Origin of the sequence: Actinosynnema sp. NPDC053489, assembly GCF_044544865.1 — a bacterium.
GTDB lineage: Bacteria > Actinomycetota > Actinomycetes > Mycobacteriales > Pseudonocardiaceae > Actinosynnema.
Window position 1 is genome coordinate 346,595 of record NZ_JBITXT010000008.1, and the last position, 57,671, is coordinate 404,265.

Genomic DNA, 57,671 nt, shown 5'->3' on the forward strand with positions numbered 1-57,671 from the left:
GGGGTCGGGCTGGGCGTGCGGAACGGCGCGCAGGCGGCGGAGCTGGCGGCGTTCGCGGACGGCGTCATCGTGGGCTCGGCGTTCGTGTCGGCGGTGCAGGACGGGACCGTGGAGGCCCTGACGGTCGACTTGGCCACCGGGGTGCGCCAGGCGGCGGCAGCCGTTTAGCACGCACGTTCGAGTGAACTGCGCCGTCCGGAGGCGCTGAGGCGGCTTCTTCGTCGGTGCGCGTCGGCATGCTGGGCTCGTGATCAAGCTCATCCACGACCCGGCGTGCGACACTGGCGTGCGTCGGGCTGCTCCCGGAGGTGATGGCGCATGGCTCTGCCGGCGGACCACGGGCACGACCCCGGCCAGGCCGCTCCCTGGTTCCGGCACGAGGGGCCGTGGACCGTCGAAGAGGTCCTCGCGCTGCCCGAGGATCCTTCGCAGCGGATCGAAGTGGTCGACGGGGCGCTCCTCGTGAGCCCGCTCGGCACGGGCCGGCACCAGATGCTGGTCGGGGACTTCTACGCCGCACTGCGAGCGGCCTGTCCGTCGGATTATGAGGTCATGCCGGGCGTCAACGTCGGCCTGTCGGGCGGTCGGATGATCATCCCGGACTTCACCGTCAACTCGGCGGGGTTCCGCGGGCTCCTGCTACCGGTGGAGGACCTGCTCCTGGCGGGCGAAGTGCTGTCCCCGAGCACGCGCCTGCAGGACCTCGTCCTCAAGAAGCAGCTCTACGCCGAGGCAGGCGTGCCGTTCTACCTGATCGCCGATCCGAAGCACGGCGACTCGGTCGCGACCCTGTACGAGCTGGACGGTGTGGAGTACGTCGAGGTGGTGCGCAGCACGGGTGGGGTGCTGGAGCTCGAACGACCCTTCCCGGTAACAATCGAGCTGTCCCGGTAGGGCGACCGGCGGCACCCACTACGGTGGTGGCCGTGGTGACGACTTACCTCGCGACGATCCCGAGCCCGGACCAGGGCGTCTGGCAGCTGGGGCCGATCCCGATCCGCGCCTACGCGCTGTGCATCATCCTCGGCATCATCCTCGCCATCTGGTGGGGTGAGCGCCGCTGGGTGGCGCGGGGCGGGCTCAAGGGCGAGGTCACCGACATCGCCGTCTTCGCGGTCCCGTTCGGCCTGGTCGGCGGCCGGCTCTACCACGTCGCCACGGACCACCAGAAGTACTTCGGCGAAGGCCGCAACCCCCTGGAGGCCCTCGCCATCTGGAACGGCGGCCTCGGCATCTGGGGCGCCATCGCGCTGGGCGGCGTCGGGGCGTGGATCGCGTGCCGCCGCAAGGGCATCCCGCTGCCCGCGATGGCGGACGCGCTGGCGCCCGGCATCGTCACCGCGCAGGCGATCGGCCGCCTCGGCAACTACTTCAACCAGGAGCTCTACGGCGGTCCCACCACGCTGCCGTGGGGCCTGGAGATCTACGAGCGGGTCGATCCGGAGACCGGCTTCAAGGACGAGCTGGGCGGCGTGGCGCTCGACCACACGCCGATCGAGGTCGTGCACCCGACGTTCCTCTACGAACTGCTGTGGAACCTCGGCGTCGCGCTGCTCATCGTGTGGGCCGACCGCAGGTTCCGCCTCGGCCACGGCCGCGTGTTCGCGCTGTACGTGGCGGGCTACACGGCGGGCCGGTTCTGGATCGAGCTGATGCGCACGGACCCGGCGACCCAGGTGTTCGGCCTCCGCATCAACGTCATCACGTCGGTCGTGGTGTTCCTCGGGGCGGTCGCCTACTTCCTGATCGCCGCGAGGAAGGGCGAGCGGGAGGTCATCGTGCGCGAGCCGGCCGACGGGACGGCCGCGGAGACGACCGCCGGAACGACCGCGGAGACGACCGCCGGCTCCACGGGCGGGAGCGCCGACGGGGACGTCGAGCGGCCGGTGGACGCCCAAGGGTCGTCCGCGCCGGACGCGGGTGCCGCTCCCGACCGCCCGGCGGACGTCCGGCGGTCGACCGTGCCCGACACCAAGGCCACGCCCGACCGGCCCGCGGACACCGGCGACAAGTCGGACCAGTAGGCGAGCCGTGCGCATCCTCGTCGTCGAAGACGACGACCGGGTGGCGCGCGGCCTGCTCACCGCGCTCCGGCACGCGGGCTACGAGGTCCACCGCGTGGGCACGGCCGCCGCGGCGCTGACCGCCCCACCGGCCGACGTCGTGCTGCTCGACCTGGGCCTGCCCGACGGCGACGGCCTCGACGTGCTGCGCGGGCTGCGCCACCGCACGGGCACCGCGATCATCACCGTCACCGCCCGCGGCGAGGAGCGGGAACGGGTGCTCGGGCTCCGGCTCGGCGCGGACGACTACGTGGTCAAGCCGTTCGGCACCGCGGAGCTGCTGGCCCGCATCGAGGCGGTGCTGCGCCGCACCCGTGCGGCCCGGGCCGCCGAGCGCGAGCGCGAGGTCACGCTCGGCCCCCTCACCCTCGACCCGGCGACCCGCGAGGCCCGGGTCGACGGCGAGCCGGTCGCGCTGACCCGCAAGGAGTTCGACCTGCTCGCCCTGCTCGTCGGCCGCGCGGGCACCGTCGTCAGCCGGGACCTGATCGTGGACCAGGTGTGGCAGGCGCACTGGGAAGCGCCCTCGCGCACGCTGGACACCCACATCGCCGCCCTGCGCGGCAAGCTCGGCGACGCCCTGCGCATCGAGACGATCCGGGGTGTGGGCTACCGGGTGGCGGCCCACACCCCCTGACCGGTCGTCACCAGGTGTGGGCGACGTCCACCACGACCCGGTTGCTCAGCGTGAACACCCGGAACGGCAGCAGGGCCCGCACGCCGAGCCCCACCGTGGTCTGCCCCTCGAACGACCCGGCCCACGCCACCTGCCGGAACGTCTGGTAGCCGGTGACGTCGACCAGCTCCGACCCGTTCGGGAACGTGTACGTCGGGTTGCCGTTCTGGTCGTAGGCGGGCGACTTCACCGTGATCTGCAGCTTCGCGCCCCCGCGCAGCGGCACCGGCTTGCCGGAGCCCTCGTGGACGACCTCGGACACGTACTGCACCGCGTAACCGTCGTTCGTGCCGGCGAAGTCGAACACCAGCCGGTCGTAGCACTCCTGCTGACCGGCCCGGATGTTCGTCAGCGCACCGGTGGTGGTCTGGGTGGCGACCTTGGCCCCCGAGCCCCAGTCGACCGGTGCGCAGGCGGCGGGTGCGGCGGACGCCGTCAGCGGCGCCGCCACCGCGATCGCGGTCACCGCCGCGAGCGTCAGCGCAATCTTGCGTAGCATGCTCATTCCCCCTTCCGCGGGCCGGAACCGGCCCACACCGATTGTGACGCGCACCACCTCCGGGAGGTTGCCCCCGCGTGCTGCGCCGGTTGCTCGCCCTCGTCGTGCCGCTGCTGGTCGCCCTGGTGGCGGCCCTCGGCGTGCCGCTCGCGTTCGCCGTGGTGCAGCGGGAGAGCCAGGAGACCTACCTCGACCGGCTGGGTGACGCGAGCCGGTTCGCGTCGCTGGCCGAGAACGCCCTGGCGTCGAACCGGCTGACCGCGCTGCGCGAGGAGCTGGTGCGCTACGACCGGCTCTACGGCATCCCGGCCGCCCTGGTCGGCACCGACGGCACGGTGCTGGAGTCGTCGCGCCGGCCGTTCCCGCTGACGGACCCGACCGTGCGGGTGGGCCTGGAGGCGGCGTTCGGCGGGTACCGCGGCGACACGGACCAGTCGGTGTGGCCGTGGGAGCGGGTCGACCTCGTCGTGGTCGAACCCGTGGGCCGCGACAGCGAGGTGGTGGCCGCGGTCGTGACGATCTCCCCGACCGACGGGCTGCGCTCGGCGGTCCTGCGCCAGTGGGGCGTGCTCGCGCTGATCGGCCTGGTGCCCATGCTGGGGGTGGTGGCGGTCGCGTGGCCGATGTCGCGCTGGGTGCTGCGCCCGGTCCGCAAGCTCGACGAGGCGACCGCCGCCGTGGCGGGCGGCCACCTCGACGCCCGCGCCGACGAGGTGGGCGGCCCGCCGGAGCTGCGCCGCCTCGCCGCGAGCTTCAACGCCATGGTCGACGTGGTCGGCCGGGCCCTGCGCCGGCAGCGCGCGTTCGTCGCGGACGCCTCCCACCAGCTGCGCAACCCCCTGGCGAGCCTCCGCCTGGCGGTGGACAACCTGGAGCCGCACGTCGTGGGCGAGGCGGGCCGCGAGGCGCAGCGCATCGCGGTGGACGAGGCGGAGGAGATGGGCCGCGTGCTGGACGCCCTGCTGGCCGCCACCCGCCTCGACAGCGCCTCCGCCGCCGAACCGGTCGAGGTGGACGCCCTGCTCACCACGCACGTCCCCGGCTGGCGCGCCCTGGCGGGCGACCTGGACCTGGAGGTCACCGTCCCGCCCGGCCTGCGCGTGCTGGAGCCGCCCGGCGGGCTGGGCAGCGTGCTGGACGAACTCGTCGGCAACGCCATCCGGCTCTCCGGCGGGACGCGGGTGCGGATCTGGGGCGCCACCGCCGGGGATCACGTCGAGCTGCACGTCACCGACGACGGCACGGGGCTGGCGGACGACGAGCGGGTCGACGCGATGCGCCGCTTCTGGCGCGCGCCGCGCCACCAGAACACCCCCGGCACGGGCCTGGGGCTCGCGATCTGCGCCGAGCTGATCGAGTCGGCGGGCGGCGAGCTGGTGCTGCGGCCCGCGCCGCCGCACGGCCTGGACGCCGTGGTCCGCCTCACCGCGCAGCCGGCCGGCTGAGCCTCGGTGGTGGGCTTCGGCGCTGGGCCTCGGTGCTGAACCTCAGCGCTTGGTCGAGCGGAACCAGCGCTCCGCGCCGTGGTGCAGGGGCACCTGGCCGGTGGCGATGCCCGTCCGCACGTTGATCCGGCTCGCCTCCGGGTGGCCGGCCGCGATCCGCGCCGACTGGGTGAACACGGTGCGCGTCACCACCTCGACCACGTCGTCGTCCAGCGCCGTGCGCGCCAGCAGCAGGTTCGGCACGGCGAAGGTGTGGCACGGGCCGAGGTCGCCGTACGTCGTGGCCGGGATGGTGGCCGGCACGTACGGGCCCGGGTACGCCCGCGCGAGCCGCTCCGCCTCGGCGGGCAGGTCCAGCAGGCGCAGCGGGAACGCGCGCAGCGCGTCGGTGATCGCGGGCGTCGGGATGCCGGTGAGGGCCAGGACCGCGTCCAGCCCGCCCGACGCCAGCCGCCGGGCCGCCTCGGCGTGCGTCATCCGCCGCGCGTCCACCTCGATGCCCAGCAGCGACAGCAGGCGGGTCGCGGTGAACTCCGTGCCCGACTCCGACGGGCCGAACGACACCGTGCGGCCGGCCAGGTCGGCCAGGCCCCGCAGCGGCGACGAGGCGGGCACGGCGACCTGCAGGAAGCTGTCGTAGAGCCGGCCGACGGCGCTGATGCCGCCGGGGTCCTCGGCGCTGAGGAGCGCGCCGTCCACCAGCGGGTCCAGGGAGGACAGTCCGAGGTGGACCCGCCCCTCGCGCAGCAGCCGGACGTTCTCCACCGACGCGCCCGTCTGGCGGTCCACCACGCGGGTCGCCGGCAGCTCGTCGGCCAGCGCCGCCGCGAGCGCGCCGCCGACCTCGCGGAACACCGCGCCGTCCGGGCCGGTCGCCAGGACCAGCTCGGCGGGGGCCGGGGGAGCGGTGGCCGAGCACGCGGGCACGGCGCCCGCCAGGGCGGCCAGCAGCACCGAACGCCGGGAGACCCGCACGGGGCGCAGCGTAACCCGCCGCGGCCGCACCCCGTGGCCGTCGGCATCGGTCCGGGCGCGTCGGCGCACCCGTGCCGCCGAGGTGAACGGGGTGTTACGTCAGAGGGATCTGAAGTTTCCGCCCCGCTCCTTGTCGGGGTCCCGGGCTGTGCCCAGGATCACCAACCAACCCCAGTGGTCCCCCTTGCTAGGAGGAGACGTGGTCAGCGCGCAAACACGGGAGCGCACACCGGTCTACCGGCACCTCTACTTCTGGGTGCTGGTCTCGATCGTGCTCGGCGTGGTCGTCGGGTACGCCTTCCCCGCGCAGGCGTCGGGGATGAAGTGGTTGGCCGACTTCTTCATCGCCCTGGTGAAGGTGGTGATCGCGCCGACGATCTTCTGCACGGTCGTGGTCGGCATCGCGGGCCTGGGCAACCTCGCCAAGGCGGGCGGGCTGGCGCTGCGGACCATCCTCTACTTCACCGCGATGACGACGGTGGCGCTGGCGATCGGCCTGCTCGTGGTCAACGTGGTCCAGCCGGGCCACCACGGCGCGCCCATCCCGATCAACGACGGCGCGGCGGAGAAGACGCTCGCCGACGCCAAGACGGCCGAGACCGGCGTGACCGGGTTCATCCTGGGCCTGGTGCCGAAGTCGTTCCTCGGCGCGTTCACCGACGGCCAGCTGATCCAGGTGCTGGTGGTCGCGATCCTGGTCGCGGTGGCCGTGGCGGGCATGGGCAGGCGCGGCGAGAAGGTCGTCTCGGCGCTGGACACCACCGCCAAGGTGATGTTCGGCGTCATCAGGATCGTCATGTACGCGGCGCCGATCGGCGCGTTCGGCGGCATCGCCTACACGATCGGCAAGTTCGGCGGCTCGATCCTGGGCAAGCTGGCGTGGCTGATGGGCTCGTTCTACGCGACCTGCCTGCTGTTCGTCCTGGTGGTGCTCGGCGCGGTGGGGCTGTTCGCCGGATTCTCGATCCTCAAGTTCCTCCGCTACCTCAAGGACGAGCTGCTGATCGTGCTCGGCACGTCGTCGTCGGAGACGGTGCTGCCCCGGATGCTGGTGAAGCTGGAGGCGGCGGGCGCGGACAAGTCGGTGGTGGGGCTCACGATCCCGACCGGCTACTCGTTCAACCTCGACGGCACGTGCATCTACCTGACCATGGGCGCGATCTTCATCGCCCAGGCGACGGGCACGGACGTGGGCCTGGGCACCCAGGTCGGGCTGCTGCTGTTCATGCTGCTGGCCAGTAAGGGCGCGGCGGGCGTCACGGGCGCGGGCCTGGTGACGCTGGCGGCCTCGCTGAGCGCGTTCGAGGGCAACAGCGCCATCCCGGCGGTCGGCATCGCGCTGATCGTGGGCATCGACCGGTTCATGTCCGAGGCGCGGGCGATCACCAACGTCATCGGCAACGGCGTCGGCACCCTCGTGGTGGCGCGGTGGCAGGGCCAGTTGGACCGCGAGCGGTTGCGCGAGGTGCTGGACGACCCGTCACGGGTGGACGTGGACGCCCTGCTCGACCGGCAGCACGGTGACGGCGCCGCCACGGAGCGCGAGGCGGTGACCGCCGGCACCCGTTGACCCGGTCGGGTGAGCCCCCGCGGTCGTCGCCCTCCGCCGGCGGCACGGGGGCTCACCTGCGCGTTCACCTGGAATCAGGCCCACGCCGGACGTGTCGCCTGGCTCTCACCGACGCGCCGGCGGGTCGACCCTCCGTTATGCTTAACAACGCGTAACAAGCCGGCCCCGGTATCGCTCGGACGGGCCGAATCGTTACCCGTCGCCGACCGGGATCACCCGAAGGATGGTGTGGTTCGGTTTCGCGACTGTTAAAGTCGCGTCAACACGCGGGCCATCGTCGTCCCGTGCCCAGCACCCGGATTCCAGGACCTGGACACGAGGACTCGTTCTTTCACCAAGGACGACGAAGGAGGTCTGCGCAGTGATCTTCTCCGCCATCCCGTCCCCGCAGGGGCTCTACGACCCCGCCGCGGAACGTGACGCTTGCGGTGTGGCGATGGTCGCCGACATCAAGGGCCGGCGCTCGCACGACATCGTCGTCGACGCGCTCACCGCGCTGGCCAACCTGGAGCACCGCGGCGCCGCGGGCGCCGAGCCCACCAGCGGCGACGGCGCCGGGATCCTGCTGCAACTGCCGGACGCGTTCCTGCGCGAGGTGCTGGACTTCGAGCTGCCCGAGCCGGGCGGGTACGCGGCGGGCATCGCGTTCCTGCCCGCCGACGAGGAGCCGCGGGCGAAGGCGGTCGCGCTGGCCGAGCGCATCGCGGCCGAGGAGGGCCTGGAGGTCCTGGGCTGGCGCGAGGTGCCGACGGCGCCCGACCACGCGGGCGTCGGCCCCACCGCCCGGTCGGTCATGCCCCACTTCGCGATGCTGCTGGTCCGCGCCGAGAGGGGCCGCACCGGCGTCGAGCTGGACCGCCTTACGTTCGCCCTGCGCAAGCGGGTCGAGCACGAGAGCGCGGCGGCGCACGTCGGCACGTACTTCCCGTCGCTGTCGTCGCGCACGATCGTCTACAAGGGCATGCTGACCACGGGCCAGCTGCCCGCGTTCTTCCCCGACCTGCGCGACGAGCGGCTGGCCAGCGCGATCGCCCTGGTGCACTCGCGCTTCTCCACCAACACGTTCCCGTCGTGGCCGCTGGCGCACCCGTTCCGGTACGTCGCCCACAACGGCGAGATCAACACCGTGCGGGGCAACCGGAACCGGATGCGGGCCCGCGAGGCGCTGCTGGCCTCCGACCTGATCCCCGGCGACCTGACCAGGCTGTTCCCGATCTGCCACCCGGAGGGCTCGGACTCGGCGAGCTTCGACGAGGTGCTGGAGCTGCTGCACCTGGGCGGCCGGAGCCTGCCGCACGCGGTGCTGATGATGATCCCGGAGGCGTGGGAGAACCACACCTCGATGGACCCGAAGCGCCGCGCGTTCTACGAGTTCCACGCGAGCCTGATGGAGCCGTGGGACGGCCCGGCGTGCGTCACGTTCACCGACGGCTCGCTGGTGGGCGCGGTGCTGGACCGCAACGGCCTGCGCCCGGCCCGCTGGTGGCAGACCGCCGACGGCCGCGTGGTGCTCGCCTCGGAGACCGGCGTGCTCGACGTGCCCGCCGACCGGGTCGTGGCCAAGGGCCGGTTGCAGCCCGGGCGGATGTTCCTGGTCGACACCGCCGCCGGTCGCCTGGTCGACGACGACGAGGTCAAGTCGGCGCTCGCCGCGGAGCGGCCCTACGACGAGTGGCTGCACGCCGGCCTGCTGGAGCTGGCCGAGCTGGCCGACCGGGAGCACGTGGTGCAGAGCCACGAGTCCGTGGTGCGCCGCCAGCTCACGTTCGGCTACACCGAGGAGGAGCTGCGGGTCCTGCTCGCCCCGATGTCCACCGCGGGCGCGGAGCCGCTGGGCTCGATGGGCACCGACACCCCGGTGGCGGCGCTCTCGCAGCGCTCCCGGCTGCTCTACGACTACTTCGTGCAGAACTTCGCCCAGGTCACCAACCCGCCGCTGGACGCCATCCGCGAGGAGATCGTCACCAGCGTGTCCCGGGTGATGGGCCCGGAGCAGAACCTGCTGGAGCCGGGCCCGGTCAGCTGCCGGCACATCAAGCTGACCTACCCGGTGATCGACAACGACGAGCTGGCCAAGCTCATCCACATCAACGACGACGGCGACCTGCCGGGCTTCGCGTGCACCGTCCTGTCCGGACTGTACGAAGTGGACGGCGGCGGCCCGGCGCTGGCGGCGGCGGTCGAGCGGGTGCGGCGCGAGGCGTCCGAGGCGATCGCGAACGGCGCCCGCACGCTGGTGCTGTCCGACCGCGACTCCGACCACCGGATGGCGCCGATCCCGTCGCTGCTGCTCGTCTCCGCGGTGCACCACCACCTGGTGCGGACCAAGGAGCGGCTGCGCGTGGCGCTGGTCGTGGAGACCGGCGACGCGCGCGAGGTGCACCACGTCGCGGCGCTGCTGAGCTACGGCGCGGCGGCGGTGAACCCGTACCTGGCCTTCGAGACGATCGAAGACATGATCAACACCGGCGCGGTGACCGGCATCGAGCCGCGCAAGGCCGTGCGGAACTACGTGACTGCCCTGGTCAAGGGCACGTTGAAGATCATGTCGAAGATGGGCATCTCGACCGTCGGCGCGTACACCGCGGCGCAGGTGTTCGAGGCCGTCGGCCTGTCCGGGGAGTTGCTGGACGAGTACTTCACCGGCACGGTGTCCAAGCTCGGCGGCGCGGGCCTGGACGTGCTGGCGGAGGAGGTGGCGCTGCGCCACCGCCGCGCCCACCCGGACAACCCGACCGACCGCGTGCACCGCCGCCTGGAGGTGGGCGGCGAGTACGCCTACCGCCGCGAGGGCGAGCTGCACCTGTTCACGCCCGAGACGGTGTTCCTCCTCCAGCACGCCACCAAGACCGGTCGCGAAGAGGTCTACCGGCGCTACACCGACGAGGTGGAGAAGCTGGCCCGCCAGGGTGGCCTGCTGCGCGGCCTGTTCTCGTTCCGCACCGAGGGCCGCACGCCGATCCCGATCGACGAGGTGGAGCCGGTCTCCTCGATCGTCAAGCGGTTCAACACCGGCGCGATGTCCTACGGGTCGATCTCGGCGGAGGCGCACGAGACGCTGGCCATCGCCATGAACCGGCTCGGCGGCCGGTCCAACAGCGGCGAGGGCGGCGAGGACCCGGAGCGCCTGTACGACCCGGAGCGGCGCAGCGCGGTCAAGCAGGTGGCGTCCGGCCGGTTCGGCGTCACCAGCGAGTACCTGGTCAACGCCACCGACATCCAGATCAAGATGGCGCAGGGCGCGAAGCCCGGCGAGGGCGGCCAGCTGCCCGGCTACAAGGTCTACCCGTGGATCGCGCGGACCCGGCACTCCACGCCGGGCGTCGGCCTCATCTCGCCGCCGCCGCACCACGACATCTACTCGATCGAGGACCTGGCGCAGCTCATCCACGACCTGAAGAACGCCAACGAGCAGGCCCGCGTGCACGTGAAGCTGGTCAGCGAGGTCGGCGTCGGCACGGTCGCGGCGGGCGTGGCGAAGGCGCACGCGGACGTCGTGCTGATCTCCGGCCACGACGGCGGCACCGGCGCGTCGCCGCTGAACTCGCTCAAGCACGCCGGCACGCCGTGGGAGATCGGCCTGGCCGAGACGCAGCAGACGTTGCTGCTCAACGGCCTGCGCGACCGGATCACCGTGCAGGTGGACGGCGCGATGCGCACGGGTCGCGACGTCGTGGTGGCCGCGCTGCTGGGCGCGGAGGAGTTCGGCTTCGCGACCGCGCCGCTGATCGTCGAGGGCTGCGTGATGATGCGGGTCTGCCACCTGGACACGTGCCCAGTCGGCATCGCCACGCAGAACCCCGAGCTGCGCAAGCGCTTCACCGGCCAGGTCGACCACGTGGTGAACTTCTTCCACTTCGTGGCGCAGGAGGTCCGGGAGCTGCTGGCCTCGCTCGGCTTCCGCACGATCGACGAGGCCGTCGGCCACGCCGAGTTGCTGCGGACCGACGAGGCCGTCGAGCACTGGAAGGCGGCCGGGCTCGACCTGACCCCGGTGTTCGAGGTGCCCGAGACGCCCTACCGCACGGCCAAGCGCAAGGTCCGCGAGCAGGACCACGGCCTGGCGCAGGCGCTGGACCGCACGCTGCTGCAACTGGCCGACGCGGCGCTGAACGACGCCCGGCCGGTGCGGCTGGAACTGCCGCTGCGCAACGTCAACCGCACCGTCGGCACGCTGCTCGGCGCGGAGGTGACCCGCCGGTTCGGCGGCGACGGCCTGCCCGACGACACGATCCACGTGACGTTCACCGGTTCGGCGGGCCAGTCGCTCGGCGCGTTCATCCCGCGCGGCATCACGCTGGAGATGATCGGCGACGCCAACGACTACGTCGGCAAGGGCCTGTCCGGCGGCCGGATCGTGGTCCGCCCGCACCCCGACGCGCCCTTCGCCGCCGAGCGGCAGGTCATCGCCGGCAACGTGATCGGCTACGGCGCCACGTCCGGCGAGATCTTCCTGCGCGGACGGGTCGGCGAGCGGTTCTGCGTGCGCAACTCGGGCGCGCTGGCCGTGGCCGAGGGCGTCGGCGACCACGCGTTCGAGTACATGACCGGCGGCCGTGCCGTGGTGCTCGGGCCGACCGGCCGCAACCTGGCGGCGGGCATGTCCGGTGGCATCGCCTACGTCCTGGAGCTCGACCCGGCCGCGGTGAACACCGCGATGGTCGAGCTCCAGCGCCCCGGCGCGGAGGACCTGCGCTGGCTGCGCGAGGTGGTGGAGCGCCACCACCAGCTCACCGGTTCGGCGGTGGCCGCGTCGCTGCTCGGCGACTGGCCCCGGCGTTCCGCGTCGTTCACCAAGGTCATGCCCGGCGACTACCAGCGCGTGCTCGAAGCGATGAGGCTCGCCCGCGCGGAGGGCAGGGACGTCGACCAGGCGATCATGGAGGCATCCCGTGGCTGACCCGTACGGCTTCCTCAAGCACTCCCGGTCCGAGCCGAAGAAGCGGCCCGCCGCCGAGCGGCTCACCGACTGGAACGAGGTGTACCTCGACCTCCCGACCGAGCAGCGGGAGGCGGAGGTGCGCACGCAGGCGACGCGGTGCATGGACTGCGGCATCCCGTTCTGCCACTCGGGGTCGGCGGGCTGCCCGCTGGGCAACCTGATCCCCGAGTGGAACGACCTGGTGCGCCGGGGCGACTGGGAGACCGCGTCGGACCGGCTGCACGCGACCAACAACTTCCCGGAGTTCACCGGGCGGCTGTGCCCCGCGCCGTGCGAGGCGGCGTGCGTGCTGTCGATCAGCCACGACGCGGGCGGCCCGGTCGCGATCAAGCGGGTCGAGCAGGCCATCGCCGACGTGTCGTGGGACCAGGGGCTCGTGCGGCCCACCCAGGCGCAGGTGTCGTCGGGCCGCAAGGTCGCCGTAGTGGGCTCCGGGCCTGCCGGGCTGGCGGCGGCGCAGCAGCTCACCCGGGCCGGGCACGAGGTCACCGTCTTCGAGCGGGACGACCGGCTGGGCGGGCTGCTCCGCTACGGCATCCCCGAGTTCAAGATGGAGAAGAAGGTCCTCGACCGGCGGCTCGCGCAGCTCCGCAAGGAGGGCACGAAGTTCGTCACCGGCTGCGAGGTCGGGGTGGACCTGACCGTCGAGGAGCTGCGGGCCCGGTTCGACGCCGTGGTGCTCGCGGTCGGCGCGCTGCGCGGCCGTGACGACACGACGACGCCCGGCCGGTCCCTGCGGGGCGTCCACCTGGCCATGGACCACCTGGTGCCCGCCAACCGCGCGTGCGAGGGCGACGGCCCGGCCGAGGTCGACGCGGCGGGCAAGCACGTCGTGATCATCGGCGGCGGCGACACCGGCGCGGACTGCTACGGCACGGCGACCCGGCAGGGCGCGGCCTCGGTGCTCCAGCTCGACCAGTACCCGATGCCGCCGTCCACCCGCGACCACGACCGCTCGCCGTGGCCGGTGTGGCCGTGGATCCTGCGCACGTACCCCGCGCACGAGGAGGCGGGTGAGCGGAGGTTCGCCGTCGCGGTGGAGGAGTTCCTCGGCGACGACGAGGGCCACGTGCGGCAGATCAAGCTGCGCAAGGTGCGGGTGGAGAAGGACGCCGCCGGCGTCCGCCGGGTCGTGCCGACCTCCGAGGAGGTCGAGGTGCTGCCGGCCGACCTGGTGCTGCTGGCCATCGGCTTCGAGGGCGTCGAGCACCTGCCGCTGCTGGACGGGCTGGGCATCCGGCTCACCGCGCGCGGCACGATCTCGTGCGGCTCGGACTGGCAGACCCAATCGCCCGGCGTGTTCGTCTGCGGTGACGCGCACCGGGGCGCGTCGCTGGTCGTGTGGGCGATCGCCGAGGGCCGCTCGGTGGCCAACGCGGTGGACCGCTACCTGACCGGCTCGTCCGACCTGCCGTCCCCGGTGCTGCCCAACATGCTGCCGCTCGCCGTGGTGTGAGTGCCCCGGCCGCCCCGACAGCGCCGTCGGGGCGGCTCCCCGCGCGTCAGACGCCCGTGACCGCCCGCACCGAGCGGATGCGGCTGACCAGGAACTCGCGGTGCTCGCCGCGGGGCGCGCAGTTCGCCTTCAGGTTGCCCGCCAGGTGGTCCACCGGCGTGATGACGTGCTTGACGGTGCTGCGCGGCCCGTTCGCGACGGCGATCTCCACCGACGTGCGGCTCGCCAGCGCCTCCGCCAGCAGCACCACCTCGGAGTCGCGCAGCACGAGCGACTGGTCGCGCAGCAGCCGCACGGCACCCGTCCGGTGCGACTGCGGCGGCAGCACGACCCTCGGCCGCGGCCGCTCCCGCTCCACCAGCGCCGCCGCCAGCTTCGCCAGCTCCTGCTCGGTCAGCGGCGCCCGCCACCCGCCGGTCGTCCCGCGCGCCTGCGGCACGGCCTCGACGCGGCGCCTGGGCACCCGCTCCACCGCGGCCGTGCCGTCCGCGGCCGACGTCGTCGGCGCGTAACCCGCCGCCCGCAGCAGCGCCAACGTCTCCTCGACCGGCTTCGCCGACGCCAGCACGGTCGGGCCCAGCGGCTGCAAGGACAGCGGCGCCAGCGACCTGTGCGCCGCGATCTCCGCCAGCAGGGCCGGGTCGCCGGTCCGCACGCAGCACGCCACCGGGGTCACGACGACCCGGCCGTGCTCCCGCCCCACCTCCCGCACCAGGGCCGCCAACGCGGGCGGCACGCCGTGCTCGGCCACCGACGCCAGCCGGGCCAGCAGGTCGTCGGCGTCGCGCCCCGCGTCCAGCGCCCGCCGCACGCCTGCGCCGCTGAACCGCCACCCGGTCGCCGTGCGGTCCGCCACGAGGTCGAGCAGCGCGGCCAGCTCCCGCGACGGCAGCCCGACCACCACGGCCGTCAGGTCGGGCCGCAGGTGCGCGGTCGTCGCGGCGGGCGGCACGAACCGGCCCGCCACCTCGGCCACCGCGTCGGCCAGCACCGCGCGGCCCAGCGCGGTCACCGCGCCCAGCGCCACCAGGCCGAGCGCCTCGGCCTCCACCAGCGCCGCCTCCGTCACCACCCGCCCGTGCACGGCGGGCCGCGCCCAGGCCAGCTCCGCCACCACCTCGTGCCGGTGCTCGAACGCCTCGTCCTCGGCCAGCCGCGCGTAGCGCTCCAGCAGGCCGCGCCTGGTCGCCTCGCCCGAGTCCGACGAGGACGCCTCCGGCAGCGCCGGCCGCTGTGCGCCGGGGGCCCACGCCAGCCGCGGCCACGCCTGGACGAGCACCGTGAGCCGCTCCGCGGGCGACGCGGCACGCCACGCGTCGGACCCGACGGTCGGCACCAGCCTGCCGTCGTCCACCGCGAGCAGCCGCGCCTCGACGGCCAACCCGACCCACAACCGCGTCAGCGCCTCGTCCGCCCGCAGCGCGCCCGCGAGCCGCCGCAGCTCCCGCAGGCCCGGACCCGTCGCCCGGCACGCCACGACCTCGTTGTCGCACAGGTCGACCAGCTCCGTCACACCCTCCACGGTGGACGTCGCGGGCGTGGTCGCCGCGCGGTCGGCGAACCCCCGGTCCTGCGGCACGCGGCGCGGTGCGCGCGGCGCGGGCGTGATGCGTCGCGGCGGCTCCTCCTCCAGCGGCCGCAGGCCCGGCGAGGCGACCAGCCGCCCGTCCGCGGACCACACCAGCGCCCTGGCGCGCAACTGGCCCAGCGCCCGCTTCAGCTCCGCCCGCGACGACTTCCCGGTGCACCGCAACCGTTCCGCGAGCACCTCCACGCCGACCTCGTCTCCCGACCGCACCACGGTGTCCAGCACGTCCCGGCACGCCTGGTCGAGCCCGTCGACGGCCGCGCGCAGCGACGCCGTGGTGGTCAACTCGTCCGCCAGCGCCCGCAGCGAGCGGGGACGGCGGTCGGCGGCGTCCCTGCGCAGCGCCAGGACGTCCCGGATCTGACCCGCGTCGAGCTCGCGCAGCCATCCGGCCAGCGCCGATTTCCTACCCACGGGCCGATTATGCACAGAACGTGATCGCCCGGTCTCGCGTTGCGATAAGGCGATCGAATGAGCCACGAATGGACGAACGTAAGCTGTGCGCCGTGGAATTCACCGGCTTCGGCGAACACGCCGTCGACTTCTACGACGGGCTCGTCGCCGACAACTCCAAGGCGTACTGGGACGACAACAGGCACGTCTACCAGCGCGACGTCCGGGAACCCATGGAGGCGCTGCTGGCCGCGCTGGAGCCGGAGTTCGGCAAGGGGAAGGTCTTCCGGCCCTACCGCGACGTGCGGTTCAGCAAGGACAAGAGGCCGTACAAGGACCACTGCGGCGGGGTGGTGGAACTGGGCCGCGGCGGCGGCGCGCACTACGTGCAGCTCGGCACGGAGGGCCTGTTCGTGGCGGGCGGGTCGTTCGCCATGGCGTCCGACCAGCTCGCCCGCTACCGGGAGTCGGTCGCCGACGACGTGCGCGGCCGTGCGCTGGAGCGGGTGCTCGCCGAGCTGGTCGGGGCCGGGTGGGAGCTGCGCGGCGACAAGCTCAAGCGGGCACCGCGCGGGGTCGACGTGGAGCACCCGCGGATCGAGCTGCTCAAGCACAAGCGCCTCTACGCGGCCAGGGTGTGGCCGCCGGACGACGCGCTGCACGAGCGGGACTGCCTGGACCGCGTCCGCGAGGCGTGGCGGCAGGTCACGCCGCTGGTCGACTGGTGCGCCGACCACGTCGGCCTCACCGAGGTGGGCTTCCGCCGCTGACCGGCGCTCAGTCCCCCGAACGGGTGTGGTCGCGGTGGCCGACCCGGCGGGTCAGGAGCCAGCCCAGGCCGACGCCGGCCACGTCGACCAGGCCGTCGAGCACGTCGCCGCTGCGGCCCAGCGAGGTGATGAGCCACTGCAACACTTCCGAGACCGCCGCGTAACCGACGAGACCGAGCGCCAGCGGCCGGACCGGCCACCGCGCGTACCTCCCGGTGCCCATGAGCAGCGCGAACAGCAGGAAGTGCACCACCTTGTCGGTGCCCGGCGGAGCCGTGGGCACACCTGACTCCGGGGTGAACAGCACGATGACGCTGAGCAACACCGCGACCACGAACGGGAGGATTCTGACGCCCACGGGGCAGATTCTGCCTGTTTCGCCGAGATTACCCCCCGGTACATCCTGATCGGTCCAGTGACAGGGACTACTCTGCTGAGACGTGAGTCGACGCGCGAAGATCGTCTGTACGCTTGGTCCTGCCACCGCGACCGAGGACAAGGTCAACGAGCTGGTAGCGGCCGGTATGGACGTGGCCCGGATGAACTTCAGCCACGGCAGCCATGCCGACCACAAGCAGGTCTACGACCTGGTCCGCTCGGCGGCCGACGCCTCGGGCCGCGCGGTGGGCGTCCTGGCCGACCTCCAGGGCCCGAAGATCCGGCTCGGCCGGTTCGCCCACGGCCCCGTGGAGTGGCGCACCGGTGACGTCGTCCGGGTGACCGTGGAGGACGTCGAGGGCACCCACGACCGGGTCTCCACCACCTACAAGCAGCTGGCGCAGGACGCCAAGGTCGGCGACCGGCTGCTGGTGGACGACGGCAAGGTCGGCCTGACCGTCACCGAGGTCGACGGGCCGGACGTGGTCTGCGAGGTCACCGAGGGCGGCCCCGTCAGCAACAACAAGGGCCTCTCGCTGCCCGGCATGGACGTGTCCGTGCCCGCGCTGTCCGAGAAGGACATCGAGGACCTGGAGTTCGCCCTCAACCTGGGCGTGGACTTCATCGCCCTGTCGTTCGTGCGCTCGCCCGCGGACATCGACCTGGTCCACCAGGTCATGGACCGCGTGGGCCACGGCCGCAAGCCGGTGATCGCCAAGATCGAGAAGCCGGAGGCGGTCGACAACCTCGAGGCGATCGTGCTCGCCTTCGACGGCGTCATGGTCGCCCGCGGCGACCTGGGCGTCGAGCTGCCGCTGGAGCACGTGCCGCTGGTGCAGAAGCGGGCCATCCAGATCGCCCGCGAGAACGCCAAGCCGGTCATCGTGGCGACCCAGATGCTCGACTCGATGATCACGAACTCCCGGCCGACCCGCGCCGAGACCTCGGACGTCGCCAACGCGGTGCTCGACGGCGCGGACGCCCTGATGCTGTCCGGCGAGACGTCGGTCGGCCGCTACGCGATCGAGTCGGTCCGGACCATGGGCCGCATCATCGAGGCGGTCGAGACGGAGTCGACCGTGGTGCCGCCGCTGACCCACGTCCCGCGCACCAAGCGCGGCGTGATCTCGTACGCGGCGCGGGACATCGGCGAGCGGCTGAACGCGAAGGCGCTGGTCGCCTTCACCCAGTCCGGTGACACCGTGCGCCGGCTGGCCCGCCTGCACACCCCGCTGCCGCTGCTGGCGTTCACCCCGGAGCCCAGCGTGCGCAGTCAGCTTTCTCTCACCTGGGGCACCGAGACGTTCCTGGTGCCTAAGGTGGACTCGACCGACGAGATGGTCCGCCAGGTGGACCAGTCGATGATCGACATCGGCCGCTACCAGGCGGGCGACCTCGTCGTCGTGGTGGCGGGCTCGCCGCCCGGCACCATCGGCTCGACGAACCTCATCCGGGTCCACCGCCTGGGGGAGGACGACCACGCTTAGGAGATGACGTGACCGAGGCTGCCCGCGCCGCGGCAACCGCCGGGTTCTCCGGAGTTCCGCTGGACCCCGACGGCGTGCCGCACGGGCAGCCCGTGCTCGACCGCCTCGTCGCGCTGCTCGACCTGGAGCGCATCGAGGAGAACATCTTCCGCGGCGTGTCGCCCGCCGAGTCGCCCGTGCGGGTGTTCGGCGGGCAGGTGGCCGGCCAGGCGCTCGTCGCCGCCGGCCGCACCGTGCCCCCCGAGCGCCGGGTGCACTCGCTGCACTCGTACTTCATCCGCGGCGGCGACCCGGCCGTGCCGATCGTGTACGAGGTCGACCGCATCCGGGACGGGCGCTCGTTCACCACCCGGCGCGTGGTGGCCGTCCAGCACGGCAAGGCGATCTTCGCGCTGTCGGCGTCGTTCCAGCTCGACGAGCCGGGCCTGGACCACCAGGAGCCGATGCCGTCCGTGCCGCCGCCGGACTCGCTGCCCACCTACGCCGAGTCGGCGGCCGGGTACCTGCAGAAGGTGGGCATGGCCCGCCTGCCCCGCCCGATCGACATCCGGTACGTGACCGAGCCGCCGTGGCGGGCCCGGGAGGACGGACCGGGCGAGGCGCGCAGCCAGGTGTGGATGCGGGCGGACGGCCGGCTGCCCGACGACGACCTGCTGCACGTGTGCGTGCTGGCCTACGCGTCGGACATGACGCTGCTCGACTCGGTCCTGGTCCGCCACGGCGTGTACTGGGGCACGGACAAGGTGCTGGGCGCGAGCCTGGACCACGCGATGTGGTTCCACCGCCGGTTCCGCGCCGACGAGTGGTTCCTCTACGACTGCGCCTCGCCGTCCGCCTCCGGGGCGCGCGGCCTGGCCACGGGTCGCTTCTACAGCCACGACGGCCACCTGGTCGCCACCGTGGTCCAGGAGGGCCTGCTCCGGGTCCTGTAGTCGACCGGCTGCGCCGCGCGATCGATGGGCATCGGCACGTGGCCCCTCGACTTGCCCACCCTCGACGCTGGGGACGCACTGCCCGAGCCGCCCGCGCACCGCTTCGCGGTGATGGGGGGTCTGCTCGTCGCGCTGCCGGAGCCGCCGCCCGCACCAGGCGGTGGCGGCGCGCCTGGCGAGCCGACTCGATGAGCCCGCCCGCCGACGGAGGTCCGCGGCGGGTGGACGCCGCCGACGTGCTCCTGGCGGTGGAGATCGGCTCACCGGGCGCCGGCGGCACCGACCGGGTCCTCAAGCCCGCGAGTACGACAAGGCGGGTATCCCGCACTTCCGGCTGCTCGAACTCGACGAACCGACCACGCTCACCGCCTTCACCCTGGTCGACGGCCACTACGAGCGCGTGGCCGGTGGCCCGGGCGAGCTCGGCGTGCCCGACCCCTTCCCGGTCGCGCTCGCCCTCGGCCCGCTGCTCAGCCGGTAGCGGCCAGGGCGTCCCACAGGGCGCGGACGTGGTGTTCGCGGGTCGCTTCCGCGCCGATCGCCACGCGGATCGCGAAGCGGCCGGCCACGACGGTGTGCGTGACGAAGGCGTCGCCGGAGGCGTTGACCCGGTCCATCGCCCCGCGGGTGGCCTCGTCCCCGTCCCGGTGCGCGATGGTGACCAGGGACAGCGACCGCGGGACGACCAGCTCCCAGTCCTCGGACGCCTCGACCCACGACTCGAGCAGCGCCGCCAGGTCCACGTGGGCGCGCAGGTGCTCGCGCACGCCCTCCAGGCCGTACCAGCGCAGCACCGACCACAGCTTGAGCGCCCGGAACCGGCGGCCCAGCGGGATCTGCCAGTCGCGGTAGTCGGTGACGGCACCCGAGTCGGTCGCGGTGTTGCGCAGGTACTCCGGCAGGATCGTGAGGGCGTCCACCAGCAGGTCCGGGTGCGCGGTCCAGAACAGCGACAGGTCGAACGCGGTCAGCATCCACTTGTGGGCGTTCGCGGTGAACGAGTCGGCCAGCTCCACGCCGTCGAACAGCGGCCGGAACTCCGGGCACAGCGCCGCCGGGCCCGCCCACGCGGCGTCCACGTGCAGCCAGATGCCGTGCTCGGCGCACACGGCGGCGATCTCGCGCACCGGGTCGACCGCGCCGGTCCCCGTGGTGCCGACGGTCGCGCACACCAGCACCGGCCGCAGCCCCGCGGCCACGTCGGACCGGATGCGCGCGGCCAGCTCGTCCGCGCGCATCGCCAGCCGCGAGTCGACCCCGATCGCCCGCACGGCCTGCTCGCCGAGGCCGGCCAGCCGCGCCGCCCGCTCCAGCGACGAGTGCGTCTGCGACGACACGTAGACCACCTCGGTCCCGTCCACGCCGGACTGCCGCCACTTCCCGCCGGAGGCCCGGTGCAGGGCGGCGAGCACGGCGACCAGCGCCGCGGACGAGGCGGTGTCCTGGATGACGCCGCCGCCCAGGAAGGACGGCGGCAGGCCCAGCGCGCCCACCAGCTCGTCCATCAGGTGCTGCTCGACCTCGGTGGCGGCGGGCGAGGTGGACCAGAGCATGCCCTGCACGCCCAGCCCGGACGAGAGCAGGTCGCCCAGCACCGAGGGCAGCGACGCGTTGGACGGGAAGTAGGCGAAGAAGCCGGGGTGCTGCCAGTGGGTCGTCCCCGGCAGCACCACCCGGTCCAGGTCCGCGAGCAGCCCGTCGAAGCCCTCGCCGCGCTCCGGCAGCGGGGACAGCCGTTCCCGCACCCAGCCGGGCTCGACCTGGGAGCGCACGGGGAAGTCCTCGACGCGCGAGCGGTAGTCGGCGATCCAGTCGACCACCTCGTGCCCGATCCGGCGGAACTCGTCAGGGTCCATGCCCGGAATCTATACGCGCCGCCTGCGGTGGCTGGGCCGCCGGTCGTCGGGGGGCGTCAGGGCCCGGGTCTCGACCCGCTCCAGCACCACCGAGCTGGTCAGGTTCCGCACCTCGGTCCGCGAGGCGATCTTGTCCATCAGGAACGCCTGCAGGTGCGTGCTGTCGGCCACCGCGATGTGCACCAGGAAGTCGGCCTGCCCGCTGACGTGGAACAACGACCGCGTCTCCGGCTGGGCCATCACGAACCGCCGGAACGCCGCCACCACCGGCCTGGTGTGCGGGCGCACGTTGACCGACACCACGGCCTCCAGCGGCAGTCCGGTGGTGCGCGGGTCGACCACGGCGTGGAACCCGGTGATCACGCCGAGGTCCCGCAACCGGCGCACGCGGTGCAGGCACGTCGACGGCGCGATGCCGACCCGCTCGGCCAGGCTCCGGTTCGGCAGCGTCGCGTCGTTCTGCAACTCCTCCAGGATCAGCCAGTCGACCGAATCCAGTTCGGCTGTCTCGCTCACAACCGAACACCGTAGTCGTCAGGTGGAACGCACCCGAACGCCTCGCCGAGGATGCCGCCGTGCACATCGCCTGGACTTCCTTCCTGCTCGCGCTCGTCGTCATCACCCTCGTGCCGGGCCCCGACTTCGTGCTGGTGACCGGCAACGCGGTGCGCGGCGTGCGGTACGGCGCGCTGACCGCGGCCGGTGTCGTGACCGGGCTGCTGGTGCACGCCCTGCTGGCCACCGCGGGGCTGTCCGCGCTGGTCGTGGCGGCACCGGCGGCGTTGCTGGCGGTCAAGGCGGTGGGCGCGCTGTACCTCGCCTACCTGGGCGTGATGACGCTGCGGGCGGCACGGGCGGGCGCGCCGGTCGCCGCGGCACCGAGGTCGGGGCGGTCGCTGTTCCTGCGGGGCGTGCTGTGCGACCTGCTCAACCCGAAGGTGATGCTGCTCTTCCTCAGCCTCGTCCCGCAGGCGATGGACCCGGCCGCGCCACCGCTGCCGCAGGCGGCGCTGCTCTCGGGCGTCGCGGTGGGCGTGTTCGCGTGCTTCTGGGCCGTGGTGGTGCCGCTGGCGGGCCGGCTGGCGGCGCTGCTGGCGCGGCCCGGGGTGCGGCCGGTGTTCGAGCGGCTGTGCGGCGGCGCGCTGATCGGGATGGCCGCGTCCGTGCTCGCTGCCTGATTTTCGTTATCGTGACGCCGGCCGCGGAGTCTCCGGTGGGTGAGCCCGGACTCGGAGAGGAGCGGTATGCGCACACCAGGGGACGCCGGGGCGGTCGTGGCCGCGCAACGCGGCGAGCCCGGCGCGTTGGACGCGCTGGTGGCGGCCTACCTGCCGCTGGTCTACAACGTCGTCGGCCACGCGCTGGCCGGCCACCCGGACACCGACGACGTGGTGCAGGAGACGATGCTGCGCGCCCTCAACGGGCTGTCGAAGCTGCGCGAGCCCGAGTCGTTCCGGTCGTGGTTGTTGGCCATCGCGCTGAACCAGGTGCGCGACCACCACCGGGGCAGGCCGCCGGTCGCCGACGTCGAATCGGCCGACGTGGCCGACCCCGGCGCGGACTTCGCCGACCTGGCCGTCACCCGCCTCCGGCTCACCGGGCAGCGCCGGGAGGTCGTGGCGGCCACCCGGTGGCTCGGCGACGACGAGCGCGAGCTGCTGTCGCTGTGGTGGCTGGAGCAGGTCGGCCGGATCACCCGCGCCGAACTGGCGCGGGCGCTGGACCTCACGCCGCAGCACGCGGCCGTGCGGGTGCAGCGGATGAAGGCGCAGCTCGACGCCGCCCGGGTGGTGGTGCGCGTGCTGGCCGCGCCGCGCTGCGGCGAGCTGGCCGAGGTGCTCGCCGACTGGGACGGGCGGCCGAGCGCCCTGTGGCGCAAGCGGATCGTGCGGCACGCGCGGGAGTGCTCCCGGTGCGGGCGGGGGTTCGACGACCTGGCGGCGGTGGACGGGCTGCTGGCGCGCATCCCGCTCGTGCCGCTGCCCGCCGGGTTCGACCTGCTGCCCGCCGAACCGGTGGCCGCCGAACCGGTGGCCGCCGTGGCGGAGCACGGGTGGTGGGCGCACGCCGCGACCAAGCCGCTGATCGCGGCGGCGGCCGTCGCGGCGGTGGCGGGCGCGGTCGTGCTGCTGCCCGTCGAGCGGGCGCCGGAGCCGCTGGCGGCACCGGTCGCCGTCACCTCGACCACGACCACCACCGCGCTCGCGCCCACGACCACCGCACCGACGACCACGACCGCCACGACGACGACCACGACCACCACCACGACGACCGCTCGGCCGCCGGCCCCCGCGCCGGTCGTGCAACCGGTGGCCAGGTCGGTGAAGAAGGGTGTGAGCACCTGGCGCTTCGACGGCGTCACGCGCGCGTTGTCCGACGTCGGCGCGGGCTGGTTCTACAACTGGGCGCCGACCAGGGAGGACGTGCAGGCGCCCGCCGGCGTCGAGTACGTGCCGATGATCTGGGGCGCGAAGGCGGTGACGCCGGGCAACCTCGCCGCGGTCAAGGGGCAGGGCACCGCGCTGCTCGGGTTCAACGAGCCGGACCTGGCCGAGCAGTCGGACATGACGGTGGAGCAGGCGCTCGACCTGTGGCCGCAGCTCCAGGCGACGGGGATGCGCCTGGGCAGCCCGGCCGTCGCCCACAGCGCCGACAAGGCGGGCGGCTGGCTCGACCGGTTCCTGGCGGGCGCGCGCCTGCGGGGGCTGCGGGTCGACTTCATCACGCTGCACTGGTACGGCTCGGACTTCGGCCCGAACGCGGTGGGGCACCTGGAGAACTACCTCGACGCCGTGCGTGCCCGGTACGGCCTGCCGATCTGGCTCACCGAGTACTCGCTGGCGGACTTCTCCGGCGGTGGGGTGCGGTACCCGGACGCGCGGCAGCTCGCCGACTTCGCCGGCGCGTCGTCGCGGATGCTCGAAGGACTGCCCTACCTGGAGCGCTACGCGTGGTTCGCGCTCCCCGCGGACAAGCCGGGCACGGGCCTGTACCTGCCCGGGGGAACGCCCAACCGGGCCGGTGAGGCCTACCGGGCCACCGGTTGAGCGAGCGCCCGTCGCCGGTCGTGCGGCGCGGGCGTTCCGGGGTGCCGGCCCGTCGCCGGTCGAGCGGCGGCGGGCCGGTTCCCCTCGCGGTGCGCCGCGGTGGCGCACCCGGCGGTCAGGCGATGGTCCACTTCTGGTTGGCCGCGCCGGTGCACGTCCAGATCTGGAGCCGCGTGCCGTCCGCGCTGTTGTTGTCCGTGACGTCCACGCACTTGCCGGTGGCCGGGTTCACCAGGTCCCGGCCCGAGGTGTGGGTCCACTGCTGGTTCGCCCCGCCCGCGCAGCTCCACAACTGCAACTGCGCGCCGTCGGCCGTGCCCCGGTCCTTGATGTCGAGGCACTTGCCCAGCGCGCGCAACGTGCCGTCACCGGGCCGGGACCACTGCTGCGCCGCCGTGCCGTTGCACGAGTACAGCTGCACGGCCGTGCCGTCCGCGCTGCTCGCGCCCGCCACGTCGACGCACTTGCCGGCCAGGCCGGTGATCGCGCCGCCGCTGCCGCCGGGGTTGCCGGAGCCGGGCGTGCCCTGCCAGGTGAACGTCGCCGTGGTGCGGGCGGGCAGGGTGTAGGTGAACGACTGGTTGCCCCAGTTGACCCGGATCGACTGGGACGACGTGCCGCCGTTGTGCGCGATCAGGGCCTTGGAGCCGTCCGGGTTGCGCCAGGCCACGTTCTGCACGGTGCCGTTCGCGGTCGAGTCGATCCGGTACGCGCCCGGCCGGACGAACTTCGTCAGGTGCCCGGTCGTGTAGTACTCGATCGTGTAGTCGACCTGGCCGGCGCGCGAGCCGCCCTCCTGCACCGTGATCAGGCCGGTGCAGGTGCCGCAGCCACCGTTGTGCGGCCCCATGTTCTGGTTCAGCGCGAGGCTCCACTTGACCAGGCTGGAGCTCCAGTTGCGGGCGTAGTTGACGATGTCGGCCATGTCCTCGTTGTGCTGGTTCGAGATCCACGTGCCGCCGGAGTGCTCGGTGCTGAACTGCTTCACGCCCGGGTACTGGTCGTGCACCTGCGTGCCGACGGCCGGGTCGCCGAAGTAGCCGTGCCAGGCGATGCCGCCGAACAGCGGGTCGTTGCGGACGCCCGCGTCGTTGAGCACGCCGGAGCCGAAGTTGGCGTAGTCGCCGTAGTTCCAGTCGTGCACCAGCACCTTGGTGGTGATGCCGGCCGCGCGGAAGGCCGGGTAGAGGTTGTTCTTGGTGAACTCGACCAGGCCCGCCGGGTTCCAGCTCATGCCGGGGTAGTCCATCGCGGTCGGGTTGCCGGACTGGCAGCAGTTCGGCTCGTTCTGCACCGACACGTAGTCGACCGGGACGCCGGCGGCCTGGTAGCTCTGCACGTACTTGACGAAGTACTGGGCGTAGGTGGGTGCGTACTCCCACTTGAGCCAGCCCATCTGGTCCATGCGGCCGTTGTCCTTCATCCAGCCCGGCGCGCTCCACGGCACGGCCTTGACCCGCAGCTGCGGGTTGAGCTGCTTGGCCTGCTGGGTCAGCAGCCGCACGTTGGCGTCGTAGCCGTTCGCGCCCCAGTCGTTGAGGTCGCAGCACGTGTCGTCCAGCGAGACGTTGCCGGGCCGGGACAGGTCGGACGCGCCGATCGGGTTGCGTACGAACGACAGGCCGATGCCGTCGACCGGGTGGAACAGCCTGCGCATCACCGCGTCGCGCGTCGCGGCGGAGACGGGCCCGCCGCGCAGCAGGTAGGCCGTCGTGTCGGTGATCGACGCGCCGCCGCCCTCGAACTGCTGGTAGGTCGTGCCCTCGTTGACGGTGATGGTGTGGGTGGCGCTGCCGCCGTTCGAGCCGAACGCGATCGACGGCTGCTGCGCCAGGCCGCGGGTGACGACGCGGCCACCGCTGTCGGAGGTGGTGGTGAGGTAGACGTTGACGGTCTCACCCGCGGCGGACGCGGGCGAGGAGGCGGCGAGCGCGGCCGCGGCGGTGATCAGGGCCAGGCCGGCGCTGGTGAAAGCCCGACGGTGGGAAGAGGGCACCCCGGACTCCTTTCACGACGTTGTGGGCAGGGGTCGGCAGTCTGGAGCTCCTGAAACAAAATGGAACATTGTGTGGAACTTGTTCGCACGTGAAGGAAACAATGGGTGCCGAACCCGTGTCAAGGTCGTGCTTTCAGACCGGTAATTACCGTGAAACGGCAATGGAACGCGGCACCTCAGCCGCGCGGCACGGGCCCCGTCGACGCCCTGACCACCAGTTCCGTGGCCAGCTCGACGTGCAGCGCCTCCAGCTCGTGCCGGTCGAGCAGCCGCGCCAGCAGCGTCACGGCCATCCGCCCCATCTCCTGCAACGGCTGCCGCACGGTGGTCAGCTCCGGCCGCGTGGCGCGGCTCAGGTCGAGGTCGTCGAACCCGGCGACCGACACCTCGCCCGGCACGTCCAGGCCCAGCTCGCGGGCCGCCCGCAGCGCGCCGACGGCCATCTTGTCGTTGAACGCGACCAGCGCGGTCGGCCGGTCCGCGAGCCCCAGCAGGTCCCGGGCGGCCCGGTGGCCGTTGTCCTCGGTCGGCTCGTCCACGTGCCGCAGCAGCTCCGCCGACGGCAGCACGCCCACGTCGGACAACGCCGCCGCGTACCCGGCCAGCCTGCCGTCGCTCGCCTGCCAGTCGGGCGGCCCGCCGAGGATGCCGATCCGCCGGTGGCCCAGCTCGACCAGGTGCGCCATCAGCCTGCGCGCGCCCGCGAAGTGGGCCGCCGACACCGACGCGACGTCACGGGGCAGCTCGGTGCGCGGGTCGACCACCACGAACGGGAAGCGGCGGTCCCGCAACCGCACCAGCTCCTCGGCTGGCTCCGGGGGCAGGATCAGGATCGCGCCGCCCACATCGGACCTGGTCGCGAGGCCCGGCAGCGCGGGCTCCCGCTGCGCGGACACGCCCGCGCTGAGCACGACCCGCCGGTGGTGCAGGGCCAGCGTCTCGGCGACGCTGGAGACGATCAGCCCGAAGTAGTCGGTCAGCAGGTACGGGCAGCGCACGTAGATCGGGCCGGCCGGCTTCGCGCCCCGCGTCCGCGGCGCCTCCGCGCCCATCCCGGCCACGGCCCGCAGCACCAGCTCGCGGGTGTGCTCGGCGACGTTGGCCTGGCCGTTGAGCACGCGTGACACCGTGGCGATGGACAGCCCGGTCGCCCGCGCCACGTCCCGCACCGTCGCCCTGGTCATCCCGCCCCCTGTTCCACGCTGTTTCACGATGTTACAGGGCCGCCGGAGCGGTCGGCGGAACCCCGTGGTCAGGGGCGTCGCACAGGTGCGCGCGAACGCGGATTTCGGCACGCTGTGCAGATGACCACCTCCGAGGCACCCGCGCGGATCGCCGTCACCGGGCTCGCCGTCATGGGCAGCAACCTGGCGCGCAACCTCGCCCGGCACGGCTACCGCGTCGCCGTGCACAACCGCAGCGGCTCCCGCACCGAAGCGCTGATCGCCGAGCACGGCCACGAGGGCGACTTCGTGCCCGCCGAGACCCTGGAGGAGCTCGTCGCGAGCCTCCAGAAGCCCCGCCAGATCATCATCATGGTCAAGGCCGGCGCGCCCACCGACGCCGTCATCGACGAGCTGGTGCCCCTGCTGGAGCCCGGCGACATGGTGATCGACGGCGGCAACGCCCACTACGCCGACACCCGCCGCCGCGAGGCGGCCCTGCGCGAGGCCGGGCTGCACTTCGTCGGCACCGGCATCTCCGGCGGCGAGGAGGGCGCGCTCAACGGCCCGTCGATCATGCCGGGCGGGTCCGCCGAGTCCTACGCGCACCTGGGGCCCGTGCTGGAGGACATCGCGGCCGAGGTCGACGGCGTGCCGTGCTGCGTGCACGTCGGGCCCGACGGCGCCGGCCACTTCGTCAAGATGGTGCACAACGGCATCGAGTACGCCGACATGCAGCTCATCGCCGAGGCGTACGACCTGCTGCACCGGGTCGGGGGCCTGGCGCCCGCCGAGGTCGCCGAGGTCTTCCGCGGCTGGAACACCGGCGACCTGGAGTCCTACCTGGTCGAGATCACCGCCGAGGTGCTCGGCCACGTGGACGTCGAGACCGGCGCCGCGCTGGTCGACGTGATCGCGGACGAGGCCGAGCAGAAGGGCACCGGCCGCTGGACCGTGCAGGAGGCGCTGGAGCTGGGCGTCCCGGTGACCGGCATCGCCGAGGCGGTGTTCGCGCGGTCGCTGTCGGGGCGGGCGGGCCAGCGCCGGGCCGTGCGGGAGGCGTTCGGGTCGGCCGAGGTCGTCGGGAACGTCGACGCCTCGCTGGTCGAGGACGTGCGGCAGGCGCTGTACGCGTCGAAGGTCGTCGCCTACGCGCAGGGCTTCGACCAGATGCGCGCGGCGAGCGCCGAGTACGGCTGGGACCTCGACCTGGGCGCGATGGCCACGATCTGGCGCGGCGGGTGCATCATCCGGGCCCGGTTCCTCGACCGCATCCGCGAGGCCTACGACAAGGAGCCGGAGCTGGCCTCGCTGCTCGTGGACGACTACTTCCGCGACGCGGTGCGCTCGGCGGAGGAGGCGTGGCGGCGCGTCGTGGTCAAGGCGGTCACCTCGGGCGTGCCCGCGCCCGGTTTCGTCTCCGCGCTGGCGTACTACGACGGCCTGCGGTCCGAGCGCCTGCCGGCGTCCCTGATCCAGGGCCTGCGCGACTTCTTCGGCGCGCACACCTACCGCCGCACCGACCGCGAGGGCAGCTTCCACACCCTCTGGTCGGGTGACAGGTCTCAAGTGGACGCCTGAGGCCACCGGCCCGATCATGGCCGGGTGCGCGACCGCTTCCGCCGCAACCCCGTCACGGCCGGCTACCTGTCGGCCGTGGCGGGGCTCGCGCTGCTGATGCGCTTCGTGTTCGCCGACGGCATGTCCGCGCAGGTGCGCGAGTCGCTGAGCACCAACACGACCAACCTCGCCGACCACCCGGTCAACGCGCTGCTGGGCAGCGCGTTCGTGCTCGACCCCGCCCGCGACGGCCTGGTGACCACCGCGCTGGCCGTGGCCGCGGTGGCGGTCTGCCTCGCCGTGCTGGAGCGCGAGGTCGGGCCGTGGCGCGCGGCGGCGGTGGTCCTCGCCGGCCACGTCGGCGCGGCCCTGGCGACGGCGGTCGTCATCTCTTCGGGTGCCTACCCGACCGACCTGGCCGACGCGGTCGACGTGGGTGTCGGCTACGTGGCGTTCGCCGCGGCCGGCGCCGTCACCGCGCTCGCCCCGGTGGTGCTGCGCGTGCCGTGGTTGGCGCTGCTCGTGGCGTACCCGTTGGCGGGCGCCGAGTGGTTCGGCGCGGTGCCCGAGTTCGCCGCCGTGGGCCACGTCGCCGCGGTCCTCATCGGACTGTGCGCCGGCGCGTTCGCGGTCGGCCGCGCCCACGCGGCCGTCGGCCGGTGAGTCCGTCACCAGGGGTGACGCCCCACCCGTGATCAACACGACCGGGTGGAACCGCTGGGAGACCACCCGGTGCCTCGGTCATGATGGTGTGGCCGCGACCCTTGCGACGCGGGCTGTGCCGACACGTCCTCCCTGTGCCGACACGGAGGTGCCACTTGGGCTGCCCCCACCACCGCGCCCGGGGCGGGTCCCGACCCGACCCGCGCCGACCGCGTCCGCTGCCGCCCTTAACCGGGCCGTAGGCGCCCTCCCCGACGACGACACCCCGCGCACCCGGCGCGGGGCGATGCCGCTGTGCCGATCGGAAGGACCGACATGAACCGCCCACGCCCCAACAAGTCCCACGCGGGCGAGCACACCACGGCCGGACCACCGGGCGGGTTGGCCGCCGTGCTGCGGCACGACGTGCCGTCCTCCGCGGTGGTGTTCCTGGTCGCCGTGCCGCTCTCGCTCGGCGTGGCCGCCGCGGTCGGCGCGCCCCTGATGGCCGCGGTGGTCTCCGCGTTCATCGGCGGGGTGGTGGCGGGCTCCCTGAGCGGCGCGCCGCTGCAGATCAGCGGGCCGGCCACCGGCCTGGTGGTGATCGTCGGCGGGCTCGTCGCCGAGTACGGCTGGCCCGCCACGGCGGCCATCACGCTCGGCGCGGGCGTGCTGCAACTGCTGTTCGGCCTGGCCAGGCTCGGCCGGGTCGCCCTCTCCCTCTCACCCGCCGTGGTGCACGGCATGCTGGCCGGCATCGGCCTGAGCATCGCGGTCGGGCAGCTCGCCGTGGTGCTCGGCGGCACGGCGGCCACGTCCGTCGTGGACAACCTCGTGAAGATGGCCGGCACCGAGGTGCGTTGGCCCGCCCTGCTCGTCGGCGCGCTCGTGGTGGCCGTGCTGGTGCTGTGGCCGCGGGTGCCGCGCGCGTCGGTCGTGCCCGCGCCGCTGGTGGCCGTACTGGTGGCGACGCTCGCCTCGACGGGCTTCGACGTGGCCCGCGTCGACCTGCCCGACGACCCGCTGGCCGGTTTCACGCTGCCGGAGCTGCCGGTCGGCGACGTCGGCGGGATCGCGTTCGCGGTGCTCACCGTGGCCGTGGTGGGCAGCATGGAGTCGCTGCTGTCCGCCGTGGCGGTCGACAAGCTGCACGCCGGGCCGCGCGCGGACCTCGACCGCGAGCTGATCGCACAGGGCACGGCCAACGTCTTCGCGGGCGCGCTCTGCGCGGTCCCCGTGGCCGGCGGGATCTCCCGCGGCTCGACGAACGTCGCCGCGGGCGCGCGCACCCGCGCCTCCACCGTGCTGCACGGCGTCTGGATGGCGCTGTCCGCGCTCGTGCTCGGCTCGGTGCTGGAGCTGGTGCCGCTGGCCGCCCTGGCCGGGGTGCTGATGGTGGTGGGCTTCCGGCTGGTGAGCGTGCGCCGGATGCGCGCCCTGTGGCGGCACGGCGAGTTCTCCGCCTACGCGGTCACCCTCCTGGGCGTGGTGGCGCTCGGGCTGGTGGAGGGCGTGCTGCTGGGCGTGGGCGCGGCGGCGCTGCGGTCGCTGCACCGGCTGACCCGCGCCTCGCTGCGCGTGGAGCAGGAGCCCGACGGCTGGCGCGTGGTGGTCCGCGGCTCGCTGGTGTTCTTCGGCGTCGGCCACCTGGTGCGCGGGCTGCGCGCCATCCCGCTGGGCCAGCGCGTGGTGCTGGAGCTGCACATCGACTTCCTCGACCACGGGGCGTACGAGGCGATCGACGACTGGCGCACCGGCTACGAGCGGCTGGGCGGCCACGTCGAGGTGGACGAGGTGCACGACACCTGGTTCAGCAAGGCCACCAAGGGCATCCCGGCGCTGCGCAAGACACCGCTGTCACCGCCGCCGAGGTGGTTCGCGCCGTGGTCGCACTGGCAGCGCCACCGGCACGTCGCCCTGCCCCGGCAGCGCGCCGACGCCGACCCGATGATCCGGGGCATGCGCGAGTTCGAGCGCAGCACCGCGCCGCTGGTCCGCCCGTTCCTGGCCGAGCTGGCCGAGCGGGGCCAGCGCCCGAGGCAGCTGTTCATCACCTGCGCCGACTCCCGCGTGGTGCCCAACCTGATCACCACGAGCGGCCCGGGCGACCTGTTCTGCGTGCGCAACATCGGCAACCTGGTGCCGCTGGACGGCGACGACTCGGTCGGCGCGGCGATCGAGTACGCGGTGGAGGTGCTGGCGGTGGAGACGATCGCGGTGTGCGGGCACTCCGACTGCGGCGCGATGAAGGCCGTGGTGCACGGCTCCGCCCGGCCCGGCACGCGGCTGAACGCGTGGCTGCGCGCGGTCGAGCCGAGCCTGATCCGGTTCCACGCGGGCGAGTCGGACCTGCCGGTGGTGGACCGGCTGTCGGTGGCGAACGTGGCGCAGCAGCTGGACAACCTGATGGCCTACCGGAGCGTGCGGGAGGCCGTGGCCTCGGGGTCGCTGCGCCTGGTCGGCATGTACTTCGACATCTCGGCGGCGCGGGTGTACCTGGTGGACCCGGAGCGCGACGGGCTGGAGCCGGTGGGGGTCTGACCCCCGTCGCGGGGTGGTCGGCCCGCTGGTGGACCGACCACCCCGGTTCGAGCCTCGGCCTGCCGTCCGACCCCGGTCGGGGGTCGCGGGGTCGGTTCGGCGGCGGGCTCGGTTCGGGTCGGGCGGCGCGGGTGGGGATCGGTTCCGGGAGTCGCGTCGCCCGGTGGCACGGGGACGGGCCCCGTGCGGCTGAGGGGCTAGCCGGCGTCGCGCAGGTGCCCGTGGTGGCCGTCGGACCGCCCGTCACCGCCGACGGTGAGCGCGAGCTGCGCGCCGAGGTAGGCCCGGCACGGCGAGGGCAGGCGCCTGCTCCAGCGGCGCGTGCGGCAGGTGGGGCAGCGGCCGTGCTCGTCGGGCGTGTGCTCGTCCAGCAGCGCCTTCACCGCGGTCACCACCCTCGGCAGCTCGGAGCGGGCCAGTTCGACCGCCGTGCGGTCGTCGCCGGTCGCGGCCAGGCGGACCAGCGCGGCCAGGTGCTCGTGGAGGGACCGGTCGAGCTGGCTGAAGACGGTGGTGGACACCTTCAGAGCTCCTTCCCTGGGGCGGGTGCTGCACGCAGCCTGTTACCGCCTCCGGCCGCCTGCAAGTTGCAGTACACGAATGGATGACCTCCCTTTGCTCCGTTCGCGGCCGGGCACAAACTGGACGGCGGCCCTGCCGGTCGGGGGTCTCCTGGCGAAAGGTGTCCGCATGCCACGGGGCAGCAGCCCGACGCTGCGCAAGCGCCGGTTGGTCGGCGAGCTGCGCAGGCTGCGCGAGGCGGCCGACCTCACCATCGAGGACGTCGCCGCGCGGCTGGAGTGCTCGGCGTCCAAGATCAGTCGCATCGAGACCGGCCGGGTCGGCGTGACCCCGCGCGACGTGCGGGACATGCTGGCCGCGTACGGCGCCGACCGCGGCACGCTGGACGAGCTGGTGCAGCTCGCCCGCGACGCGCGGCGGCGGGCGTGGTGGGACGAGTTCGGCGACGTCGCGCCCGGCCGCTACGTGGGGTTCGAGGCGGACGCCGAGCGGGTGCGCACCTACCAGGGCCTCACGGTGCCGGGCCTGCTCCAGTCCGAGGCGTACACCAGGGCGTTGATCCGGGCGGTGCTGCCCCACGCCGGGCCCACCGAGGTGGACCGGCGGGTCGAGCTGCGCCAGGCGCGCCAGGCGCTGCTCGTGGAGGACGACCCACTGCGCCTGCACGCGGTCGTCGACGAGGCGGCCCTGCGCCGGCTGGTGGGTGGCCCGGAGGTGATGGCCGACCAGCTCCGGCGGCTGGACGAGGCCGGGAGGAGACCGAACATCACCCTCCAGGTGGTCTCGTTCGAGGCGGGCGCCCACGCCGCGATGGACGGCCCGTTCGTGATCCTGTCCTTCCCCGAGCAGACCGATCCCGCCGTGGTATACCTCGAGAGTCCGCGGGGCGACGTCTACTTGGAACAGCCGCCGGACGTCGCCAGGTACTCCGACATGTTCGCTCGGCTCGGCGCCGAATCGCTCGACCCGGACGCCTCGTCCGCGCTGATCGGGCGGGTGGCGCGCGAGCTCGCCTGAATCCGAGGTGAACGCCGTGCAACGCCAGTGGCGCAGGAGCAGCCGGTCGTCCGCGGGTGGTCCGGAGTGCGTGGAGGTCGCGCTCGACCGGGACGGGACCGGGGTGCGCGATTCGAAGGACCGAACCGGCGGCGAGCTGGGCTTCGGCCTCGCGCAGTGGCGTCGGTTCACCGATGACGCGAAGGGCGGCGCGTTCGACCGGGGGTGACCGGTCCGCGATCACCCGGAGGTTCGGCCACCCGGAGGTTCGGCCACCCGGATGGTCGGCCACCCCGGGGTTCGGCCACTGGTCGTACGACCTTGGTCGGGCGTCGGGTCAGCCCTTGGTCCGATGCGCCCGCCGGTGGCGGTGCGGTGGACTCCCCTTAGCCTGCACTCCGGTGCTCGTGATCCGCGGTGCTCGTAATCCACAGGGGGACGAACGATGGCCTTGCTGACCGACGCCCTGGAAGGGCTCGCCGGCCTGCCGCAGCCCGCCGTGCTCGCGGTGACGGGCGCGCTGACGTTGGCGGAGTGCACGCTGGGCGTGGGCTTCATCGCGCCGGGCGAGAGCGCGCTGCTGCTGGCCGCCACGACGGTCACCACCGCGTCCCGGTTCCTGGTGATGTGGCTCGTGGTGTCGGTGTGCGCGGTGGCGGGCGACAGCATCGGCTACTTCCTCGGCCGCCGGTACGGCGACCGGCTGCGGGAGAGCAAGGTCGTGCGCAAGCTCGGCCAGGAGCACTGGGACTCGGCGGGGGCGCTGCTGCGCAGGCGTGGTGCCTGGGCCGTCTTCTTCGCCCGGTTCATGCCGGTGGTGCGCACCCTGGTGCCCGCGTCGGCCGGCGCGTCGAAGCTGGAGTACCGCCGGTTCCTGCCCGCCTCGATCGCGGGCGCGGTGTGCTGGTCCGCGCTGCACATCGGCATCGGGTCGGCCGCGGGCGCCTCGGCGAAGTACGTCGAGTCGGCGTTCAACGGCGCGATGTGGGTGCTGATGGGCGTCGCCGCCGTGGTCGGCGTCGTGGTGGTGGTGCGCCGGCGGCGCAAGGCGGCCAGGGCGACCGCCGCGCCGCGGGAGCTGGAAGAGGTGGCCTGACGCCCGTCCCGCCCGACCCCGGACGTGGTCGAAGGGGCCGCGGCCGGGGGTTCGGGTCCCGGCCGCGGCCCCTTCCACTGGGGGAGGGCAAAGGAGGTGGGTCATCCCCTACCGGATGACCCGTCTCCAGGTGGAGAAGGGGACGAGGGCGGGCCGGCGTTCCGCCGCCGCGGGCTGGATGCCCCTTGCACGCCGGCCTGCCCTCGTCGTTCGGGGAGAGCAGCGGATGTTCCGCTGTCTGGTCCAACCTCGCCCACCGGGGTTCGCCCTGTGTGGTTGGTCGGACACGCTTAGCGTAAGAATGCGGCTACAGGACGACTGGAGTCGGACTGAAGTGATCTCCTAGGCTCGGTCTGGGTCTCAACGTCTCGGCGAAGGATCGGTCGGTGGCAGACGGCGGCGGCGAGCGCTTGCGGTTCGAGGTGCTCGGCCTGCTCCGGGCGGTGCGCGGTGGCGGGGAGGTCGACCTCGGCGCCGCCAAGCAGCGTGCCGTGCTGGCGGTGCTGCTGCTGGCCCGCAACACGCCGGTCAGCCGCGACCAGATCATCGAGGCGGTGTGGGGCGACAACACGCCCACCAGCGCCGTCAACCTGGTGCAGACCTACGTGGCCGGCCTGCGCCGCGCGCTGGAGCCCAGCCGGGCCCGCCGCGCCCCGGCCGAGCTGCTGACCTCGGTCGGCGACGGCTACCTGCTGCGCGTCGACCCCCAGCAGGTCGACCTGGACGAGTTCGAGCGCGGCGTGGCGGAGTCGGCCCGGCTGCGCGCCTCCGGGGACCTGGTCGCCGCCGCCACCGCGCTGGACGAGGCGCTCGGCCTGTGGCGCGGCGAGCCGCTCGGCGGTGTCGTGGGCCTGTTCGCCGAGGTGGAGCGCGGCCGGCTGGCCGAGCGCCGGGTCGCGGTGCTGGAGGAGCGGGCCGAGCTGCTGCTGCTGATCGGGCGCGGCGCGGAGCTGGTGCCGTCGCTGACCGCGCTGGTCGACGAGCACCCGTTGCGGGAACGCGGGCACGGCCTGCTGATGCGGGCGCTGTGCCAGGCGGGTCGGCAGGCCGAGGCGCTGGCGGTGTACCGGCGGGCCCGCCGGGTGCTGGTCGAGGAGCTGGGCGTCGAGCCCGGCCCGGAGCTGCGCAAGCTCCAGCACGCCGTGCTGGCGGGGGAGGACCCCGAGCCGGACCGCCCGACCAGGCCCATGGTGTTGCGCCCGGTGGGCGAGTCCGCGTCCGCCCTCACGCCGGCGCAGCTGCCGCGGGCCTCGGCGTCCCTGATCGGCCGCGACGAGGAGCTGGCCCGCCTGGACGGCCTGCTGGCCTCCTACCGGGACGGCGGGCTGGTCCTCGTCGTCACGGGCCCCGCGGGCGTCGGCAAGACGGCGCTGGCGCTGCACTGGGCGCAACGCGTGCGCGAGGAGTTCCCGGACGGCCAGCTGTACGTGGACCTGCACGGCTACGACCCGAACCAGGAGCCCCTGGGCGCGGGCGAGGTGCTGAGCCGGTTCCTGCGCACGCTGGGCGTGCCGTCGCCGGACATCCCGGTCACGGTGGAGGAGCGCTCGGCGCTGTTCCGCACGCTCGTCGCGGACCGCCGCATGGTGGTGATGCTGGACAACGCCCGCGGCTCGACCGAGCTGCTGCCGCTGCTGCCCGGACCGCCGTCGTGCGTGCTGGTGACGTCCCGCCGGCGGTTGGTCGGCCTGGTGGCGCACGCCGAGGCGCGGCTGGTGGAGCTGGACATGCTCGACCCGGACGCGTCGGTGGCCGTGGTCAGCCGCGTCGCCGGCCGGGACGGCACGGAGGCTGCCGCCCTGCGCCGGCTGGCCGTGCTGTGCGACGGGCTGCCGCTGGCGCTGCGGATCGCCGCGGCCCGGCTGGCGGTCGCGCCGACGCTGCGGGTGGCCGAGCTGGTCGCCGAACTGGACGACGAGCACGGCAGGCTGGCCGCCCTGGGGTTGGAGGACGAGGACTCGACGGTGCGGGCGGCGCTGGACGCCTCGCGCCGGGCGCTGTCGCCGCTGCCCGCGCGGCTGCTGGCGCTGCTCGGCCTGCACCCGGGCCCGGACGTGACGGCGTTCGTGGCCGCCGCCATGGCCCGGGTGCGCGTGGCCGACGCGCAGCGCGCGCTGGACGCGTTGACGGCGGCGAACCTGCTGTCGGTCAACGAGTCCGGCAGGTACGGGGCGCACGACCTGGTGCGCGTCTACATGCGCACGCTGGCCGCCGAGCTGCCCGCCGCCGAGCGGCGCGACTCGACCAGCCGGATGCTCGACTTCTACCTGCACTGCGCCGACCTGGCCGACGGGCGGCTGCCGGTGGCGCGCGGCAGCGTGCGGGTCGCGCCCGAGCACGTGCCCGAGCAGACGCCGAAGCTGCAGACCTCGGCCGAGGCGATCGCCTGGCTGGACGCCGAGCAGGCCAACGTCGTCGCCGCCGCGGAGCTGGCCGCCGCGCCCGGTGCGGACCCGGAGTGGCTGGTGCACGCCTGGCAGCTGCCGTACACGCTGTCGCGGTTCCTGTGGCTGCGGGCGGACCGCACGACGTGGCTGCGCACGACCGAGGCCGCGCTGGAGGCGGCCATGACGCTGGGCGACCCGGCGGCGAAGTTCGTGATGCTGTTCAACCTGGGCATCGCGCTGGCCCAGTTCCAGCGGATGGACGAGTCGCTGGCGCGCCACCGCGAGGCGTTGGAGGTGGCGCGGGCGTCCGGTGACGTGAACGCGCAGGCCAGGGCGCTGACCACGGTCGCGGACATGCTCCAGTTCCTCGGTCGGGTGGACGAGTCGGAGGCGTCGTACCGGGAGGCGCTGGAGGTGAGCCGGGTGGCCGGGTCGCGGTGGGCCGAGGCGAACGCCCACCACAACCTCGGGCTGTTGCACCTGGCCTCGCGCCGCTACGACGAGGCCAAGTCGTGGCTGCGGGCGGCGGTGACGATGTACCGCGAGGTCGGCGAGCAGTGCGGCGAGTCGACCTGCCACACCGACCTGGCGATGGTGCTGCTGGAGTCGGGCGAGGGCGAGGACGCCGTCACGTCGGCGCGCACGGCGCTGGAGGTGGCGTCGGCCGCGGCCAGCCCGTACCACCAGGCGATGGCGCACGACCGGCTCGCCACGGTGTTCGACCGGCAGGGGCTGCCCGGCGCGGTGGCGCACTGGCAACGCGCGCTGGCGCTGTTCACCGAGCTGGGCGCGCCGGAGTCGGACCAGGTGCGGGAACGGCTGGCCCGGGCCCGCGCCGGCACGGCCGTCTGACCCCGTACCCCTAGTGGTCTGGACCTATTGACACACAGGTCTAGACCTATTTACGGTTTCCGTGCTGCGTCGTGGCCGCCGCCTCGTGCAGGAGGTGTGCTGGCTTTGTCCAGGAGAACCAGGTTGTCGCCGCTCGTGGCGCTGCTCGCCGCGGTGGCCGGGCTCGTCGTCGCCGTCGCGTCACCGTCGTCGCCGGCCTCCGCCGCGGGGGAGGAGTGCCGCCCCGACGGCCTCTACCAGACCCCCGGCGTCGCCGTGCCGTACTGCTCCGTCTACGACACCGAGGGGCGGGAGTCGCTGGGCGGCGACCGCACCCGCCGGGTCATCGGTTACTTCACCAGTTGGCGCACGGGCCGCAACGGCACGCCCGCCTACCTCGCCTCCGACATCCCGTGGAGCAAGGTCACCCACCTCAACTACGCGTTCGCGCACGTCGACGCGCAGAACCGGGTGTCCGTGGGCCCCGACGGGCCGGACAACCCCTCCACCGGCATGACCTGGCCCGGCGTCGAGCTGGACCCGTCCCTGCCGTACAAGGGGCACTTCAACCTGCTCAACAAGTACAAGAAGCAGTACCCGAACGTGAAGACGCTGATCTCGGTCGGCGGCTGGGCGGAGACGGGCGGCTTCATCAACCCGGACGGCACGCGCAACGCCTCCGGCGGGTTCTACAAGCTCGGCGCGCAGCCGCAGGCCACTGTGGACGCCTTCGCCGACTCCGCGGTGCAGTTCATCCGCACGTACGGCTTCAACGGCGTGGACATCGACTACGAGTACGCCACGTCGAACAACTACGCGGGCAACCCCGACGACTTCTGGATCTCCAACGCCAACCGCGGCACGCTGTGGGCCGGCTACGAGAAGATCATGAAGACGCTGCGGGAGAAGCTGGACCGCGCCTCGCAGCAGGACGGCAAGCACTACCTGCTTACCGCCGCCGTGCCCGCCTCCGGCTGGCTGCTGCGCGGCCAGGAGTCGTACCAGGTGACCCGCTACCTGGACTACCTCAACGTGATGAGCTACGACCTGCACGGCTCGTGGAACCACTTCGTCGGCCCCAACGCCGCGCTCTACGACGACGGCAAGGACGGCGAGCTGGCCGCGGGCGGGGTGTACTCGGCGGGGCAGTACGAGGGCATGGGCTACCTGAACACCGACTGGGCCTACCACTACTACCGCGGCGCGATGCAGGCCGGCCGGATCAACCTCGGCGTCCCCTTCTACACCCGCGGCTGGCAGGGCGTCACCGGTGGCACGAACGGCCTGTGGGGCCGGGCCGCGCTGCCGGACCAGACGAAGTGCCCGGCCGGCACGGGGTCCAGCGTCGGCTCGACCACCCCGTGCGGCAACGGCGCGGTCGGCATCGACAACCTGTGGCACGACTCGACCGCGGGCGGCGCCGAGGTGCCGTCGGGCGTGAACCCCATGTGGCACGCCAAGAACCTGGAGAACGAGATCACGCCGGACTACCTGGCGCAGCACGGCCTGGACCCGGCCAACGACCCGACCGACCGGATCTCGGGTTCCTACCAGCGGTTCTACGACAGCACGCTCACCTCGCCGTGGCTGTGGAACGCCGACAAGAAGGTCTTCCTGTCCACTGAGGACGAGCAGTCGATCGCGGCCAAGGCGAAGTACGTGGCGGACAAGGGCATCGGCGGCATCATGATCTGGGAGCTGGCGGGCGACTACCGCTTCGACAGCGCCAAGGGCCAGTACACCGTCGGCGACACCCTGCTCACCAAGATCAACGAGGGGCTGCGCGGCGCGGCGCCGTACGGTGCGCGCAAGGCCGCCGGCCCGACGCCGGGCCAGGTGCTCGACGTCAGCGCCACCGTCTCCGGGTTCGCCCTCGGCGACAACAACTACCCGATCACGCCGAAGCTCAAGCTGACCAACAACTCCACCACCACCCTGCCGGGCGGCACGAAGGTCGAGTTCGACTACGGCACCAGCGCGCCGGGCAGCATGGCCGACCAGTCCGGCTTCGGGCTGCGGGTGACCTCCAAGGGCCACTCGGGCGCCAACGTCGGCGGCATCAAGGGCGACTTCCAGCACGTGGAGCTGGCCCTGCCGAGCTGGCAGCCGCTCGCGCCCGGCGCGTCGGTCGAGGTGGCGCTGAGCTACCAGCTGCCGATCGCGTCGCCGTCGAACTTCAAGCTCACCTTCGGCGGCCAGTCCTACGCCATCGCCTCCGACCACCCGCGCGGTGGTGGCGGCGGCACCACCACGACCACGACGACCAGCACGACCACCAGCACGACGACGACCACGACCACGACGACCAACCAGCCGAGCTGCACCACGCCCGCGTGGGACCGCGCCAAGGTCTACAACGGCGGCAACGAGGTCTCCCACAAGGGCAAGCGCTGGCAGGCCAAGTGGTGGACGCAGGGCGACGAGCCCGGCACGACCGGCGAGTGGGGCGTCTGGCGCGACCTCGGCGCCTGCTGAGGGCCTCCCCCGTGCGCTGACGTGCACCTGAGGCATCCCTTACCCGCCGTCTGCCACCCCTTACGGCGGCGGGTAAGGGGACCAGCCCCGGAACCCGCGTGAACGACCGATGCCCGGTCCCGCGCCTCAGGGCGACTCTTCGTGTCACCAGGACGAAGCACACGAGGAGCACGTCATGGAGTGGACGCCAGAGTCCTTGAAGGCCGAGATCGACTACCGGCAGGCCGCCCTGCGCGCCGACGCCGCCGACTACCGCGTCGGCCGCCGGACGCACGCGGTGAAGCGGTCGTGGTGGCGGCGGTGGGGTCACCGCACCGACCCGGACGCACCCGGTGCGGGAAATGACCACCGCGAGGCCGCCTGAGGTGTGACAGCATGCCTGGTGTGGCACGCCTCGGTTCCGGAATCCCCTTGGTGGCGCGTAGCCGGGAGATGACCAGGCTGCGCGCCGCCCTCGACGACGCCGCCCGCGGCCAGGCGGGCGCGATCCTGCTGGCCGGTGACGCGGGCGTCGGCAAGACGCGGCTGGTGGACGAGCTGTCCGCCACCGCGGGCGACGCGCTCGTGCTCACCGGGCGCTGCCTGGACGTGGGCGAGACCGGCCTGCCGTACCTGCCCTTCACCGAGGCGTTGGGGCACGTGCGGCAGGCCGGTCTGCTCGACGTCGCGGCCCGGCCCGCGCTGCGCCTGCTGCTGCCGGAGCTGGCGCTGCCCGCGGGGCGCGACGGCGGCGCGACGGTGTCCGGCCTGCCGTCGCACCTGGTCGGCCGCCGCCCCGAGCAGGACGTCGGCCAGCTCCAGCTGTTCGACGCGGTGCACGGCCTGCTCGGCGAGCTGGCCGAGGGGCGGCCCGTGCTGCTGGTCCTGGAGGACCTGCACTGGGCCGACGCCTCCACCCGCTACCTGCTGTCGTTCCTGCTCTCGCGGCTGCGCTCGCAGCGGCTGCTCGTGGTGGGCACCTACCGGTCCGACGACCTGCACCGCAGCCACCCGCTGCGCCCGCTGCTCAACGAGCTGGTCCGGCTGCCCACCGTGCGGCGGCTCGACCTGACCCCGCTGAGCGCGATCGACGCGCGCTCGTTCGTCGCCGCGCTGGCCGACGACCTGCCCGACGACCTGGTGCTGGAGGTCGCCGAGCGCTCGGACGGCAACCCGTTCTTCGCCGAGGAGCTGATCGCCGTCGCCGCCTGCGGTGACCGCGAGGTGCCGTGGACGCTCGCCGAGGTGCTCCTGACCCGGATCGAACGCCTGTCGCCGGACGGGCAGCGGGTGGTCCGCGTGGCGTCGGTCGGCGGCCGGTCGGTCCGCCACGACCTGCTGCGCGACGTGGCCGGCATGGACGACGTGGCGCTGGACGCCGCGCTGCGCGAGGCCGTGCAGAACCACGTCCTGCTGGTGGACCGCGCCGAGGTCTACGCGTTCCGGCACGCGCTGCTGCGCGAGACCGTCTACAACGACCTGCTGCCCGGCGAACGCGTGCGGCTGCACGCCGCCTACGCCGACCGGCTCGCCTCGTCCGACCACCGGGGCGCCGCCGCCGCGCTGGCCCACCACAGCCTGGAGTCGCACGACCTGGCCCGCGCGCTGCGGGCGTCGGTCGACGCGGGTCAGGAGGCGCAGGCCGCGGGCGCGCCCGCCGAGTCGCTGCGGCACCTGGAGCAGGCGTTGAAGCTGTGGCACGCGGTGCCCGCGGCGCAGCGGCCGCCGGGGCTGACCGAGCTGAGCCTGCTGCGCGGCGCGTCGTGGGCGGCGGGCACGGCGGGCCAGCCGGAGCGGGCCATCGCGTTCGCCCGCACCGGCACGACCGCGGTCGACGAGACCGACCCCGAGGGCGCCGCCGAGATGTGGCGGCGCTTCGCGCAGGCGCTGCAGGTGGTCGACGGCACCGACGACGAGAAGTACCACGCGGTGGAGGAGGCGTGGTGGCTGGTCCGGGACCGGCCCGCGAGCCCGGCCCGCGCGTGGGTGCTGGCCGTGTGGGCGGCGTCGCTGCGCAACGACCGCAAGTACGCCGAGGCGCGGCGGCGGGCCGAGATGGCGGTGGCGGACGGCCGCGCCGCGGGCGCGGACTCGGCCGTGGCGGACGCGCTGACGACGTTGGGCCTGCTGGAGGAGCCCGACGGCGAGGTGCGCCGGGCGCGCGAGCACCTGACGGCCGCGGTGGCGTGCGCGATGGAGGCCGACGCGGTCAACACCGAGCTGCGGGCCCGCTACTTCCTCGGCCTGCACCACTACGACCTCGGCGAGCTGGCCGAGGCGGGCCGGGTGTTCGACGAGGGCGTGGCGCGGGCCAAGGCGACCGGGCTGACGTGGAGCTCGTTCGGCCTGGAGCTGCGCATCCTCCAGGTCCTCACCAGGTACTACCGCGGCGAGTGGGACGGCGCGGCCACGGCCGCCGAACCGCCCGGCCTGCGGGTGTCGAGCACGGTGTCCGCGCGGCTGGCCGCGGCGGGCACGCACGTGGCGGTCAGCCGGGGCGAGTTCGAGCAGGCCGAGCGGATGATCCGGGAGCTGCGCGCCGACTGGCACCGCGACCTGCAGATCGCGCTGATCACCGGCGGCACGGGCGCGGAGCTGGCGCTGTGGCGGGGTCGGCCGGAGCTGGCCGTGGACCGGGTGCGGGACGCCATCAGCTGGTCGCGCAAGGAGGGCGAGTGGGTGCTGGCCGGCATCCGGCTGGCGGCGCTCGGCGTGGCCGGGCAGGCGGAGCTCGCGGCACGGGCGCGGCGGCGCAAGGACGGGGCGGCGGAGGAGGAGGCCGTGCGGGCGGGCCGGGAGCTGGCCGAGTACGCGCGCACGACCGCCGAGCTGGGCCTGCCGCGCTCCGGGGAACTCGGTCCGGAGGGCCGGGCGTGGCTGCTGCGGGCGGCGGCCGAGGAGTCGCGGCTGACCGGACCCGGCGATCCCGCGCGGTGGCGGCGCGCGGTCGACGGGTTCGGCTTCGGGGCGGTGTTCGAGCAGGCCGTGTGCCGCTGGCGGCTGGCCGAGGCGCTGCTGGGCGCGGACCGGCGCGACGAGGCGGCGGTCGAGCTGCGGCTGGCCGGCGCGGTGGCCGACGAGCTGGGCGCGACGCCGTTGCGCGAGGCGCTCGACCTGGTCGCCAGGCGGGCCAGGGTGGCGCTGCGCGAGGTCGACCCGCGCGACCGGGTCGACCCGTTCACGCCGCGGGAGCGGTCGGTGCTGGAGCTGGTCGCGCTGGGCCGCACGAACCGGCAGGTCGGCGAGGAGCTGTACATCTCGGAGAAGACGGTCAGCGTGCACCTGAGCCGGATCATGGCCAAGCTCGGCGCGAGCAGGCGGGCCGAGGCCGTGGCCACCGCGCTCGACCGCGGCCTGCTGGACCTGCCGGCGCGGTGAGCCGGGTTCGGCCCGGGGCCGCTCGACCCGCCGGCGCGGTGAGCCCGGACCCGTTCGGCGGCCGGCCGTCAGCCCCCGGTACCACCGCGCGTCATCCCGCCGGTTGACCTCCGGTTCCGCCGCCGAGGTGACGCCCGCCCACCTCCGCGCGCCCTAGCTTTCTCGGCGTCAGCACAGGACCCGAGGAATTGAGGGAGCATGTCCGCACTGGTGTCCGACGTCGGGACCCGCACCGCTGTGGCCGCCGCGAACCTGGTGAAGGTGTACGGCAAGGGCGACACCGCCGTCCGGGCGCTGGACGGCGTCAGCGTCGCGTTCGCCGCGGGGAGGTTCACCGCCATCATGGGCCCGTCCGGGTCCGGCAAGTCCACGTTGATGCACTGCCTGGCCGGGCTCGACAACGTCGACGGCGGCACCGTCCACATCGGCGGCACCGAGATCACGTCGCTGGGCGACAAGGACCTGACCAAGCTGCGCCGCGACCGGGTCGGGTTCGTCTTCCAGGCGTTCAACCTGCTGCCCACGCTCACCGCCGAGGCCAACGTCCTGCTGGGCCTGGAGCTGGCGGGCCGCAAGCCCGACCGCGAGTGGTTCGACACCATCGTCGACGTGCTCGGCCTGCGCGACCGCCTCAAGCACAAGCCGACCGAGCTGTCCGGCGGCCAGCAGCAGCGCGTGGCCTGCGCCCGCGCCCTGGTCGCCCGGCCCGACGTGGTGTTCGCCGACGAGCCGACCGGCAACCTCGACTCCCGCTCCGGCGCGGAGGTGCTGGACTTCCTGCGCATGTCCGTGCGCAAGCTCGGCCAGACGGTGATCATGGTGACGCACGACCCGGTGGCCGCGTCCTACGCCGACCGCGTGGTCCTGCTGGCCGACGGCAGGCTCGCCGGCGAGATCGACAACCCGACCGCCGACTCCGTGCTGTCCGCCCTCAAGCACCTGGGTGCGTGAGCGGATGCTGCGCACCATCCTCGCGGGCCTGCGGGCCCGCACCGCCCGGCTCGTGCTGTCCTCGGTGGCGATCGCCCTCGGCGTCGCCTTCGTGACCGGCACGCTCGTGCTCGGCGACGCCATGACCGCGAGCCTGCGCGACGAGTTCGCCAAGGGCGCGCGCAACGTGGACGTCTCGGTCACCGCCTCCGGTGAAGGGGCCGCCGGCGACGTCCAGGGCATCACGCCGGAGACGCTGGCCAGGATCCGGCAGGCGCCGGGCGTGGCCGCGGCCGACCCGCGCGACCTCGAGGCCGTGCCGCTGGTCACCGCCAACGGCAAGGCCAAGCCCGCGTGGGCCGTCCCGCTGGCGACCGACGAGCGGCTGCGCGAGTTCGACCTGGTCGACGGCCGCTACCCGACCCGCGACGACGAGATCGCGGTCGACAAGCGGACCGCCGCCACCGCCAAGCTGTCGATCGGGCAACCGGTCGTGCTGCTCGGCAAGGAGGAGCAGCGGCACGAGTTCACGCTGGTCGGCACCTACCAGCAGGGCACCAACCAGGTGGTCCTCTCCGGCTACGACCACGTCGGGGTGACGCCGGCCGCGTTCCAGGCGCTGGGGCCGGAGCGGCCGCCGTACCAGGTCGTGGCCGTCGCCGCGCCCGGCTTCACGCAGCAGCAGGTCGTGGACAACGTCCGGCGGGCCATCGGCGACCGCGGGTTCAAGCTCCAGACCGGCCAGGAGCTGACCGAGGAGACGATGCGGCAGGTGGAGGCGCAGTCCGGCGAGTTCACCTCGGTGCTGCTGGCGTTCGCGCTCATCGCCCTCGTCGTCGCGGCCATGGTCATCTACAACACGTTCACCATCCTGGTGGCCCAGCGGACCCGCGAGCTGGCGCTGATGCGCTGCGTGGGGGCGAGCCGGGCCCAGGTGTTCCGGGGCGTGCTGGCCGAGGCCGTGGTCATGGGCCTGGTCGCGTCCGTGATCGGCCTGTTCGGCGGCATCGGCGTGTCCGCGCTGCTGCAACGGGTGATCTACTCGTTCGACGGCGCGGACGGCACCGTGCTGCTGCCCGTGACGGTCACGACGGTGCTGGCCGCGTTCGCCGTCGGCACGCTGGTGACCGTGCTCTCCGCCGTGCTGCCCGCCCGCCGCGCGACCCGGGTCGCGCCGGTGGCCGCGCTGCGCAGCCAGCCCGACAGCGGCGAGGAGGTCGCCCGCACCGGCGTGGTCCGCGTGCTCACCGCCGCGCTGTTCGCGGTGGTCGGCGTCGGCACGGTCGTGTTCGGCATGGGCGTGGACGACGAGGAAACGGCGATGCTGATCAGCGGCGCGGGGACGATGGCGCTGCTGGTCGCGGTGCTCGTGCTCGGCCCGCTGCTGGTCGGCCCGGTGAACCGGGTGCTCGGCGCGCTGCCGCGGGCGCTGCTCGGCGTGCCCGCCAAGCTCGCCTCGGCGAACGCGGGCCGCAACCCCAGGCGGACCGCCGCCACGACCGCCGCCCTGATGATCGGCGTCACCATCGTGTCGCTGGTGACCGTGGTCGCCAACAGCGCCAAGGAGACCGCGAACGCCCAGATCGACGAGCGGATGCCCGCCGACTACACGGTGACCTCCGCCGTGCAGGACAAGCCCCTGCCCAGGGAGCTGGCCACGGAGCTGGCGCGGGTGCCCGAGGTCGCGCAGGTCGCGCCCACCACCACGATCTACGGCGAGCGCGGGTACTTCACCGGCGTGCCGCGCGAGGCGATCGGCAGCCTCTTCCGGCCCACCGTCACCAGCGGGTCGCTCGCCGACCTGGGCGACGGCGCGATCGCGGTCAGCGCCGAGTACGCCAAGCGCGAGGGCGTGTCGGTCGGCTCGACGATGGCGCTGCGGGAGGACGCGGGCGAGCCGCAGCAGCTCAGGGTGGTCGCCGTGGTTCAGGGGCAGCGGCTGTCCGACGGCATCGTGACCGCGGGGACCGCGCAGCGCTTCCCCCGTGCCGCCGAGGGCTACGACAGCATCCTGGTGAAGTTGAAGGACGGCGTGGTGAACGGCCGCGCGGCGGTCGAGGAGGTCACCGACCCGTCGCCGCTGGCCGTGGTCGACAGCGCCGCCGAGACCAAGGAACAGCTGAACCAGCAGCTCAACCAGGTGCTCGGGTTCATCTGGGCGCTGATCGGGCTGGCCGTGGTGATCGCGCTGTTCGGCATCGCCAACACGTTGACGCTGTCGGTGCTGGAGCGGACGCGCGAGTCGGCGCTGCTGCGGGCGCTCGGGCTGACCAGGGGGCAGCTGCGGCTGATGCTGGTGGTCGAGTCGGTGCTGATGGCGCTGATGGGCGCGGCGATCGGCCTGCTGCTGGGCATCGGGTTCGGCTGGGTGATCACCCGGGCCCTGTCCACCGACACCATGGCGGTCGACCTCGTGGTCCCGTTCGGGCAGATCGGCGTGATGCTCGCGGGCGCCGTGGCGGCGGCGGTCCTGGCGGCCGCCCTGCCCGCCCGGCGCGCCGCGCGGACCTCGGTCGTCGCGGGGATGGCCGAGGCGTGAGGGACCCCGGTGGTCCGCTCTTCCCCGGAGGAGGAGCGGGCCACCGGGGTCCCGGCTTTTTCGCCGGGCACGCGTCCCGTCCGGCTCCCGATCGCCTCTAACAGGGTGCCGGGTGGCCCGGGCGAGGGCCGGGCCACCCGGCTCGTCCCCTTCCCCCGTCGGGCACGCATCGTCACGTTGTCTCACGGTCCGCGCACGAGAGCGCTTTAGATTGTTGCGGAACGGTGTCGACCGGTCGTTCCCGGGTTGACACCGGGAACCGGTCCTCCGAGTGTGAGAGCGCTCTCATGAGAGCGCTCTCACGGCGTCGGGTCGGGCCCGGCGGGTGCGTCGAGGAGGACGGATGAGCAGGACTCTGGCCGGACGGGCGGCGTCGATCGCCGCGGCGGCGCTGGCCGCGACCCTGGTGGCCGCGTGCGGCGGCGGGGGAGGTGACGCGGGCGGGGGCAAGGTGAAGCTGGCCATCGGGGTCTTCTCCGACTTCGGCTACACCGAGCTGATCAAGGAGTACCAGGCCGCTCACCCCGAGGTCGAGGTCGAGCAGCGCACGGTCAAGATGGAGCAGCACCACACGCAGCTCGCCACGCAGCTCGCCGGCGGCCGGGGCGCGGCCGACGTCGTGGCGATCGAAGAAGGCAACATCGCGCAGTTCCGCCAGTCCAAGGACAAGTTCGTCAACCTCGCCGACTACGGCGCGAAGGACCTGCGCGACCAGTGGGCCGCGTGGAAGTGGAACCAGGGCACCGCCGACGACGGCGACTTCGTGCTCGGCCTCGGCACCGACATGGGGAGCCTGGCGCTGTGCTACCGGCGCGACCTGTTCGAGGCCGCCGGCCTGCCCACCGAGCGCGAGGCCGTCGGCGCGCTGTGGCCGACCTGGGAGGAGTACCTCGAGGTCGCCGACGCCTTCAGCCGCAAGACGCCGGACGTGAAGTTCGTCGACACCGCCCAGAACGTCTACAAAGCCATCCTCGACCAGACCGAGGAGGGCTACTTCGCCAAGGCCGACGACTCGTTCATCGGCGACCGCAACGACGAGGTGAAGCGGGCGTTCACGCTCGCCGCGAGCCTCGGCGAGAAGAAGCAGACCGGCGCGCTGGCCCCGTTCAGCCAGGACTGGAACGTCGCGCTCAAGCAGGCGTCCTTCGCCACCACCACGTGCCCGGCCTGGGCGCTCGCGCTGATCAAGGCCGGCGCCGGCGACGAGGCCGCGGGCAAGTGGGACGTGGCGGCCGCGCCCGGCGGGGGCGGCAACTGGGGCGGCTCCTTCCTGGCCGTGCCGAAGCAGGGCAAGCACCCGCGCGAGGCCTACGAGCTGGCCAAGTGGCTGACCGCGCCCGAGCAGCAGAAGCGGATCTTCAAGCAGACCGGCAACCTGCCCAGCGAGCCCGCCGCCTACCAGGACCCCGAGGTCACCGCGACCACCAACGAGTACTTCAACTCGGCACCGGTCGGCCGCATCTTCGGTGATTCCGCCGAGAGCCTCGAACCGACCTACCGCGGCACCAAGGACGCCAAGGTCACCCCGGTCTTCAACAACGCCCTCTCCCGCGTCGAGACCGGCAAGCAGTCCACAGCGGACGCCTTCGACCAGGCCGTCCGGGAAGCGCGGGACGCGGCCAGGTGACGGTCGCACCGGAACGGGCGACGGCGGGGCGGGGCACGCTCCCCACCCCGCCGTCGGCGCGACGCCTGTCGTGGCGGGACAGGCTCGGCCGGCTCGACGCGAAGTACACGCCGTACGCCGTCATCGCGCCCTTCTTCGTGGTGTTCGGCGTCTTCGGCCTCTACCCGCTGCTCTACACCGCCTGGGTGTCGCTGCACGACTGGCAGCTCATCGACGGCGACCAGGGCTTCACCGGCCTGGACAACTACACCGCGCTGCTGGCCGACCCGCACTTCTGGAACGCGCTGGGCAACACGATCAGCCTGTTCCTGCTCTCCACGGTCCCGCAGCTGCTCGCCGCGCTCGGCCTGGCCGCGCTGCTGGACCGCGGCCTGCGCGGTCGGGCGTTCTGGCGGGCGGGCGTGCTGCTGCCGAACGTGATCTCGGTGGCCGCGGTCGCGCTGGTGTTCGCGCAGCTGTTCGGCCGCGACTTCGGCGTGGTCAACGCGCTGCTGGGCCTGGTGGGCGTCGACCCGGTGGACTGGCGCGCCGAGACGTGGGCCTCGCACCTGGCGATCAGCTCGATGGTGGTGTGGCGCTGGACGGGCTACAACGCGTTGATCTACCTGGCCGCCATGCAGTCGGTGCCGAAGGACGTCCACGAGTCGGCGATGCTGGACGGCGCCTCGCGGTGGCGGGTGTTCTGGTCGATCACCGTGCCGAGCATCCGGCCGACGATCCTGTTCACGGTCGTGGTGTCCACGATCGGCGGCATGCAGCTGTTCGTGGAACCGCAGCTGTTCGACCCGGGCGGCACGGCCACCGGCACCGGCGGCGACGACCGGCAGTTCCAGACGCTGGTGATGTACCTGTACGAGAAGGGGTTCCGGCTGTTCGACGCGGGCTACGCGTCGACCATCGCCTGGGTGCTGTTCCTCGTGGTCCTCGTGGTGGCGGTCGTGAACTTCACGGTGGCGCGCCGCATCGCGTCGAAGGGGTGAGGCGGGTGCCCGCGTCCGTGACGTCCAAGCGTTCCCCGAAGGCCGGACCGCTCGTCCACGCCCTGCTGGTGGGGGTGCTGATCGCTTCGGCGTTCCCGCTGTACTACTCGTTCCTCATCGCGAGCAAGGACAACTCGGCGCTGGGCGACGCCGTGCCGTCGCTGGTGCCGGGCGGCAACCTGCTCGACAACCTGGCCAGGGTGTTCGACACCGTCGACTTCTGGCTCGCCGTGCAGAACTCGCTGGTGGTGGCCGGCACGGTGGCGATCGGCAACGTCGTGCTGGGCACGCTGGCCGGGTTCGCGTTCGCCCGGCTGCGGTTCCGGGGCCGCAACGCGCTGTTCCTCCTCGTGGTCGGCACGTCGATGGTGCCCACGCAGCTCGGCGTCATCCCGCTGTACCTGCTCATGTCGGACCTCGACTGGTACGGCACGCTCCAGGCGGTGATCGTGCCCGCGCTGATCGGCGCGTTCTCGGTGTTCTGGATGCGGCAGGCGTGCGAGGAGTCGGTGCCCCACGAGCTGGTCGAGGCCGCGCGGGTGGACGGGTGCTCGGTGCTGCGCACGTTCTGGCACGTGGCGTTCCCGGCGGTGCGCCCGCAGGCGGCGGTGATGGGCATGTTCACGTTCATGACCGCCTGGAACGACTTCTTCTGGCCGCTGATCGTGCTCGACCCCAATGACAGCCCGACCGTGCAGGTGGCATTGTCGACGTTGGCGAGCGGTTACTACACGGACTACTCGCTGATGCTCTCCGGCGCGTCGCTCGCGGTGCTGCCGGTGGTGGGGATCTTCATCCTGCTGGCGCGGCAGATCGTCGGCGGGATCATGCAGGGCGCTGTGAAGGGGTGAGCGGCGGATGACGACAACCGACCCGGGGACCGGCGTCGGGCAGGACGTGCTGCGGTTCCCGCCGGGTTTCCGGTGGGGCGCGGCGACGGCGTCCTTCCAGATCGAGGGTGCGACGGCGGAGGACGGGCGGGGTCCGTCCATCTGGGACACCTTCGCGGCGCGGCCGGGCGCGGTGCGGGGCGGTGACACGGGCGACCCCGCGTGCGACCACTACCACCGCTACCCGGCCGACGTGGAGCTGATGGCGGAGCTGGGGTTGGGCGCGTACCGGTTCTCGCTGGCGTGGCCGCGCATCCAGCCGCTCGGCGCGGGGCGGGTGGAGCCGAGGGGGCTCGCGTTCTACGACCGACTGGTGGACGAGCTGCTGGGCAAGGGGATCGAGCCGGTGGTCACGCTCTACCACTGGGACCTGCCGCAGGCGCTGGAGGACCGCGGCGGGTGGCGCGACCGCGACACGGCCCACCGGTTCGCCGAGTACGCGGCGCTGGCGCACGAGCACCTGGGCGACCGCGTCCGGTCGTGGACGACGTTGAACGAGCCGTGGTGCTCGGCGTTCCTCGGGTACGCCAACGGCGTCCACGCGCCCGGGGTCGTCGACCCGAAGGCGTCCCTGGAGGCGGCGCACCACCTGCTGCTCGGCCACGGGCTCGCGGTGCGGGCGATGCGCGCGCGGGCGTCGGCCGACCACCGGTTCTCCATCGTGCTGAACTTCGGCGCGCTCGACGTGGACGACGACTCGGCGCTCGACGCGGCCCGCAAGGTCGACGGGCTCCAGAACCGCCTGTTCCTCGACCCGCTGGGCGGTCGCGGCTACCCGCGCGACGTCGTGGAGGACACGGCGTGGTTGGGCGACTGGACGGCGGTCGTGCGCGACGGCGACCTCGACGTGATCGCCACGCCGATCGACTGGATGGGCGTGAACTACTACGCACCGACCCGCGTCGCCGCCGCGGCCGACCCGCTGGTGGTGACCGGTGGGCCGTTCCCGGGTCTGCGCGGCGTGGAGTTCCTGCCGCCGCGCGGCGAGGTGACCGGGATGAACTGGGAGATCGACCCGACCGGCCTCACCCGCCTGCTGCAACGCCTGCAGCGCGACGTCGGCCTCCCGCTCGTGGTCACGGAGAACGGGTCGGCGTTCCCGGACGTGGTGGAGGGCGGTGAGGTGGTGGACCTGGCGCGCACCCGGTACCTGGTCGACCACCTGCGCGCGGTGCACGCGGCCATCGCGGCGGGGGTGGACGTGCGGGGGTACTTCGCCTGGTCGCTGCTGGACAACTTCGAGTGGGCCGAGGGGTACAGCCAGCGGTTCGGCATCGTGCACGTGGACTACGGGACCCAGGTGCGCACGGTCAAGCGCAGCGGTCGGGCGCTGGCCGCCGTGATCGGCGCGAACGCCGTCCCGACCACGGGCTACGACCTGCCCTGACCGACCCCACCCGTGTGTCGAACGCTCGCGTCCCGTGTGTCGAACGCTCGCGTCCGGTGTGTCGAACGCTCAGGACCCCCGAGTTCAACGCTCAGGTCCGGGCTGTCGACCGAGGCGGCTCAGCGCCCGGTACCCGAGTGTTCGACACGGGGGTCCTGAGCGTTCGACACACGGGACCCGGAGGTTCGACACACGGGACTTGAGCGTTCGACACACGGGGTCCGGGGGTTCGACGCACGGGTGGGTCAGGCGGAGTCGCGGCGGACCAGGACGGTCGGCAGGATCTCGCGCCGGGCGCGGATCGTCTCACCGCGCAGCAGGCGCAGCAGGTGGGTCACCATGTGCCGGACCTGGGCGCTGGTGTCCTGCCGCACGCTGGTCAGCGACGGCGTGGTGTGCGGCGCGATCATCGGGTGGTCGTCGAACCCCACGATGGCCACGTCCTGCGGCACCCGCCTGCCCGCCTCGCGCAGCGCGTCCAGCACGCCCGCCGCCATGTGGTCCGACGCCACGAACGCCGCGTCCAGGTCCGGCACCCGGGCCAGCAGCGCCTCCATCGCCCGCTTGCCGCCCTCGCGGGAGAACCCGCCGTCCGCCGTCATCAACGCCGTGGTCTCGTCGTCCGCGCCCACCGCCGTGCGCCACCCGGCCAGCCGGTCCATCGCCGAGTGCTCGTCCAGCGGGCCCGTCACCGACACGATCTTCTTGCGCCCCAACGAGATCAGGTGCTCGGTGGCCAGCAGCCCGCCGCCCTCGTTGTCGTGGTCGACGGTGTGCAGCCCGCGCAACGAGCCCCACGGCCGGCCCGCGTACACCACCGGCAGCGCCAGCTTGCGCGCCACCCCCGGCAACTGGTCGCCCTTGTGCGGGGCGAACATCAGCGCGCCGTCCACGTGCCCGCCCGCCAGGAACCGCTCGGCCCGCGCCTGGTCCTGCGTGGAGTGCACCAGCATCAGCACCATCTGCACGTCCGCGTCCGCCAGCGACCGCGCCGCCGAACGGATCAACCAGGCGAAGTGCGGGTCGTCGAAGATCTTCGGCTCGGGTTCGGAGAACACCACCGCCACGGCACCGGACCGCCTGGTCACCAGCGCCCGCGCGGCCTGGTTCGGCTGGTACCCCAGCTCCATGACCGCCGCCGTGACCGCCTCGTGCGCCTCCGGGCTGACCCTGGGCGAGGCGTTGAGCACTCGCGACGCCGTCGCACGGGAGACACCGGCCTTCGCCGCCACGTCCTCCAGCGTGGGCCTCGCGCCTGAGTGCGATTGAACGGACACGAGCACCACTCCTCGACGATCGGCCTGCGATCCCAGCTTAGCCGGACGCGACCTGCCGGGAAGCGCTCCCAAGGCGACCCGGACCGGGGACGCCCCGGCCGCCGGTGGCGATCGACACCCGCAGCAGCCCGTCCTCGCGGCGCACCGAGGTCGGCAGCCCGGCGCGGGCGGCGGTGCGGAGCAGGCCGGTCTCGGCGGGCAGGCACCAGCCGACCAGCTCGCGCCGACCGTCCGCCCGGGCCGCGCGGGCCAGCGCCCCGAGCAGCGCGGTGCCCACGCCCCGGCCCTGCCACCCGTCCTCCACCAGCAGCGACACCTCGGCGCTGTCCGGAGTGGACAGGGGGATGAGCTGGCCGATCGCGACCACCCGATCGGCGCACTGCGCCACGGACGTGGTGCCGCGCGGCGGGCTGAGCAGCCGGTGCAGCCACCGCCGGGGCACGGTCCGCACGCCTGCGTGGTACCGGCTGAACAGCGTGCCCATCGAGCAGCGCGAGTGCAGCTCGGCGACGGCGTCCTCGTCGCCCGCGCGACCGGGCCGCAGCACCAGCGCCATGCCGTCGTCGGTCAGCAGCGCGGTCGGCTGGGGCGCGACCGGGCCGTCGGCGGACAGCAGGTCGATCAACGCCTGCCCGCGGGCCAGCTCGACCTGCGTGAACGGGGCCCAGCCCCGCCGGGCCGCGTAGGACCCCGGCGTCGCCGGGAAGTCGGCCGTCCGCGACCCCTCCTCCGCCGGCCGGGGTGCGTGGTCGGCGAGCACGACCGAGTCCGCGCCCAGCACGGTCCGCAGGGCCTCGCCGATCGCGTCGGGGTCGCGCAGCGCGAGGGCGGCCGCGCGCAACGCCGCCGTGGGCGCGTCGACCAGGTCGCGCAGGTCCGCGGGCGTGATGCCGACGCACCGGCCGCCCTCCGCCCGCACCGCCGCGACCAGGTCGGCGGGCAGCAGGCCGGGCGCGGCCCGGACCACCAGCTCGTCGAGCACGCCGCCGGGCACGGGGATGACGGACAGCGCCAGCACGTTGCAGTCCCGCTCGGCCAGCCGGATGGTCACCCGAGCCAGGGCACCGGGGCTGTCGTCCAACTCCACGCGCAGTCGCCAGGTCTTCGGTGTGGTGTCCATGCGACCAGGCTGCTGGCCCCACGTTGCCGCGCGGGGACGCGGGAGTTTCGGCGACGTGAGGAACGACCCGTGCGCCCCTCAGTCCCGGCAGTGCGGCGGCGGCAGCGGGTTGATCGGGCTGCACGGCCACTCGGTGCTCTTGACCTTCGTGGTCGTGGTCGTCGGGGGAGGGGCGACGGTCGTCGTCTCCGGCGGTGGCGGCGGCACGGCCGGTGGTGGCGTCGTCGTGGTGGTCCGGACCGCGGTGGTCGAGCGCGGTGCCGCGGAGACGGCGTCGGTGGTGATCGCGCTGGACGACGTGGTGGTGCTGCCGGCGGTCGAGGACCTGCCGGTGATCCAGGTCGAGGCGGGGGTATCGGCCTGCTGCTCGTCGTTCACCCCGTCGATGTACACACCGATGAGGACACCGACCAGCGCCGAAGCCGCCACGGCCAAGCCGCACGTGGCCCACAGCACCCGCACAGCAAGCCTCCTGACCGAACGTACTTGTGGCGTAACGGTATGCGGCTGAACAGTACAGCCCACCGAGGCGGTCTCACCCGACCCAGTGCACCTCGACCCGATCGGGTATCCGGTCCACCTCGTTGAGCACGGCTTTCCGCACCGCTGCGGACAACGAGCGGAACGGCTCCAGGGTGACGACCACCCGGCCGCCCCGGCGTTCCCGCGACCACACCCCGGCCAGCATCCCGTCCACCAGAAGTACCGGCGACAGCCATCCCTGCGGTCGGTACACCTTGTCGAGTGACCCTCCATCGAGGAGGTGAGTGGCGTGGCGCGTCGCCGCGACGACGTACTGGTCGAACGCCGGCAGCAGTCGCACGGTTCGCACGGGCTCCGCCTCGCGCAGGCCCTCGACGTCCTCCGCGCGCACCCAGTGCGGCACGCCCTCGACGTCCACCGGCACGACCCGCTCGCCCAGGGCCTTGATCACCCGCCCGCCGTCGGCCGGGCTCACGCCCCACCAGCGCGCGAAGTCCTCCCTGGTCGCGGGCCCCTGCTGGGCGAGGAACCGCAGCGCGACCTCCTCGACCGCGCCGTCGGCCGCCCGCTCCTCGAACCCCAGCCACGTGCGCGGGTTCGTGAACCGGACGAGCTGCCCCTCGCCGGGCCCGAACACGAGCCTGCCCCGGAACGACGCGGGCTTGAGGTGGGCGCCCCAGCTCTCCCGCAGCTTCCCGCCCAGGTGCGCCGACGTGCGCGCGGCGACCTCGTCGGCCAGCTCGGCGCGCGTCAGCAGGCGGTCGTGCAGCACCTCGCCGACCGCGTCGACCAGCGCGGTCAGCTCCTCGGCGGTGACGTGGAAGTTCCGCAGCCACACGGGCTTGAGGTAGTGCCGGTACGTGGCGAACCCGGCCTGCCACAGCGGGTACTCGGCGGCGGGCAGCAGGTGCAGCGTCCCGCGCATCGACCACGTCTTGACCAGCGCCCGGTCGGTCCACAGGGCGCGTGCGACGGCGTCCTCGGCGAGCCCGTCGACGCGGGCGCGCAGCGTGTCCTCGGCCGACGACATGAGCTGCGCGTGCAGCCCGCACAGCCGCGACACGACGTCGAGGGCCTCGCCGGCCGGTCGCCGGGCGTCCAGGCAGTGCCGCCGGGTGCGCCAGGCCGCGACCTGCCGCCAGGTGAGGCTCACCGGCGCCCACCGCGCGTCGACTCGGCCGTGAGCCTGCGCTCCAGCACTGCGGTGCCCATGACGCGGGCCAGCACGAGACCCGCGCCGGACAGCCCGGCCACGAGCACCGCCCCGGTCATGTGCCAGGTCGGCGCGTCTCCCGTGCAGGTGAACACGTCGGTGAACTTGTCCGAGGAGCACGTCACGAACGGGACGGGGGCCAGCCCGATGCTCGCCGCCGCGACCCCGCCCAGCAGGGCGGACCCGAACGTGCGCATCAGCGGGAACGCGGCGTTGGCCGCGCCCACCGCGGCGATCGCGAACAGCAGCGGCACGGGGTGCGGGAACGGGCCGAACGCGGCGCAGCCCAGCATGAGCGCGCACACGATCGCCAACCCGGTCCGTTCACCCACGCGGCGACCCTAACAACGCGGGCCGCGCGGACGTCAGAACTTCGTAATCGGGTTTCGCGTGCCGCGGGGCGCCCGGTTCGACCAGAGTTGTCCGTGGTGTTCGGCACGGGTGCGGAAGGTCGTGGGATGTCCAAGCGGGTCGTGGTGCTCGGGGTGGCCGGCGTGCTGGCGGTGGCCCTGGTGGTGGGGCTCTACCTGTTCCAGCCGTGGCGGTTGGTGACCGAGCGGACCGTCGACGAGCAGTTGCTGCTCCCGGGGCCGACGTCGGCGACCACGCAGGCGGTCACGACGACGGTGGTCACGACGACCGGTCCCGCGGTCACGACGACGCCCGTGGGACCGGTCGCGCTGGCGTCCGGGCCGTTCCGGTCGCTGGAGCACGAGACGACCGGGACCGCGACGCTGGTCCGGTTGCCCGGGGGCGGGCACGCGGTGCAGTTCGAGGCGCTGGAGACCAGCGACGGGCCGGACCTGCACGTGTACCTGTCGGACAAGCCGTCGGATTCCCCCGAGGCCGCGTTCGGCTCCGGTTTCACGAACCTGGGTGAACTGCGGGGCAATCGCGGCAACCAGGTCTACCCGGTGCCGGCGGAGGTCGACCTCAAGACCGTTCGCAGCGTCGTGATCTGGTGCAAGAGGTTTTCCGCCGGTTTCGCGGTAGCGCCGCTGCAACAGCAGTGACACATACGCGGAACAAATGCCGAGTGGCCTGGACCGGATATGGCCTTTCCGCGGTATTGACATATGTGGTCTAGACCACATACAGTGGTGGGCACCACAACGTCCCTCGTGGGTGGGCGGGCGGATGCCCCACCGACGAGGAGCCGGCTCACTGGGGTGGGCCAACCGTTGGCGGCGGCGCGGCGCTTTCTCTCCCCGTTCCGCGCCGCCGCTCACGGCTGCCGTCCGACCGTGCCGCCCGACCGTGCTGCACACTGTGAGTGATGCTCACCAGGACCATCGCCATCCACTACGTCAACGCCGCGTTGCGCGGCGCGGTGCGGCGCGGTCACGACGTCGCCGGCCTCCTCGCGGCGGCGGGCATCGGTGAAGCGCTGCTGGCCGACGAGCGCGCCCGCGTCACTCCCGCCCAGTACACCAGGCTCGTCCAGGCTTTGTGGGACGCGCTGGACGACGAGTTCATGGGCCTGGGGCCGCGGCCGAGCAAGCGCGGGACGTTCCCGACGATGTGCCTGCTGGCGGTGCACTGCGCCTCGCTGGAGGACGCGCTGCGCCGCGGTCTGGCGTTC

45 protein-coding genes (2 of these 45 running past the window's edge) are annotated in these 57,671 nt (G+C 73.4%); 31 read left to right on the top strand and 14 right to left on the bottom strand.

The window, feature by feature from the left end; all coding sequences use genetic code 11:
* The 4 genes from trpA to ACIGNX_RS21335 form a co-directional block, all read left to right on the top strand.
* A protein-coding gene (gene trpA / locus ACIGNX_RS21320) for a tryptophan synthase subunit alpha (RefSeq protein ID WP_396542391.1) crosses the window boundary here: on the top strand, positions 1 to 168 show its final stretch. It extends 618 nt beyond the left edge of the window; only the last 168 of its 786 coding nucleotides appear in the window; the start codon falls outside the window, past its left edge; it ends in the stop codon at positions 166 to 168.
* A 150-nt stretch (positions 169 to 318) separates the two neighbouring features.
* The gene (locus ACIGNX_RS21325) at positions 319 to 894 is read left to right on the top strand and encodes a Uma2 family endonuclease (RefSeq protein WP_396542392.1); all 576 of its coding nucleotides are present in this window, start codon (positions 319 to 321) and stop codon (positions 892 to 894) included.
* A gap of 35 nt (positions 895 to 929) precedes the next feature.
* Positions 930 to 2,024, top strand: coding sequence for a prolipoprotein diacylglyceryl transferase (gene lgt, locus ACIGNX_RS21330; protein WP_396542393.1), 1,095 nt, complete (start codon positions 930 to 932; stop codon positions 2,022 to 2,024).
* A 7-nt stretch (positions 2,025 to 2,031) separates the two neighbouring features.
* On the top strand, positions 2,032 to 2,700 hold the full coding sequence (locus ACIGNX_RS21335) for a response regulator transcription factor (RefSeq protein ID WP_396542394.1): 669 nt from the start codon (positions 2,032 to 2,034) through the stop codon (positions 2,698 to 2,700).
* Positions 2,701 to 2,707: 7 nt separating this feature from the next.
* Here the strand turns inward: ACIGNX_RS21335 and ACIGNX_RS21340 are convergent, their stop codons facing one another.
* Positions 2,708 to 3,238 (bottom strand): hypothetical protein, encoded by a 531-nt coding sequence (locus ACIGNX_RS21340; protein ID WP_396542395.1) that lies wholly within the window; start codon positions 3,236 to 3,238, stop codon positions 2,708 to 2,710.
* A gap of 77 nt (positions 3,239 to 3,315) precedes the next feature.
* On the opposite strand from ACIGNX_RS21340, the gene ACIGNX_RS21345 reads away from it, so the two are divergent.
* Positions 3,316 to 4,683 carry an ATP-binding protein gene (locus ACIGNX_RS21345; RefSeq protein WP_396542396.1) on the top strand — a complete coding sequence of 456 codons (1,368 nt, stop codon included), beginning with the start codon at positions 3,316 to 3,318 and terminating at the stop codon, positions 4,681 to 4,683.
* 42 nt (positions 4,684 to 4,725) lie between these two features.
* On the opposite strand, the gene ACIGNX_RS21350 is transcribed toward ACIGNX_RS21345, so the two are convergent.
* The gene (locus ACIGNX_RS21350; protein ID WP_396542397.1) at positions 4,726 to 5,658 is read right to left on the bottom strand and encodes a TAXI family TRAP transporter solute-binding subunit; all 933 of its coding nucleotides are present in this window, start codon (positions 5,656 to 5,658) and stop codon (positions 4,726 to 4,728) included.
* Between the two features lie 199 nt (positions 5,659 to 5,857).
* On the opposite strand from ACIGNX_RS21350, the gene dctA reads away from it, so the two are divergent.
* The 3 genes from dctA to ACIGNX_RS21365 all read left to right on the top strand — a co-directional run bounded on the left by dctA (position 5,858) and on the right by ACIGNX_RS21365 (position 13,626).
* A complete protein-coding gene (dctA, locus tag ACIGNX_RS21355) occupies positions 5,858 to 7,228 on the top strand; it encodes a C4-dicarboxylate transporter DctA (RefSeq protein ID WP_396542398.1) in 1,371 nt (456 codons plus the stop codon).
* 361 nt (positions 7,229 to 7,589) lie between these two features.
* Positions 7,590 to 12,128 carry a glutamate synthase large subunit gene (gene gltB, locus ACIGNX_RS21360; RefSeq protein ID WP_396542399.1) on the top strand — a complete coding sequence of 1,513 codons (4,539 nt, stop codon included), beginning with the start codon at positions 7,590 to 7,592 and terminating at the stop codon, positions 12,126 to 12,128.
* Positions 12,121 to 13,626 (top strand): glutamate synthase subunit beta, encoded by a 1,506-nt coding sequence (locus tag ACIGNX_RS21365; protein WP_396542400.1) that lies wholly within the window; start codon positions 12,121 to 12,123, stop codon positions 13,624 to 13,626. Before gltB ends, ACIGNX_RS21365 begins: the two co-directional genes overlap by 8 nt.
* A 46-nt stretch (positions 13,627 to 13,672) precedes the next feature.
* Here the strand turns inward: ACIGNX_RS21365 and ACIGNX_RS21370 are convergent, their stop codons facing one another.
* Positions 13,673 to 15,628, bottom strand: coding sequence for a helicase-associated domain-containing protein (locus ACIGNX_RS21370; protein WP_396542401.1), 1,956 nt, complete (start codon positions 15,626 to 15,628; stop codon positions 13,673 to 13,675).
* A gap of 92 nt (positions 15,629 to 15,720) precedes the next feature.
* Between ACIGNX_RS21370 and ACIGNX_RS21375 the strand changes: the two genes are divergently transcribed.
* Complete coding sequence (locus ACIGNX_RS21375) at positions 15,721 to 16,377, top strand: DUF2461 domain-containing protein (protein WP_396542473.1); 657 nt, start codon at positions 15,721 to 15,723, stop codon at positions 16,375 to 16,377.
* A 7-nt stretch (positions 16,378 to 16,384) separates the two neighbouring features.
* Here ACIGNX_RS21375 and ACIGNX_RS21380 read toward each other — a convergent pair whose 3' ends face one another.
* The gene (locus ACIGNX_RS21380; protein WP_396542402.1) at positions 16,385 to 16,735 is read right to left on the bottom strand and encodes a VanZ family protein; all 351 of its coding nucleotides are present in this window, start codon (positions 16,733 to 16,735) and stop codon (positions 16,385 to 16,387) included.
* Between the two features lie 82 nt (positions 16,736 to 16,817).
* On the opposite strand from ACIGNX_RS21380, the gene pyk reads away from it, so the two are divergent.
* Together pyk and tesB are read left to right on the top strand one after the other, a co-directional pair.
* A complete protein-coding gene (gene pyk, locus ACIGNX_RS21385) occupies positions 16,818 to 18,242 on the top strand; it encodes a pyruvate kinase (protein WP_396542403.1) in 1,425 nt (474 codons plus the stop codon).
* Between the two features lie 8 nt (positions 18,243 to 18,250).
* Positions 18,251 to 19,174 (top strand): acyl-CoA thioesterase II, encoded by a 924-nt coding sequence (gene tesB, locus ACIGNX_RS21390; protein ID WP_396542404.1) that lies wholly within the window; start codon positions 18,251 to 18,253, stop codon positions 19,172 to 19,174.
* Between the two features lie 470 nt (positions 19,175 to 19,644).
* On the opposite strand, the gene ACIGNX_RS21395 is transcribed toward tesB, so the two are convergent.
* Together ACIGNX_RS21395 and ACIGNX_RS21400 are read right to left on the bottom strand one after the other, a co-directional pair.
* Entirely contained in the window at positions 19,645 to 21,030 is a 1,386-nt protein-coding gene (locus tag ACIGNX_RS21395) for a pyridoxal phosphate-dependent decarboxylase family protein (RefSeq protein WP_396542405.1), read from the bottom strand.
* Between the two features lie 9 nt (positions 21,031 to 21,039).
* Positions 21,040 to 21,546: an Lrp/AsnC family transcriptional regulator gene (locus tag ACIGNX_RS21400; RefSeq protein ID WP_396542406.1), complete on the bottom strand. Its 507-nt coding sequence runs from the start codon at positions 21,544 to 21,546 to the stop codon at positions 21,040 to 21,042.
* Between the two features lie 59 nt (positions 21,547 to 21,605).
* Between ACIGNX_RS21400 and ACIGNX_RS21405 the strand changes: the two genes are divergently transcribed.
* Both ACIGNX_RS21405 and ACIGNX_RS21410 read left to right on the top strand, forming a co-directional pair.
* Positions 21,606 to 22,208, top strand: coding sequence for a LysE family translocator (locus tag ACIGNX_RS21405; RefSeq protein WP_396542407.1), 603 nt, complete (start codon positions 21,606 to 21,608; stop codon positions 22,206 to 22,208).
* Positions 22,209 to 22,274: 66 nt separating this feature from the next.
* Positions 22,275 to 24,077, top strand: coding sequence for a sigma-70 family RNA polymerase sigma factor (locus tag ACIGNX_RS21410; RefSeq protein ID WP_396542408.1), 1,803 nt, complete (start codon positions 22,275 to 22,277; stop codon positions 24,075 to 24,077).
* Between the two features lie 115 nt (positions 24,078 to 24,192).
* On the opposite strand, the gene ACIGNX_RS21415 is transcribed toward ACIGNX_RS21410, so the two are convergent.
* Together ACIGNX_RS21415 and ACIGNX_RS21420 are read right to left on the bottom strand one after the other, a co-directional pair.
* A complete protein-coding gene (locus tag ACIGNX_RS21415; protein ID WP_396542409.1) occupies positions 24,193 to 26,073 on the bottom strand; it encodes a ricin-type beta-trefoil lectin domain protein in 1,881 nt (626 codons plus the stop codon).
* A 176-nt stretch (positions 26,074 to 26,249) separates the two neighbouring features.
* Positions 26,250 to 27,257, bottom strand: coding sequence for a LacI family DNA-binding transcriptional regulator (locus ACIGNX_RS21420; protein ID WP_396542410.1), 1,008 nt, complete (start codon positions 27,255 to 27,257; stop codon positions 26,250 to 26,252).
* 120 nt (positions 27,258 to 27,377) lie between these two features.
* Between ACIGNX_RS21420 and gndA the strand changes: the two genes are divergently transcribed.
* The 3 genes from gndA (at position 27,378) to ACIGNX_RS21435 (ending at position 31,979) form a co-directional block, all read left to right on the top strand.
* Complete coding sequence (gene gndA, locus ACIGNX_RS21425; RefSeq protein WP_396542411.1) at positions 27,378 to 28,817, top strand: NADP-dependent phosphogluconate dehydrogenase; 1,440 nt, start codon at positions 27,378 to 27,380, stop codon at positions 28,815 to 28,817.
* A 24-nt stretch (positions 28,818 to 28,841) separates the two neighbouring features.
* Positions 28,842 to 29,459, top strand: a complete 618-nt coding sequence (locus ACIGNX_RS21430) for a rhomboid-like protein (protein ID WP_396542412.1) — start codon at positions 28,842 to 28,844, stop codon at positions 29,457 to 29,459.
* Positions 29,460 to 29,774: 315 nt separating this feature from the next.
* A complete protein-coding gene (locus ACIGNX_RS21435) occupies positions 29,775 to 31,979 on the top strand; it encodes a SulP family inorganic anion transporter (protein ID WP_396542413.1) in 2,205 nt (734 codons plus the stop codon).
* Between the two features lie 197 nt (positions 31,980 to 32,176).
* Here ACIGNX_RS21435 and ACIGNX_RS21440 read toward each other — a convergent pair whose 3' ends face one another.
* Positions 32,177 to 32,500: a hypothetical protein gene (locus ACIGNX_RS21440; protein ID WP_396542414.1), complete on the bottom strand. Its 324-nt coding sequence runs from the start codon at positions 32,498 to 32,500 to the stop codon at positions 32,177 to 32,179.
* Between the two features lie 169 nt (positions 32,501 to 32,669).
* Between ACIGNX_RS21440 and ACIGNX_RS21445 the strand changes: the two genes are divergently transcribed.
* The 13 genes from ACIGNX_RS21445 to ACIGNX_RS21505 all read left to right on the top strand — a co-directional run bounded on the left by ACIGNX_RS21445 (position 32,670) and on the right by ACIGNX_RS21505 (position 51,996).
* Entirely contained in the window at positions 32,670 to 33,518 is an 849-nt protein-coding gene (locus ACIGNX_RS21445; RefSeq protein ID WP_396542415.1) for a helix-turn-helix domain-containing protein, read from the top strand.
* A 16-nt stretch (positions 33,519 to 33,534) separates the two neighbouring features.
* Positions 33,535 to 33,726, top strand: a complete 192-nt coding sequence (locus tag ACIGNX_RS21450) for a DUF397 domain-containing protein (RefSeq protein ID WP_396542416.1) — start codon at positions 33,535 to 33,537, stop codon at positions 33,724 to 33,726.
* Between the two features lie 216 nt (positions 33,727 to 33,942).
* Positions 33,943 to 34,593: a DedA family protein gene (locus tag ACIGNX_RS21455; protein ID WP_396542417.1), complete on the top strand. Its 651-nt coding sequence runs from the start codon at positions 33,943 to 33,945 to the stop codon at positions 34,591 to 34,593.
* A 386-nt stretch (positions 34,594 to 34,979) separates the two neighbouring features.
* A complete protein-coding gene (locus ACIGNX_RS21460; RefSeq protein WP_396542418.1) occupies positions 34,980 to 37,832 on the top strand; it encodes a BTAD domain-containing putative transcriptional regulator in 2,853 nt (950 codons plus the stop codon).
* Between the two features lie 105 nt (positions 37,833 to 37,937).
* Positions 37,938 to 40,286, top strand: coding sequence for a chitinase C-terminal domain-containing protein (locus ACIGNX_RS21465; protein ID WP_396542419.1), 2,349 nt, complete (start codon positions 37,938 to 37,940; stop codon positions 40,284 to 40,286).
* A gap of 175 nt (positions 40,287 to 40,461) precedes the next feature.
* Entirely contained in the window at positions 40,462 to 40,650 is a 189-nt protein-coding gene (locus tag ACIGNX_RS21470) for a hypothetical protein (RefSeq protein ID WP_396542420.1), read from the top strand.
* An 11-nt stretch (positions 40,651 to 40,661) separates the two neighbouring features.
* A complete protein-coding gene (locus tag ACIGNX_RS21475) occupies positions 40,662 to 43,643 on the top strand; it encodes an AAA family ATPase (protein WP_396542421.1) in 2,982 nt (993 codons plus the stop codon).
* Between the two features lie 198 nt (positions 43,644 to 43,841).
* Positions 43,842 to 44,594 carry an ABC transporter ATP-binding protein gene (locus ACIGNX_RS21480; RefSeq protein WP_396542422.1) on the top strand — a complete coding sequence of 251 codons (753 nt, stop codon included), beginning with the start codon at positions 43,842 to 43,844 and terminating at the stop codon, positions 44,592 to 44,594.
* Between the two features lie 4 nt (positions 44,595 to 44,598).
* Positions 44,599 to 47,112, top strand: coding sequence for an ABC transporter permease (locus ACIGNX_RS21485; protein WP_396542423.1), 2,514 nt, complete (start codon positions 44,599 to 44,601; stop codon positions 47,110 to 47,112).
* 343 nt (positions 47,113 to 47,455) lie between these two features.
* Complete coding sequence (locus tag ACIGNX_RS21490) at positions 47,456 to 48,739, top strand: extracellular solute-binding protein (RefSeq protein ID WP_396542424.1); 1,284 nt, start codon at positions 47,456 to 47,458, stop codon at positions 48,737 to 48,739.
* Between the two features lie 65 nt (positions 48,740 to 48,804).
* Positions 48,805 to 49,719 (top strand): carbohydrate ABC transporter permease, encoded by a 915-nt coding sequence (locus tag ACIGNX_RS21495; protein ID WP_396542474.1) that lies wholly within the window; start codon positions 48,805 to 48,807, stop codon positions 49,717 to 49,719.
* A 17-nt stretch (positions 49,720 to 49,736) separates the two neighbouring features.
* The gene (locus ACIGNX_RS21500; protein ID WP_396542475.1) at positions 49,737 to 50,570 is read left to right on the top strand and encodes a carbohydrate ABC transporter permease; all 834 of its coding nucleotides are present in this window, start codon (positions 49,737 to 49,739) and stop codon (positions 50,568 to 50,570) included.
* Between the two features lie 7 nt (positions 50,571 to 50,577).
* On the top strand, positions 50,578 to 51,996 hold the full coding sequence (locus ACIGNX_RS21505; RefSeq protein WP_396542425.1) for a GH1 family beta-glucosidase: 1,419 nt from the start codon (positions 50,578 to 50,580) through the stop codon (positions 51,994 to 51,996).
* A gap of 245 nt (positions 51,997 to 52,241) precedes the next feature.
* Here ACIGNX_RS21505 and ACIGNX_RS21510 read toward each other — a convergent pair whose 3' ends face one another.
* The 5 genes from ACIGNX_RS21510 to ACIGNX_RS21530 all read right to left on the bottom strand — a co-directional run bounded on the left by ACIGNX_RS21510 (position 52,242) and on the right by ACIGNX_RS21530 (position 56,421).
* The gene (locus tag ACIGNX_RS21510) at positions 52,242 to 53,273 is read right to left on the bottom strand and encodes a LacI family DNA-binding transcriptional regulator (RefSeq protein WP_396542426.1); all 1,032 of its coding nucleotides are present in this window, start codon (positions 53,271 to 53,273) and stop codon (positions 52,242 to 52,244) included.
* A 37-nt stretch (positions 53,274 to 53,310) separates the two neighbouring features.
* Complete coding sequence (locus tag ACIGNX_RS21515) at positions 53,311 to 54,393, bottom strand: GNAT family N-acetyltransferase (protein ID WP_396542427.1); 1,083 nt, start codon at positions 54,391 to 54,393, stop codon at positions 53,311 to 53,313.
* 78 nt (positions 54,394 to 54,471) lie between these two features.
* Positions 54,472 to 54,855 (bottom strand): hypothetical protein, encoded by a 384-nt coding sequence (locus tag ACIGNX_RS21520; RefSeq protein ID WP_396542428.1) that lies wholly within the window; start codon positions 54,853 to 54,855, stop codon positions 54,472 to 54,474.
* Between the two features lie 73 nt (positions 54,856 to 54,928).
* Entirely contained in the window at positions 54,929 to 56,029 is a 1,101-nt protein-coding gene (locus ACIGNX_RS21525; RefSeq protein WP_396542429.1) for a winged helix DNA-binding domain-containing protein, read from the bottom strand.
* The gene (locus ACIGNX_RS21530; protein WP_396542430.1) at positions 56,026 to 56,421 is read right to left on the bottom strand and encodes a hypothetical protein; all 396 of its coding nucleotides are present in this window, start codon (positions 56,419 to 56,421) and stop codon (positions 56,026 to 56,028) included. The genes ACIGNX_RS21525 and ACIGNX_RS21530 overlap by 4 nt, the downstream gene beginning before the upstream one ends.
* A gap of 126 nt (positions 56,422 to 56,547) precedes the next feature.
* Between ACIGNX_RS21530 and ACIGNX_RS21535 the strand changes: the two genes are divergently transcribed.
* Both ACIGNX_RS21535 and ACIGNX_RS21540 read left to right on the top strand, forming a co-directional pair.
* Entirely contained in the window at positions 56,548 to 57,102 is a 555-nt protein-coding gene (locus ACIGNX_RS21535; protein WP_396542431.1) for a DM13 domain-containing protein, read from the top strand.
* 263 nt (positions 57,103 to 57,365) lie between these two features.
* Positions 57,366 to 57,671 carry the 5' end (the start) of an AraC family transcriptional regulator gene (locus ACIGNX_RS21540; protein ID WP_396542432.1) on the top strand. The gene runs 687 nt beyond the window's last position, so 306 of the gene's 993 nt are visible here — the first part of the coding sequence; the start codon lies at positions 57,366 to 57,368; the stop codon falls past the right edge of the window.

Coding starts and splice junctions, on each gene's coding strand:
- ACIGNX_RS21325 (WP_396542392.1), top strand. CDS start 319: ATGGCTCTGCCGGCGGACCACGGGCACGACCCCGGCCAGGCCGCTCCC.
- ACIGNX_RS21340 (WP_396542395.1), bottom strand. CDS start 3,238: ATGCTACGCAAGATTGCGCTGACGCTCGCGGCGGTGACCGCGATCGCG.
- ACIGNX_RS21395 (WP_396542405.1), bottom strand. CDS start 21,030: ATGGACCCTGACGAGTTCCGCCGGATCGGGCACGAGGTGGTCGACTGG.
- ACIGNX_RS21410 (WP_396542408.1), top strand. CDS start 22,275: ATGCGCACACCAGGGGACGCCGGGGCGGTCGTGGCCGCGCAACGCGGC.
- ACIGNX_RS21420 (WP_396542410.1), bottom strand. CDS start 27,257: ATGACCAGGGCGACGGTGCGGGACGTGGCGCGGGCGACCGGGCTGTCC.
- gndA (WP_396542411.1), top strand. CDS start 27,378: ATGACCACCTCCGAGGCACCCGCGCGGATCGCCGTCACCGGGCTCGCC.
- ACIGNX_RS21435 (WP_396542413.1), top strand. CDS start 29,775: ATGAACCGCCCACGCCCCAACAAGTCCCACGCGGGCGAGCACACCACG.
- ACIGNX_RS21445 (WP_396542415.1), top strand. CDS start 32,670: ATGCCACGGGGCAGCAGCCCGACGCTGCGCAAGCGCCGGTTGGTCGGC.
- ACIGNX_RS21455 (WP_396542417.1), top strand. CDS start 33,943: ATGGCCTTGCTGACCGACGCCCTGGAAGGGCTCGCCGGCCTGCCGCAG.
- ACIGNX_RS21470 (WP_396542420.1), top strand. CDS start 40,462: ATGGAGTGGACGCCAGAGTCCTTGAAGGCCGAGATCGACTACCGGCAG.
- ACIGNX_RS21475 (WP_396542421.1), top strand. CDS start 40,662: ATGCCTGGTGTGGCACGCCTCGGTTCCGGAATCCCCTTGGTGGCGCGT.
- ACIGNX_RS21480 (WP_396542422.1), top strand. CDS start 43,842: ATGTCCGCACTGGTGTCCGACGTCGGGACCCGCACCGCTGTGGCCGCC.
- ACIGNX_RS21485 (WP_396542423.1), top strand. CDS start 44,599: ATGCTGCGCACCATCCTCGCGGGCCTGCGGGCCCGCACCGCCCGGCTC.
- ACIGNX_RS21490 (WP_396542424.1), top strand. CDS start 47,456: ATGAGCAGGACTCTGGCCGGACGGGCGGCGTCGATCGCCGCGGCGGCG.
- ACIGNX_RS21505 (WP_396542425.1), top strand. CDS start 50,578: ATGACGACAACCGACCCGGGGACCGGCGTCGGGCAGGACGTGCTGCGG.
- ACIGNX_RS21515 (WP_396542427.1), bottom strand. CDS start 54,393: ATGGACACCACACCGAAGACCTGGCGACTGCGCGTGGAGTTGGACGAC.
- ACIGNX_RS21535 (WP_396542431.1), top strand. CDS start 56,548: ATGTCCAAGCGGGTCGTGGTGCTCGGGGTGGCCGGCGTGCTGGCGGTG.